The organism is Bacteroides sp. AM37-9 (genome assembly GCF_003603455.1).
GTDB lineage: Bacteria > Bacteroidota > Bacteroidia > Bacteroidales > Bacteroidaceae > Bacteroides > Bacteroides xylanisolvens.
Genome location: NZ_QTNF01000012.1, coordinates 1 through 57,671 on the forward strand (window position 1 = coordinate 1; position 57,671 = coordinate 57,671).

Consider the following 57,671-nt stretch of genomic DNA (forward strand, 5'->3'; position numbering starts at 1 on the left):
CAAAGATATGGCGGCTAACAACTTATGTCAAGGCGGAAAATAGAATGGTTACTGGGGACTTCACCATCTTCTGTTTCCACATATCCATCCTCTTCTTCCGATTCAATGACTAAATATTTGCCATTCTCCAAGTTCTCTGTTTCAATAACACTTTTTGAGCAATAGATATAAGCGTCACATGGTATTGCTTTATAAGCATTGATTAAATCTCCGATAGTTCCAAATTCTTTCATATATACTAATATTAATACATTATTTTTTTTCTTTCAGATACTTTTCCAATGCAATATACACTTCTTTCCGATAACTGACAAAAATAGTTTTATCTGTTTGGGACGAATTTTTCTTTTTCCCGTCATAGTGCGGAATATTGGATAAAAACAGGCTATACGAGAAAATCATGTTCTCCTCTATTTTACGGGAAGGTTTGAATGACTTGGCAGGTATGTAAGAATAAATACCCTCTTTACAACGGTAGGGCTTATACATTTGCACAACTCCCCACGAGTTTATCTCATCCACCTGGATGCTTCTTTTCCCGAACAGGCTTCGTGCTTCTATTCTATCTTCGCAAAGCAAAATCTTACTGGGTAGTGCCCAACAGATTAACAGGATAGACAAAGATATGGGCAACAGGAAAATAAAGAGGACTTTATTCTCACTTAAATTGGCTACACATAAAAAGTAGATCATAAATGCACAGAATATACTACATATGACAACTCCTGCCCAAACAAACTTATTTGTAGGGTAAATCCAGAATATCTTTTTCCCGGAATCCTTATCTCTCATTTTATCATTATTCTTTTATATTCTCCTTATACCCTCTAAGGCACTATATCGTAAATGGTCTGATCGTTATTCTTGAAAATGGTTTGTTCAATCAATTTTCCAACATGAACGATGCTGTCAATATCCGCATTGACTTTCAGGCTTAGAACCGGAGCAAATTTCACATGATCGTAATCTATGGGCGTGTTGTTATAGGTCGTTTCGATAATTGGGTAATTATGCTCTTTGGCAAACTGCTTCAATGTATCCAGATAGGGAAGTTGGTCTTTGCTCATGGCTTCAAAATCAATGTAGAACTTTCCGTTATCTAGCATGAAATAGATACAATTCACACCATTGGCACAGATACCCGTAAAATCATATTCCGTTCGTCCTGCCTGTACGTTTTTCAGCACGCCCGACAACTTATCCATTGTAATCTGTGCGGCTACCGGAATATAAGGATTTATACTCTCACTCTGCGTAGCTCGCTTGTTTCCATATCCACATCCCAGTAAACTCAGAATAGAGGCAAGTATTCCCATCGTTATTATTTTAAAGTGTTTCATATTCAAATTACTTTTATGATTTCATCTATTTCATTGAAGTAGACTGCAAATATACGTTATGTGCTTCAATCCTATACTCTGATTTTTATCATATATATTCTGATAACGTCTGGTGGCTAATCGACCATCAGGGCGATTCATCCGCTTGTTTTCTGTATTATTTTATTTCTAAACAATATGTATGACACCAATAAACAAAGTAAAAATGGTATTGTAGTATCATACAAGCACATTGTTCCAGAAAATAAAATCATCAAAATAGGGATAAGAAAAAATGATAGAGAACTATACAGTATACTGTTTCTAACTCTTGCAAAGCAGTTCAAGAACAAAGTGATTGCTCCGATAGATAATGCCAAAATTCCCAAAATTGACCAAGCCAATGCCATGCCTCTATAAGAAGTATCCATATCTGGTACAGGTTTTATGTTTTGAGTCCTTAGCCAAAGAATACCCGTGGTACACAATAGACTAATACATAATATTCCAAACCATATTTTCAATAAGAGTTTGATTATATAGTATTTCTGTTTCATTTTTCGTTTATTTATTATCAAGTTAATGTCCGGTGGCAGCATTTTAATTCAAGCTATCTTTCATCATTATTCGTAGTTGTTTTTGTGTAGGTAATGTTTTCCATCCTTTATCTGGTGCTTTTAGAGTAAACCAAGATGGTACGCTGTCTAATATAAGATGTCGGTCGGGGGCTTTGGCTAAGAATGTTACAAAGTAACGGGTTCCGATTGGAGTGTTTTTACTCTCGGCAAATGATATAAAAAAACTTCCTTCATATAAAGTCTTATTATATATAAATTCATATTTTGCACTTTGCCCTCTATAAGCAGAACCGTATTTGACAAGAGTTACGATAGAATATATGCCATCTTTTCTTACATTGTTATTTCTAATTGTTGAGACAGCATACAATAGAATGAATACTACAATAGGGATTATAAATTTTAAAATCTTGGTTTGCTTAATCATATTTATTGCTATTCTATATACTTTCATTTTTTTACTCTGTTGGTAATGTTCGGCAAATAATCGAATATTAAGGTGCTTTATCTGTTTGTTAGCAATCTATTTCATTTCCATTTAATGATTCTATATCTCCTAATGCTTTATATTCCCTGTCCAAATCTTCTTTTGTGAATAGGTAATAGTTATCCTCAAATCTTGGCATATCATAGCCTTTTACAAAAGATAAGAAAGAGAATATTTTTGCATCTATATCTATACCTTGATTACCCTTGTTGTCCAAAGTAAATAATAGATTATCAGCTTTCATCGAAACTCTATTTCTAATGCCTTCTACATTATATTCTTCGTTATCAGGTAACTCTTTAAGTATCTGATAGAAGTTTATTATCTGTTGTTTTACTTTCATTCTTAATTTGATTAGTGATATGCTAATGCTTGACAGCGTGCCGCTTTAAGCGGTATGCTGTTTGTTAGTAACCCATTTCACCATTCTTCAAAGTTCTCTTCTATAAAAACTTCAAGTGATGAAGCTAAAATTTCATTCTCTCCATTATCATGATAAAATATTAGCACTTCTCCTTTAGGATTAATCATAATTGGATTTCCTGCTCCATCATCTGCAACAGCATAGTTTTCTGAAGTTTCCGCATGAACTTCTCTCAAAGATTGAGTATAACCTACAACAGTTTCATTACCTTCAAAAGCAAAAATTTCAATGTCTGCCCAAGCACGACCAAAGTGTTTGATAAAATCAATATAGTCAGAACTAAACTTTACATTCAACACTTTTTCGGCTTGTTCTATTTGTTCGTCCGTAGCGGGAGTACCACGCATTTTATGTTTATTGAGAAATGTACTCAATCGTTCTATAAGTTTTTGTTTCATATTCTTCGCTATTTTTATGGTTACTAATGTCCGGCAGCGTTCCGCTTATTCAGTCGGTTAGCTATGTGTTATCGGTATCCAAATATTTTTATAATTAGTTTTTCATTATCAATATCATATTCAAATTTCCCAATCTTTTCAATTAAATCTTTCATTCTGGATAATTCGTTTATTGATTCAAAGGGGATAATGACATATTCTATATTCTTAGTCCTTATTGCCCCAGCTATGCCATCTGCTGTGTATTTCCCATTCCCAAGATAATCTGCAAGAAGTATATGCCAAAGAGTATCACACACAAGATCTTTTGCAAGGACTTCACTTGCAATGTACTTAATATCTGATTCTGCAATAGCTTTTAGTAACTTAGACCATTTGGCATTGCTCATATAACTACTTTTTAAAGTTACTGCTCTTTTAGTCATTTTATCATAGTTCTTCATCTATAATATGAAATTGGATTATTCTCATTATTTTAATACCGATAATGGCTGGCGAATAACTGATTGTTAGGGCAGTTCATTCGCTTGTTAGCAATAACTTATTATAATCCAAAATACCATTCCAAAAAAGAATTGAAGTCTTTCCATTGTGGAGACAACTTTCCATTCTGAAAATTGATTAGTTTCTCTCCCAATTCAATTTCAAGAACTTCTCCTGTATTACGGTTATAGAAAAAACCGCCTTCACCTTCAAAGCTATCAAGAGGTAAGTATTCGGAGGGAATGCCTAACACTGCTTGCCTTTCTATACCATAACTTAAATCATTAGAGTAAATTTTAAACCAACACACATTATAGATTTCGCCACATTGTCCTCGAAATGTTATTTCGGTAGTATTTAGATTAAACAGTGCAAAATCACTATTTAAATCAATTCCTAAATCAATCAAAGCCTTTTTATATGCTTTATCTTCTTTTTCTGAATATACACCTTGTTTATTCAAATAGTCTATCACTTTATTACTTAGCATGATTTGATGATATTTTATTTGTTTTACTTTATTGCTAATGTCCAGTGGCTAACCGACTTTTTGGGGCGGTTAAGCCATTTGTTAATCGTTTTACAAAACCTCTAAGTCATTTATTTTTATCTTATTCTCATTTTTGAAACAAGAAAGCGAAAGAGTGAGGTCGCTTTGACCTTCTTCTTCACTCCATAGAGGAATGTATATATCTACCTGTTTATCGGAAATTTGATAGGACAATGCCAAATCAAACGCTTTTACAGGTAGAGGTATAATTGTACAACCGTATTCCTCTATAACTCGCCGTATATCTTGAATAGGCACACTATTAGCCAACATTAGATTATTTACGGCTTGATAGTCTTTACGGACTAAACAATATATAAATTCTTGTATTCGTTTTTTATATTCTTCTATACTTGCCATTGTTTTTAGCGATTAATGTTTGGCAGCGTTCCGCTTATTCAGTCGGTCTGCTGTTTGTTATCAGTTTTTAATATTATAGTGGCTACTTTTTTATTGCCTGCATATACATCTACGGATTCTATGGTATTTAAAACTTCATGAGGTGCATGATCAACCAGAAAAGCGACCAAGCAATCACTTACATATTTATCAGGCTCAAGAATAAACATTTTAATGCTCCATGCTGAAGGCTCCACTTGCGGTAAAACTGTAACAGCATAACACAACTCATAAGTCGGCAGATTTTTCAATCCGCCTTCTTCTGGTTTGAGCCAATATATTACTCCTTCCTTTTCCATTTTATTAAACCGATAATGTTTGGCGGATAATTGATCATTAGGGCAATTCATCTGTTTGTTACCGATAGATTAACTTCCCTAAAAATTTTCCTGATAGAACTCCTGTATTCTTCTCCATCAGGGACGATTTTTATGATTAAATAATCATCTGTTTTATCACTTTTTAGAAAATGCAAATTAACTCCATTGCTCAAGAATAAAACCTTTTCCTCTTGGTCTGATACTTCACCGACAATTTTTAGGCTATTCATGTATTCTGATTTTTCAAGCTCTTTAGCGTAAAACAATCCTAATCTATGTACATACTTGGGGAAATTTCTTAATAACCCGATATTGAAATTTAAAGAATCGTGTACATAATAATGATCTTTATTATCATATACAATCTCAAAAGTTGTCACTTTGTTTATGTTTATCGAAATAATTATTGAATCAGACTCAGGCGTTGTCCATATTTCTGTTGCCATCTTTTTAAATTCATTTATTTTAAAATCGGCATATGGATTAATATGTTTAATGCCACCTGACAACAAGTAGTCTTTAATTGTAATATCTAACGTTTTATCTTTCAAATTCATTTTTATTATTTTATGGCATTATTGGTAATGGGTTGCAGCTTGCCGCCGTTAGGCGGAGCAGGTGCATGTTATAAGCTAAATTTCGTATTCAATCTTGTAATCTTCATATACATTGAATACCGTTTCACAATCAGATAAAATACTTTCAAACAAAGGTTTGACCTCACTATTCCAATCCAACTTACCCAAACCTGCACCTATTTTCGGGAGCGACACAGTTTTGATACCTCTGCTTTCGCACACTTTTTTCAAGCGTTTCAAACCTTTATTCAGATATGTGAGTTCCGCATGATACATATCGGGTTGTGTAGCGATGTAAATTATACCTGGAGAGAAACCTTTGATTTCTCCTATAAACACATCGCCAGCTTGAAATTTAGTGTTTCGTGTGTACTTCTTAAAGAGTTTTTGGATTTCAGGGGATTGACTTGATAGCTTAAAGGCAAGCCCAGTTCCTAATCCTTCTTGTGAGCCAACAGCTACACCTTGTGCTATGTACTCATCTTTACTCTGTAATATATCTCCCGAAATGTATTTTATCATATTGTTTCCGTTTTTCTGTTGCTTATAATGTCCGGCGGATAATCAACCCTTATGGAGATTAATCCGCTTGTTATCCACCACTATTTAATAAGAGCTATTTAACATTTTGATATTAAGATTGGAAAATAGTTCTTCATTTTCAACTGCCCAAACATCTTCAAGAGGACAATCAATATATCCCCACTCATGCCAATTTCCTACAAGCCATTTAGTGCTCACTGCATAAGTTTCATAATTAGCATCTGAAGGTAATTTGTGCAATATCATACCTGCATAATATCCTGATATAGTCCATAATTGATATGCTTGCACGCCTATTTGCTCCGCTACCATAAAATATAAGGTATCTTCATAAGGGTATTTACCCTTACATTTTAGGATTGCTCCTCTTGAAAGATATTCTGTATAATTAATTAATTTAACCATTTTATTTTTTTATTCTTGGTGAATAATGGGGTTCAACTAACTGCGTTTAGCTGTTAAGGTGATTGTTACAAGCGTGATTAGCTTTCAGTTTCTGAATATTTAAGAAATTCCTTAAAGTAATCCATAAATGAATCATATAATTTTACAGGTTTACTCATATGGGGGGTATCATCTTCCCAATATACATCAGCTCCCCAAATAGAAGAATCTTTCAGATTATTACCAACTGGAATTTTATATAAAATGAGATATTCTCCTACCTCATAACTTAAAACGATCCAATCCATAGATAATTGAAATTGTTTTTGAATTTCCTTGGTTAATTCAATTATAGGATATGAAATAATTTCTGAATCTTTCGCTATTCCCGAAATGCAAACATCACTCCAGTTACACATTCCGCATTGAGATAAAAAAGTTTTGTATTGCAATGGGAAAGATATGCCTAATTCCTGTTCTGCATATTCTATTTCTTGTTCTGTTGCACCATCCCAATGAACAAAGCCTTCTTTATCTTCTATTAATTTCAAATATTCCATATTTATTAATTTGCTTGTAACGTTATGCTAACAGCGGTCATTTAATGTTTCGCTGTTGTTTTTATATTCTTTATTTCATCAGGCATATTATCTATATTATATGACTACCTATAAGTTGTCTCCTTGTCTATCCAATTACAATATTTGATAAATTTACACTATATGCTATAATTTCTTATTCTGACTTTTAATGTTTTGTTTATCAGTAAATTATATTCATATTGTTTTGCTGTATATAATTATGCCTCTAAAAATACGGTTTTGTCTAATGATTCACAAAGGAATCTGTTAGTTTTTTCCTCTATCCTATACAATTTCATCCTTTGGCAGCCAATAACTTGCTTTACACTTATGAAAGCCAGTTCGGTGTAGTAGAGACAATGGCATGTATCGAACAAACATTGAAAAATATGGGAATCCCAGTATTTGCGAAATTCGACCACGGCAAGAATGCTCAAGATGTGATGGCGACAGAATATGGGCTTGATAAAGAACCGGTGATTGGAAAGATGCAGAAGTTGCTGGAAAAGATTGTTATTCAATCGGCCAGCGTTTATTAAACAAGAAATATAAAACAAGATACTTTATATTTTAAATCATATAGAGAGTGTTCCCTTTTCCGAAAAAAAAGTTTGAGTTACGCAAAAAGACTGCGCATCACTGCATCTATCTTTGTCGAAGAAACAAGAAAACAGGTCAAGTACAGGTTACTTCAACACACTTTTTTAGGTAGAACATACCAGTACGATTATCCGTTTTTCCAGTTTCGCAAAGGGGCAGTAGCTCAGTGGGTAGTTACGGTCGTCGGTTCGATTCCGGCCTGTTCTACCTCTTTTTTATAAACTAAGGTCAAGGAAGACTTACTTCAAAACCGCAGGAATGCACCATTGATTCACAGTCTTCCGATTACCTTACTTAAAAAATACAACGTATGAAAAAAGATTTGTTGAAAGTATCTATCAGGCAACATGCAATTTATTTGCCAGCGATAGAAGGAACTGAAAAGCGCGAAGCATTGACTTCGACTACTGTAACATTGGTTGCTCAACTTCGAAAAGTGGGGTATAGCTTATCCGAAGAGTTGCTGCATGCTGTCAATCAGTTGTATCCGGCACAACAGGTGGAGATTCTCCAGGTGATGAAAGAAGTATTGGGTGTGTCACTCAACTGGGCTCCATTGGTGAAAGGCTGGGATACACCTACCGGAGAAACACGTTTGGATCATTGGATTACATGGCTTGCTAATATGTTCAATAGTAAGAAAGGTGTGAAACTATCTTGCGGACACGTGATTCCTGATAATACATTCCCCTTGGAACGATACAACGGTTGTCCGTTCTGCGGAACTCCGTTTGAAACGGCATCTACAGAATATTTCGGACAAGCCAGTAAACTGAAAATGTTGGAACTTTGGCAGGAAAAAGAGCTGAATGTTTTCTTTGGTGACTTGCTGGAATCACGTACGGCCCTTGATGCAACACAAGCGGACAGCTTGAAAATCTTGCTGGCTGAACTTCCGTTGCCGGCAGTCGGAATCAAGATGAAAGAAACTCTGATGCTGGTGATCGACACACTGGTAGAGCAGGATAGGGCACAGGAAGCGCAGATTTATTTCTCTGCTCCGAATGATATATTGCGTTATTTGTGGTATAAGAAAACCGGATTCTTGCAAATCATAGAGCCTAAGACCCTCATTCGTAAAGCGGGTAGAAACAATGCACATCTGTGCAATGCTTTGGATAAAAGCCGTTCGGCTGCCCAGGCAAAGCGGGAAGAATTAAAACTGAAATATACCCGTCGCGAGTGTAAAATGGTGGCTCTTTGGTTGAACAATTTGGCGATGACACCGGAGAAGTCTTGTGAAATGATGCATCCGAAAAGAGAAATGTGGGTACGTATGATACGTGCATTGCGTTTGGCGGAATATGCTCGTAAACCGGGATTCGAAAATTTGAAAGAGTTGATGGACGTATTCTACTGTCAGGCATATACAGTTTGGCAGGGAGAAGTGGAGCGTAGCCGTTTGAAAGCAGATGCTACACAGACATTCGCTTTGTTGAAGCAACGTCCGGGTATGTTTGCACGTTCCTTGTTTGCCAATATGCTTTGGTTCGGTCCGGAAGAAACGTTGGCGGCATTTAAAGAAGTCGTTCATTTGTTGCCGGCTCGTTTGGTGGTCACTTTGGGTATGTATGCGGAGAGTTACTTTGAGCAAGGACATAAGAGAATGGTGAAACCCTTAGGTGGTAATGCGCTTTTGATAGAGCCTCACTATTTGGTGAGTCTTTATATGGAAGACCAGCTTAAAGAGATGGTGAAAGAGGTACAGGATTTGTGTAAAGAGGTTGTTGCTGCCCGCTTTGCTAATGCGGGTGCCGGAAGTGGAAGCGCAAGTATGTATATTGATCCTATGTTGTTTCATATTCCATTGTCTATCGGCGACCGTAGCGAAACGGTTCAGGATACTTCCTGTGCCTTGCAGGGTACACGTTTCCCGGTGGAAGGAGATCTGGTTCGATTGTTTATGCAATGGGGAAAAGGGCTTCCGGCACAGCATTTGGATATGGACTTGAGCTGTCATATCGCTTTGCCTTCAACGACAGAAGTGTGTTCCTACTTCAATCTGAAAGCTATTGGTGCTAAACATAGCGGAGATATCCGAAGCATCCCCGACAAGAAAGGTACTGCCGAGTATATCGAATTGGATTTGAATGAGTTGAGCCGTGTAGGTGCGCAATATGTTGCTTTCACCTGCAATGCGTATAGCAATGGGGCTATCTCTCCTAATCTGGTGGTAGGTTGGATGAACTCCGCTTACCCGATGAAAATATCGGAGAGAAACGGAGTGGCTTATGACCCTTCTTGTGTTCAGCATCAGGTGCGAGTTTCTCAAAGTTTGCAGAAAGGACTTGTTTTCGGAGTCCTGAAAGTGAAGGAACGGGAAGTTGTATGGTTGGAAATTCCTTTCGGCGGACAGACGGTTCTTTCTTTGGATACACAGACTATTGAAAAGTATCTGGATAAACTGGAAGCCAAAACCACTGTGGGCGAACTGTTGGCAATTAAAGCACAAGCACAGGGTTTGAAGTTGGCTGATACACCGGAAGCCGATGAAGTATATACCCGTGAATGGGCATTGAATACGGCTGCTGTGACTAAGTTGCTGTTGGGTGATTAATTTCTAGCGGTTAACTGAATCTTTTCTTCCTAATATTTATAAGTTGTATTGCGATAAAGTATATCTTTGTATGCAATAAACTAATCGTCTGACTATAGTTGCTTTTTCGTCTAACTATAGTCAGACGAAAGAATAACTATAGTTAGATGCAAATTATACTATAGTCAGACGAATAAATATATGCTAGTCAAGAACTAATGATTGGTATAAGAGAGATTAAATATCAGGCAAGAAAATGATAAATGATAATCAATAAAATATAGCTGCTTATGAGTGCGTATTATGATTTGTATGAGACACCGGACGTTCAGAATACCGGCGAGAAGCAACCCCTTCATGCGCGGATAGTTCCGAGCGGGACTTATTCCCAAAAAGAGTTTATAGAACGTGTGTCACGTTATCAACATTTTCCCCAGAATATGGTTGACGGGGTGTTGGGGGCTGTAATAGATGAACTTGGTAGTCTCTTGGCGCGTGGCTATATTGTGGAGCTTGGAGAGCTGGGACATCTTAGTGTCTCTTTGAAATGCACCCAAAAGGTAATGACTAAAAAAGAAATCCGTTCCGAATCTATCTGTTTTGACAATGTACACCTGCGTACTTCCAAAAATTTTAAATTGAAGGTAAGACGGGAAATGAGACTTGAACGTGTTCCCAAATCGGGACGTACTGTCAGTAAAACGGAGATACCTATCGAGCAACGTCTTCAAATGTTACAGGAGTTTCTGAAGAAGAATGGAGGAATCACCCGCATAGAATACAGCAGACTGACAGGAGTAGCCCGGCTGAAAGCTGTTGATGATTTGAATACTTTTATTCAGGAGGGAAAACTGCGTAAGAGAGGGGCGGGAAGGAATGTGTTTTATGTATGGAAACAGGAAGAATAATATTATAATAAGTAATTGTCCTTCTTTTTGCTAACAATTTTGTACCTTTGTTTGTATATAGAGAAAATAGTAAGATTATGGCAAGAATAACTATTCCTTATGCAGTAGCGGATTTCATAAATTTGCGTGAACGTGGTTTTTATTATGTTGATAAGACTGATTATATTCCTAAATTAGAGGATTATAATGCTCCTGTATTTCTCCGTCCCCGTCGTTTTGGAAAAAGTTTGTTGGTTTCTACATTAGCTTGCTATTATGACCGTACAAAAGCGCATCGGTTTGAAGAACTGTTTGGGGGAACCTGGATAGGTAACCATCCGACAAAAGAGCATAACAGTTATATGATTATTCGCTACGATTTTTCGAAAATGGTAATGGCGGATACTATTGAAGGATTGGCTCAAAACTTTAATGATTTGAACTGTGGCCCGGTAGATGTGATGGTAGAGCATAACAGAGATTTGTTCGGTGATTTTCAGTTTACTACTCGGGGAGACGCTTCCAAAATGTTGGAAGAAGTTCTTAATTATGCCCGTTCTCATGAATTTCCAAAAGTTTATCTATTGATTGATGAATATGATAACTTCACTAATCAGTTGCTTACAGCATACAACGATCCGCTTTATGAGGAAGTGACGACGAATGACAGTTTTTTGCGTACTTTCTTTAAAGTGATAAAAGCCGGAATAGGTGAGGGGAGTATCCGTACCTGTTTCTGTACAGGTGTATTACCTGTTACGATGGATGATTTGACCAGTGGATATAATATAGCAGAGATATTGACTCTTGAACCTAATTTTCTGAATATGCTCGGGTTTACATACGAAGAGACAGAGACATACTTGCGTTATGTACTTGACAAATACTCCACAGGACAGGAACGTTTCGATGAAATCTGGCAGCTAATTGTGAGCAACTACGATGGTTATCGTTTCCGTCCCAATGGTGATCGGTTGTTCAATGCTACTATCCTGACTTATTTCTTCAAGAAGTTTGCGGCCAATGCTGGTAGTATTCCCGACGAACTGGTAGATGAAAATCTACGTACCGATATTAATTGGATTCGTCGGCTTACCCTTTCACTGGATAACGCGAAAGCGATGTTGGATGCACTGATTATTGATGATGAGTTGCCTTATAATGTAGCCGACCTTTCAAAGAAACTTGATAAACAGAACGTTTTTGATATAAGATTTTATTCTATCATTTTGTTTTATTGGGGTGTAATAACTTTAAAAGATAAATATTACATGACTTTTCCTAATAAAACAATGCGTAATGTTCTATTGTTATAGTTTTGTAATCCTTACTTGGACATTGAAAGAGATGTAGTATCTAGTTTAAAAACAGGTTCCTAAATAGATAGTATTTTTTCTCCATTTTTCAGACATTCTGTTAGTGGAGCTCCCATGTATCTAACGGTAATACCTAAATTGATAATAATTGAAGTTACTCCAAAATTGTTGCAACAATCCTGGCATGCTTCAATTGTAATTCCTGATTGTAGCATTTCCAATACTTCTGTCTGAACTTGTGTATCGTTTGCCACTAATCTTACCGATGCTCCCCAAAGGATTACATTTATATGTTTCCACCAACCTCTGTTTTTAGAGTTTATTACGTACATTGACAACATATTAAAGATCGTATCTTTATTGTCCGTTGTCCACAGGATATTTAACTTGTCGTTTTCATTCATTGTTTTAAATTTAAAATGTTCAATACTGCAAAAGTAGTGAATTAAATTTAGATTTCGTTTGTTACAGATTCTTTAAATAACACATATTAAGCCTGATAATTTGTCCGTTCACTTTCATACGCCTATATTTGTTCCCACTATTCTATATAACCAATAGAGGGAGAATGTATCACGAGAGAAAAATAAGAGCATACATAGCGTGGGTGTTGTTTATGACATTCATTCCTTTCTTTGTAGTGAAGACCTTTCACTATCATGGAAGTGAGGATGAAAAGTCATGTTCTCATGCCGGGCACTCTCACAAGTCATCCGATGATTGTGCGATATGTCAATACTCCCTTTCTTTCTTTACTGAACCCCCACCGGTAGAATTTCATTGTACATTAACGCTCGTGCCTTACGAGCCAATCATTTACCAGGATAAGGTCGTTTGTAAACGGACTTATTCGCATCAACTGCGTGCACCCCCTGTCGCATAATTACATACTCAAATTTACGAAGAAGACAGATTCACTGTAACCTGTCCTCACATTCATTTTACATATTAAATAAAGATTGTAATTGATGCGTATCGGAATTATTTCGGGCGTACTGGGGCTGATTGTAGCCTTACCCGTCCACGCACAGAAATCCGATTCAATCAAGAGTATGCTTTTACCTGATGTTGTGGTGACCGAAACGTACCAGCAACGTCAAGCTAAAAAGTCTGCCCTTACGGTTGATGTAGCAGATCAGGATTTTCTGCGCAAACATTTTACAGGAAACTTCATGCAAGCGATGGAGAATATTCCCGGAGTGCAAGCAATGGATATCGGTTCGGGATTCTCCAAACCGATGATTCGCGGAATGGGATTCAACCGGATTGCCGTATTGGAAAACGGAATCAAGCAGGAAGGACAACAATGGGGAGCCGATCACGGTTTGGAATTGGATGCCTTCAATATAGGAGCGGTCAATGTTTTGAAAGGCCCTTCCTCATTGCTTTATGGTAGTGATGCGATGGGAGGAGTGATAGATGTCGTTCCACCGGCCGTGCCTATGGATAATCGGGTGTTTGGAGATGTCACACTGCTTGGTAAATCAGTCAATGGAACCGTCGGAGGATCACTGATGCTGGGAATCAAAAAAAATGCCTGGTACTCTCACATTCGTTATTCGGAACAGCACTTCGGCGACTATCATATTCCTACGGATTCTATTGTCTACCTGACACAGAGAATCCCCATCTATGGGCGTAAACTGAAGAATACAGCAGGCATTGAACGCAATATCGGACTCTTTACCCAATATCAGCGAAGGGCATATAGAGCGAATTTCTCCGTGAGTAATGTCTATCAAAAGACAGGTTTCTTCCCCGGAGCGCATGGCATACCCGATGCGTCCCGTGTGGAAGATGATGGAGATAGCCGTAATATCGAATTGCCTTATAGCAAAGTGAATCACCTGAAGGTGACCATCCATCAGCAATATGCGTGGGAGAAACTGATCTTGTCAGGTGATTTGGGTTTCCAGAACAATCACCGTGAAGAATGGAGTGCTTTCCATACTCACTATGGCTCGCAACCCGCACCAGAGAAAGACCCCGACAAAGAACTCGCATTTAATCTGAACACCTTCAGTGCTTCAGTGAAAGCTCGTTTTATCGGATCTTCTTCATGGGAACATACATTGGGGTGGGATGGACAGCATCAACGGAATGACATTGCCGGCTATTCGTTTTTATTGCCCGAATATCACCGTTCCACCACCGGAATGCTCTGGCTTACAACGTACAGACCTAACAATGTGCTCTCCGTCAGCGGAGGAGCTCGGTATGACTACGGATACATAAATATTTCTTCGCATGAAGATGTTTACCTTGCCGATTATCTTCAAAAACAGGGATATACCCAGGAACAGATAGACCTTTATAAGTGGAACAGTCACCAGGTGAAAAAACACTATGGTGATTATTCTCTTTCTCTGGGATTGGTATGGACTCCCTCCGACAAGCATCTGGTAAAGGTGAATATCGGGCGTAGTTTCCGCCTGCCCGGTGCGAATGAGTTGGCTGCCAACGGAGTACATCACGGCACTTTCCGCCATGAACAGGGAGATGCCAATTTAAAATCGGAACAGGGCTGGCAACTGGACGCTTCTTATCATCTGAAGTACCGGAGAATTTCTTTCTCCGTCTCTCCATTTGTCAGTTGGTTCAGCAATTACATCTTTCTGCGTCCTACCGGAGAGTGGTCTGTATTGCCTCATGCCGGACAAATCTATCGCTATACCGGAGCGGAAGCACTGTTCGCAGGAACTGAAGCTACCGTAGATGTTGATTTTCTGCGTAACTTCAATTATCGGATTTCCGCTGAATACGTTTACACCTATAATTGTGATGAACATATTCCATTGAGTTTCTCGCCGCCACCTGTTATGCGCAATACATTAACCTGGCAAAAGAACCGGTATATGTTGTATGCAGAATGGCAGAGCATTGCTCGGCAAAATAGAGTGGACCGTAACGAAGACCGTACAGCCGGAGCAAATCTCTTCCATTTGGGCGGATCTTTAAACATTCCGATAGGTGGAAATAATGAAATTGAAATTACCCTGACCGCCCGGAATATATTCAATACCCGATATTACAATCATCTTAGTTTTTACAGGAAAGTTGAGATTCCCGAACCGGGACGTAACTTCCAGATATTAATCAAAGTTCCATTTAAAAAATTACTGAAATGAAAAATAAATTTTATCTCCCAATGGTTAGCCTTTTGGCAACAGTTACTTTCATGTTTTCCTCTTGTGATAATGATGACTCCAGCGATACGATCAAACCTTTGATTGAACTTCATGAACCGGAAGAAGGTCAGGCATTGGAGATCGGAAACGAACATGGAGTTCATTTTGAAATGGATTTGTCGGATGATGTCATGCTGAAATCCTATAAGATCGAAATTCATAGCAATTTCGACCATCATTCACACGGCGGTAATAGTAGGGCTGTGCAGGAAACAGTAGATTTTAGTTTTAACAGATCGTATGATGTGTCAGGACAGAAAACAGCACATATTCATCATCACGATATTGTAATACCAGCCAATGCGACTGCAGGGGATTATCATTTGATGGTTTATTGCACAGATGCCGCAGGCAACGAATCTTATATCGCGCGCAATATTAAATTGAGCAATGAGGTGGAAGATGAAGACCACCATCATAATGAATAGACAACTATATAAAGGAACTGGAATATCTGTTGGCTACAGGACGATAGATAGGCTGTTTTTTGTATAAAGAGTATTTTTTCTTTCGAAAGGTGTAATAGATATTACACCTTTTTTGTTTCCAATCCTTTACTTTTGTGAAAAATTCTATTTCGTATGATGAAGTTTCCAATAATAAATCGACTCTTTCCTTCTTTTAAATGGAAGGTAGCGGCTGTCATCATTGGCGGTGTTATTGTGGGGGGAGGGGCATTGTTTATGTACATGCTCCGGGCGCATACCTATCTTGGAGATGACCCGGCTGCCTGTGTGAACTGTCATATTATGACTCCTTACTATGCAACTTGGTTTCATAGCTCACATGCCCGGAATGCTACCTGCAATGATTGTCATGTACCGCATGAAAATGCTGTGAAAAAATGGACCTTTAAAGGGGGGGACGGTATGAAACACGTGGCTGCATTTCTTACCAAAAGCGAGCCGCAGGTGATTCAGGCTCATGAAGCCAGTTCCGAAGTGATAATGAATAATTGTATTCGCTGTCATACACAACTCAATACGGAATTTGTGAAGACGGGGAAGATTGATTATATGATGTCACAAGTAGGAGAGGGGAAGGCTTGCTGGGATTGCCATCGTGATGTTCCTCATGGTGGAAAAAACTCTCTGTCCGGCACTCCGGGAGCTATTGTTCCTCTTCCGGAATCGCCCGTTCCCGAATGGCTCCGGAAGATGGTGAATCAGAAAGATAAATAGGAAATGAAATACGTAATAAAATAATAAAACCGATATACAATGGAAAAGAAATTAAAATCATGGCAAGGATGGCTGTTGTTCGGAGGTTCAATGGTCGTTGTATTTGTTTTGGGATTATGCGTTTCTGCGTTGATGGAACGGAGGGCGGAAGTTGCCAGCATTTTCAACAACCGTAAAAACGTCATCAAGGGGATTGAAGCGCGAAATGAACTATTCAAGGATGATTTCCCCCGTGAATATCAAACTTGGACGGAAACTGCAAAGACTGACTTTGAAAGCGAATTTAATGGGAATATAGCTGTGGATGCCTTGGAAAAACGTCCTGAAATGGTGATTCTATGGGCGGGATACGCTTTCTCTAAAGATTATTCTACTCCACGGGGGCACATGCATGCTATTGAGGATATTACGGCATCGTTACGTACCGGTGCACCTGTGAACCCGACGGATGGTCCGCAACCGTCTACTTGCTGGACTTGTAAAAGTCCGGATGTTCCCCGTATGATGGAAGCATTGGGTGTCGATTCTTTCTATAATAATAAATGGGGAGCTATGGGGGCCGAAATCGTAAATCCGATTGGCTGCTCTGATTGCCACGACCCGGAAACAATGAATCTTCATATCAGCCGTCCGGCTTTGATTGAAGCTTTCCAACGCCAAGGTAAAGACATCACCAAAGCTACTCCGCAAGAAATGCGTTCATTGGTCTGTGCGCAATGTCACGTTGAATATTTCTTCAAAGGTGATGGCAAATACCTGACTTTCCCTTGGGATAAAGGTTTCACGGTAGAAGATATGGAGGCTTATTATGATGAGGCCGGGTTCTATGATTATATCCATAAATTGAGTCGTACTCCGATTCTGAAAGCACAGCATCCTGATTATGAGATTGCTCAAATGGGTATTCATGGGCAAAGAGGTGTTTCTTGTGCCGATTGTCACATGCCGTATAAGAGTGAAGGTGGTGTGAAATTCAGCGATCACCATATTCAGAGCCCATTGGCTATGATTGATCGTACCTGTCAGGTTTGCCATCGCGAGAGCGAAGAGACTTTGCGCAATAACGTTTACGAACGCCAACGCAAAGCGAACGAAATTCGTAACCGCTTGGAACAGGAATTGGCGAAAGCGCATATCGAAGCTAAATTTGCTTGGGATAATGGAGCGACAGAAGCTCAAATGAAAGATGTTCTCGCATTGATTCGTCAGGCACAATGGCGTTGGGATTTCGGAGTGGCTTCACACGGCGGCTCTTTCCATGCACCGCAGGAAATTCAGAGGATCCTTTCTCACGGACTCGACCGTGCTATGCAAGCCCGTCTTGCCGTATCCAAAGTATTGGCGAAGAACGGATACACTGGTGATGTTCCGATGCCGGACATCTCGACGAAAGCAAAAGCACAGGAATACATCGGCTTGGATATGGACGCTGAAAGAGCAGCGAAAGAGAAATTCCTGAAAATAACCGTTCCCGCCTGGTTGGAGAAAGCGAAAGAAAATGGACGTTTGGCGCAGATATAAAACAAATATAAGCATAGATATATATGTGGAGCAAACCGTGGAGTTATAAAGAAGGGCTGACGATTGGCACAGGATTACTGATAATAGGCATATTGCTGCAAATGACAGTGGGTGCTATCAACTGGGATTTGTTTGCCTGTCCGGTCAACGTGATTGTGCTGGTGGTTTATATCATTGCCTTGATAGTCATGCACCTTCTTCGTAAACGTGTGTATTTATTCAGCTGGTTAAGCCATTATTCCGCTGCCGTCTCCGCTTTGTTGTGGGTGGTCGGCATGACGGTAGTTATGGGACTTATCCGGCAAGCTCCTTCCGGTCATGCTCCAAATGCTTCAACGGATTTGCTGGGATTCTCACAGATGATTGCATCCTGGCCTTTCGTTCTGCTTTACTTTTGGATGGTCACTGCATTGGGACTGACGATACTTCGTGCCAGCTTTCCTTTTAAGTGGAGACGACTTTCGTTCCTTCTCAATCATATCGGATTATTCGTCGCGTTGATAGCGGCCACTTTAGGAAACGCCGATATGCAACGGTTGAAAATGACAACCCGCATGGGCAATGCCGAATGGCGGGCTACTGACGATAAAAGTCAACTGATTGAACTTCCATTGGCTATCGAACTCAAGGATTTTACTATCGACGAATATCCTCCAAAACTGATGCTGATTGACAACGAAACCGGGCGTACGCTTCCCGAAAAATCTCCTGAACATGTATTGCTGGAAGAGGGAGTGATAAAGGGAACATTGCAGGACTGGCAATTGACAATCGAACAATCTATCCCGATGGCAGCTTCTGTGGCTACTGAAGATACCTTGAAGTTTACAGAATTTCATTCGATGGGAGCAACTTATGCTGTTTATCTGAAAGCAGTCAATCAGAAGAATCAAACAATAAAAGAAGGCTGGGTAAGCTGTGGCAGTTTTCTTTTTCCTTATAAGGCAATCCGACTGGATTCTTTAACCAGTCTTGTGATGCCGGAACGGGAACCGCAGCGATTTGCATCGGAAGTGAAAATTTACACACAAGAAGGAACGATAACGGAAGGTACCATTGAAGTGAACCGTCCGATGGAGATAGAAGGATGGAAAATCTATCAACTTAGCTACGACGAGACAAAAGGACGATGGAGCGATGTCAGTGTCTTCGAACTGGTTCGCGATCCGTGGCTACCGTTCGTTTACGCAGGAATTATAATGATGATGGCAGGAGCTGTCTGCTTGTTCGTCAGTGCACAAAAGAGAAAAGAGGAGGACAAAGCATGAATTGGGAGTACTTTATATTATTTGCAATAGCTGCACTGGTTTGTTGGGCTTTAGGAGCTTTTGCTGCCTGGAAAGGAACAAAACCGGGATGGGCTTACGGATTTACTTTCTTAGGGTTGGCTATTTTTTTCAGCTTCATTATCGGAATGTGGATTTCATTGGAACGCCCTCCGATGCGGACCATGGGGGAGACCCGGCTGTGGTATTCTTTCTTCCTTCCGTTGGCGGGATTGATAACATACATACGTTGGAAGTACAAATGGATTCTTAGTTTCAGTTGCATCCTTTCGTTCGTCTTTATCTGTATCAATATCTTCAAACCGGAGATTCACAATAAAACGTTGATGCCTGCTTTGCAAAGTCCGTGGTTTGCTCCTCATGTCATTGTGTATATGTTTGCTTACGCTATGTTGGGAGCGGCGACGGTGATGGCTGTCTATCTGCTTTGGTTCAAGAAGAAAAAGATTGAACGGAAAGAAATGGATTTGTGTGATAACCTCACTTATGTAGGTCTGGCATTTATGACATTAGGTATGCTTACAGGAGCTATCTGGGCGAAAGAAGCCTGGGGACACTACTGGGCTTGGGACCCGAAAGAAACCTGGGCAGCGGCGACTTGGTTTGCTTATCTGGCATATATCCATTTCAGATTGGGAAAGCCATTGAAGGCACGTCCGGCATTGGTTATTTTATTGGTCTCTTTTGTCTTATTACAAATGTGTTGGTATGGAATCAATTATCTTCCGTCCGCACAAGGAGTCAGTGTACATACGTATAATTTGAATTGAAATATCGAATCATTTAAACTGCACTATCAATGAAAACATTTTATTGGTCATTCTTGCTTATGCTATTGCCAAGCATGGCATACACACAAAACACTGAGAAAGAGAATGAATTTACGATGTCTATGCAAATCAGACCTCGTGCAGAGTATCGGAACGGTGCCTTGACTCCACGGGATGAAGGGGTGGCTCCTACGTCCTTCATCAATAACCGCGCGCGTTTGTCGATGGATTATAAACGTTCGGATCTGGAACTGAAGATGTCGGCACAGCATGTAGGTGTCTGGGGACAGGACCCGCAGATTGAAAAGAACGGGCGTTTTATGCTGAATGAGGCTTGGGCAAAGATGAACTTTGGCGAAGGATTCTTTGCCCAACTGGGACGTCAGTCGTTGATTTATGATGATGAACGTATTTTGGGAGGATTGGACTGGAATGTAGCGGGTCGTTACCACGATGCGTTGAAGCTGGGGTATGCCAACAAAAATAATGAAGTGCATTTGATTCTTGCTTTTAATCAGAATAATGACAATAGAACAAGCGGAGGCACTTACTATGATTCTTCTACGGGACAGCCTTATAAGAATATGCAAACCGTTTGGTATCACTATAAGGCGGACAATGTTCCGTTCGGGGCTTCTTTATTGTTTATGAACTTGGGATTGGAAACGGGCGATAAAGCTACGGATGATTCTCACACCCGTTACTTACAAACAATGGGAACCTACCTCACTTATAAGAACAGTAACTGGAATCTGGATGGTGCTTTCTACTATCAGATGGGTAAGAATAAAGCAGCAGAGAAAGTTTCAGCTTTGATGGGAAGCATACAGGCTGCCTATACGTTCAATCAGACATGGGGAGCTGTGGCTAGCTTTGATTATCTGAGTGGTGATAAAGGAAATGGTGGTAAGTACAAAGCTTTCGATCCTCTTTATGGAACTCATCATAAATTCTATGGAGCAATGGATTATTTTTATGCTTCTACCTTTGCGAACGGTTATGCGCCGGGATTGATGGATGCCCGTATCGGAGGTCGTTTCCGTGCTTCTTCCAAAGTGGATATGGAACTTAATTATCACTACTTTAGTACAGCCGTAAAGGTTCAGGACTTGAAGAAATATTTAGGATCGGAAGTCGATTATCAGATAAACTGGTCGATCATGAAAGATGTGAAACTCTCTGCCGGATATTCTTTTATGCGTGGTACGAAGACGATGGACGCTGTGAAAACCGGCAATCATAAAAGCTGGCAGGACTGGGGGTGGCTATCGTTGAATATCAATCCGAAGATATTGTTTGTGAAGTGGTAAATTCAAGGGAACAGATAGAATTTAAATAAAGAGAGAGTTTTTGAAAGGTTTTGAATTTATAAAATCATCCTTACTACAGTATATCTGAAGTGAGGATGATTTTTTGTTTTAACCACTTCTTGATAGCTACACTCTTATTGTTACGGATATTTTTCTAAATACGTCGTTACAGATACTTCTCCAAAGTTGTTTTATCTAAAATCTCGATTCGTTTTCCTTCCATGATGACGAGTCCTTCTTTCATCATCTTATTGATTTCTTTAGATAGAGCAGGGCGTGACACATTTAAATATTCGGCGAGCTGGGATTGGGTGTGCATGATATCTACTACTAACGAGTCTTTTTTCTTATGTTCGTATAGATAAACAATGAACCTTTCCCGTACGGTTTTGCGTGAAAGAGGTTTCAGGCGGGATACAGTACAGATGTTACAATTACCTGCGATGCAAAGAAAATTATGAAGAACTTGTGGGTCCTGACTAATTACTTTGAAGGTTGAATCTTTGGTTGCCATAAGTATCACACTGTCCTCAAGAGCAGTGAAAGTAGCCGGCAAAGTATTGTTCGAATTAAAAAGATGAGGAGTGGCGAAGGTACGTGGAGCGATAATGTATTCAATCATCACCTCATTACCTAATCCGTCAATAATATCTGTACGTAGTTTTCCTTCCAAAAGTACAAATAACTTGTTGCAGGGTGTTCCTTGTGTAACGACTATCTCTTTTTTATTAGCCGCATAGATTACAAAATCCAGCTTTTCCAATAAGGATTCTTTGATGTTTAAAGGTAAAGCCCTGAATAAGGGGATTTGAAACAGCTTTTCTTTATGTGAGTCGGTCAGTTGTATTTTTTTCATTGTATCATGTTGTCTGTATCACGGGCAAAGATATAAATTATATATTAGTGAAAGAAACTTTCAGAACTATTTGTAGAATAACTATATACAAGAAAGTTGTTAAAACGAATGTAAAATATAGAATCTGTAATTATGGTATCTTTCTCTGTAATTTATCTACATGCAGGATACCTTTATTTGTCTATTTTTGCAACATGAATCATTGATAAAAAGAATTCTGAAAATAAAAAGTAATAAAAGAAAGTTATGGCTAAAAAAGTTTTGATAATTTCGTCCAGTCCACGTAAAGGTGGTAATTCGGATTTGCTTTGTGATGAATTTATGAAAGGTGCTATCGAGGCGGGCAATGAAGTAGAGAAGATTTTTCTGAAAGACAAAACGGTTCATCCTTGTACGGGATGTAGTGTTTGCAGTATGTACGGTAAACCCTGTCCACAGAAGGATGATGCAGCGGAAATCGTGGAGAAGATGATTGCTGCCGATGTAATTGTAATGGCAACTCCTGTTTATTTCTATACCATGTCCGGGCAGATGAAGATTATGATTGACCGTTGTTGCGCACGTTATACGGAAATAACTAATAAGGAATTTTATTTCATTATTGCGGCAGCAGAAAACGATAAAGCAATGATGGAGCGTACTATCGACGGCTTCCGTGGCTTCCTCGATTGCTTGGAAGGACCACAGGAAAAAGGGACGGTCTATGGAATCGGTGCATGGAAAGTAGGAGAGATTAAAGATACTCCCTACATGCAGGAAGCATATAATATGGGAAAGATGGTGTAACTGTTTGTTTTCCATATTAAAGATATTCATAAAGAATATGATAAATGGATTTGTTCGAATATTTGAGATATCGTTTCGAACTTAACTTTTAAAACCTGACGGGAAATCTGGAAAAGACGGTTATGTTTTCCAGATTTTCCCCTTTTTACGATTACTTAATTGACTGGATTGCTTGTTCTGCCACAGAATTATTATAATTTTGTGGCAGAACTTTTTATTTTGTATAATTCGTTTGATAACTAACTAAGTATCATGGGCTATAAAATAACGACTCTTGTGGAGAATTGTGTCTATGGACGTAAATTGCAGGCAGAACATGGTCTTTCTCTATATATCGAGACTCAAGAACATAGATTACTTTTCGATACGGGAGCATCCGACTTGTTTATCCGTAACGCCCGCTTGTTGCATATTGACTTGCAAAAAGTAGATTATTTGATATTATCTCATGGTCACAGCGATCATACGGGCGGACTACGTTATTTTTTGAAATTGAATACGCAGGCAACCGTTGTCTGTAAGAGTGAGATCTTTTCTCCTAAATTCAAGGATGAACGTGAGAACGGGATGATGCATACACAAAACCTCGATCGTTCCCGTTTCCGCTTTATTACAGAGCGGACCGAACTGCTTCCCGGAGTTTTCCTTTTTCCGTCTATTGATATTATAAATCAGGAAGATACCCATTTTGAACGTTTTTGGGTTCAGCAAGAAGATGGATGCAAAATGCCGGATACTTTTCAGGATGAATTGGCGATGGTATTGGTGGAACCGGAAGGATTTTCCGTATTAAGTGCCTGTTCTCATCGGGGAATAACCAATATTTTGCGTATGGTTCAGGCTGCCTTTCCCGAATCTCCTTGTAAGTTACTTCTAGGAGGTTTTCATATCCATAATGCGGAAAAACAAAAATATCAGGTCATTGCAGATTATTTACAGGAATATCTTCCCCGACAGATTGGCGTTTGTCATTGTACGGGAGTGGATAAATATGCCTTCTTTTATAAAGATTTTGGTGACAGCACATTTTATAATTACACGGGAAAACTAATTCAAACCGATTGATTTATCGGAATAAATTTATAATAATTTGATATGAAGAAACTAATAACTTCTTTAGCGCTGGTATTATCAGCATTATCCAGCTATGCAATTACTCCTTTGTGGATGCGTGATGCACGTATTTCACCGGATGGATCAGAAATTGTTTTTTGTTACAAGGGTGACATTTATAAAGTCCCTGCACAAGGAGGAACAGCTGTTCAACTCACCACACAAACCTCTTATGAAGCCAATCCGGTTTGGTCGCCCGATGGCAAGCAAATTGCGTTTGCCAGTGACCGGAATGGAAATTTTGATTTGTTCATTATGCCTGCTGACGGAGGTGCCGCTCGGCGACTGACCTATCATTCTGCATCTGAAATACCGTCGGCTTTTACTCCGGATGGAAAGTATATCTTTTTCTCTGCCTCTATACAGGATCCGGCAAGCAGTGCCCTGTTTCCTACAGGAGCAATGACGGAATTATATAAAGTTCCTGTTGCTGGCGGACGTACCGAGCAAGTGCTGGGCACTCCTGCAGAACTGGTCTGTTTTGATAAAACAGGGAAGAACTTTCTTTATCAGGATCGTAAAGGTTTTGAGGATGAATGGAGAAAGCATCATACTTCTTCCATTACGAGAGATATCTGGTTATATAATATCCAAACGGGAAAACATACGAACCTGACAAACCGGGGAGGAGAGGACCGTAATCCTGTGTATGCACCTGATGGTAATGCTGTCTATTTTTTAAGTGAGCGTGATGGAGGTTCCTTCAATGTGTATACTTTCTCTTTGAATACTCCACAGGAAGTGAAAGCTGTGACTACTTCCAAAACTCACCCGGTACGTTTTTTGTCTGTCAGCGATAAAGGTACCTTATGCTATACCTATGATGGTGAGTTATACACACAGAAGTCTGGTGCACGTCCGGAAAAAGTAAAAGTAGAACTTGTCCGTGATGATGAGCAGCAGCTTGCTACACTTAAATTCTCACAGGGAGCAACTTCCGCTTCTGTATCTCCGGACGGTAAACAAGTTGCTTTTATTGTACGTGGTGATGTGTTTGTGACCTCAACTGATTATGCTACCACCAAGCAAATCACAAATACTCCGGCAAAAGAAGCTGCCGTTTCTTTTGCTCCGGACAATCGGACACTGGTTTATGCCAGTGAACGAACCGGTAACTGGCAACTTTATACCGCTAAAATAAGTCGTAAGGAAGACCCGAATTTCCCTAATGCTACTCTTATTGAAGAGGAAGTATTATTACCGTCCAAAACGGTAGAACGTGCTTATCCGCAATATTCACCGGACGGTAAAGAATTGGCTTTTATCGAAGACCGTAATCGTTTGATGGTACTCAATTTGAAAACAAAAAAGGTACGTCAGGTAACGGATGGTTCTACATGGTATAACACCGGAGGTGGATTCGATTACGAATGGTCGCCTGATGGTAAATGGTTCACTCTCGAATTTATAGGCAACCGCCACGATCCTTATTCGGATGTAGGCATTGTCAGCGCACAGGGAGGGGCAACTACTAATCTGACAAATAGTGGATATATCAGTGGTGCTCCGCGTTGGGTACTCGATGGGAATGCTATTCTTTTCCAAACCGAACGCTATGGTATGCGTGCGCATGCTTCCTGGGGATCGCAGCAAGATGTGATGTTGGTGTTTCTCAATCAGGATGCTTATGATCGTTACCGTTTGAGTAAGGAAGATTTCGAATTACTCAAAGAATTTGAAAAGGAACAGAAGAAGGCAAAGGAGAAAGACGATGATAAGACGAAAGACGGAAAGAAGTCTAAGGCGGAAAAAGCAGACAAAGGAAATGCTGACAAGGGAAAGAGTAAAGTAGATAGCAGCAAAGATAGCGATCAGGAAGAGTCCGCCGAGGATAAGGCAGACCAAAAAGAGATACTTGTCGAGCTGAACGGCATTGAAGACCGTATCGTACGTCTGACTCCCAATTCATCCGACTTGGGTAGTGCCATACTTTCAAAAGACGGGGAAGATCTTTACTATTTCTCTGCGTTCGAAGATGGATATGACCTTTGGAAAATGAATCTCCGTGAAAAAGATACGAAGCGTCTGCACAAACTCAATACCGGTTGGGCATCGTTGATGTTGGACAAAAAAGGAGATATCTTTTTGTTGGGAAGCCGGATTATGCAAAAGATGGATGCCAAGTCGGATGCGTTGAAGTCCATCAGCTATCAGGCTGAAATGAAAATGGATTTGGCTGCCGAACGTGAAACGATGTTTGACCATGTGTACAAACAGCATCAAAAACGCTTCTACAATGTCAATATGCACGGGGTTGACTGGGATGCTATGACTAATGCTTATCGTAAGTTCCTGCCTCATATTGATAACAATTATGACTTTGCAGAATTATTGAGTGAGTGGTTGGGTGAGCTGAATGTTTCACATACCGGAGGACGTTATTCTCCCAAAGGAAAAGGAGATGTCACTTCTAATCTCGGACTCTTGTTCGACTGGAATTATCAGGGAAAAGGAATGCAGATTGCTGAAATAATAGAAAAAGGTCCGTTCGATCATTCACGTACCAAAGTAAAGGCTGGTTGCATCATTGAAAAGATTAATGGAGAAGAGATAACTCTCGATAATGACATAACCTGCTTGCTGAATAATAAAGCAGGGAAGAAAACATTGATTTCAATCTACAATCCACAAAGTAAAGAGCGTTGGGAAGAAGTGGTGATGCCGGTCACCAACGGGCAACTGAATGGATTGTTATACAAACGTTGGGTAAAACAACGTGCGGCAGATGTTGAAAAATGGTCGAAAGGACGTTTGGGATATGTTCATATTCAGTCGATGGGAGATGACAGCTTCCGTACTGTATACTCGGACATTCTTGGAAAATATAACAACTGCGAAGGCATTGTGATTGATACCCGTTTCAACGGTGGTGGCCGTCTGCATGAAGATATTGAAATACTGTTCAGTGGTCAGAAGTATTTTACACAAGTGGTACGCGGACGTGAAGCCTGTGATATGCCGAGTCGTCGTTGGAACAAACCTTCCATTATGCTGCAATGTGAAGCTAACTACTCGAATGCACACGGAACTCCGTGGGTATATAAACATCAAAAGATTGGCAAACTTGTCGGTATGCCTGTTCCAGGTACTATGACAAGTGTGTCTTGGGAAACTTTACAAGATCCTTCACTGGTTTTTGGTATTCCTATCGTCGGTTATCGTTTGCCTGACGGCAGTTATTTGGAAAATACCCAATTGGAACCGGATGTAAAGGTTGCCAATAATCCGGAAACAGTAGTCAAAGGAGAGGATACCCAACTAAAGATGGCTGTGGATGAACTTCTGAAAGAGATAGATAGTCAGAAGAAGTAAATACGAGTATAATTATATCTAAAATAAAGAGTCGCTTCTTTGAAAGAATCAATCAGATTCTAACAGAGAAGCGACTTTCTTTTATAGTGATTTTCTTATATTGACCTTTTTATATGACTTCTTTTATAAGGCGTTTATTTTAAATAGATATAGGGCTTACTTCCAGACCGGCAGTAATCTATGGAGGGTTTTTCTAGTCATTATCTTCTGATTCAGGAAGCTGACGATATACCCCGTTATACAAGCGGCAATGAGTGATCCTTCGCGTACTCCCTGAATACCTTGAGTCAGCAGGAGCGAGAGAATCACGGCTAATGTAACCAAAGTAATATCAAAATAAACTTTGAACTTTCCAAATTCCTTGTTATAATGGCGGGATGCATATTTCACAAATGCTTCTGCGCTCATCATGGCTACTTTTGGTTTCAGTTCAAGCACTACTCCGATAGACTGCACCATGCATCCTGTAAGTAATAAAGCAATCGACATACCATAATTAGCGGGATGCAGTTCGCTTGTCAGCATCATATTGAAATCAATGAATGCCGAAAAGATAAAAGAGAACGGTAGTTGAAGAAGAATTTCAATAATATCCTGTCGGGTTCTATTCTTTCGGATTAACCAGAACTGTCCCAGGATAAGTACCATGTTGATGATAAATGTGCAAGTACCCAACGATAAAGGACTATTCAGGCTTAATACATAATTGATGCTCGATATGGGAGTAGTTCCCAATGCCGAGCGTATAATCAACACGATACCTGCCGCTAAAAAATAGAGTCCGATAACAAACACTAAATACCTCTTAAAAATCTCTTTCATTTCCATGTCTTTTTAACCTCTTTCTATTGATTCCTTTTTCATGTATTGAAAAGGATATGCAAAGGTCTTGTTTTTTACTCTGAAATAGATTATCTAATTCCATACAGTTTTTGTCATATCCGAAACAAATCGTATTTTTACGTCATAAAATAAAGGTGTAAATGGTAAAATCTCGTATATTTGATAATACACAGTTGTTGAAGGAGCATCCTGAACTTCCTCATTATAAAGAGGAGGTAGTCTGTTTCCGGAGTGAATATAAAGATAGAAGTTATCCGGCAAATGAATGTTATTTCAATCGGGAGCTTTATATGATATTCGTTCTTGAAGGCCGTTCGGAAATTCTACTGAATGGAGAGTTTATTGCGATAGAACCGAATATGTTACTTATTCACGGAGCAAATTATCTCACGGAACATCTTTATTCAAGCCGGGATATTAAATTTATCACTCTCGCCCTTTCCGAATCTATGCGGACGGACGATTCATATCTGACACAAATCACGGCAATCCTGTTGGCAACCATGAGGCGGAATAAGCAATATACGATTCAGTTGACAGAGTATGAAGCTCAAATCATCCATAAGGAGCTGGAAGTATTGATGCATCTGATGAATATTGAACATCATTTCCTTTTCCGGCGTATACAGGCAGCCTGCAATTCTCTGTTTTTGGATATAGCAGATTTTCTTTCTCGAAAGACCGTTATCAAAAAAGAGATCAGTCGTAAAGACCATGTTCTGCAAGAATTTCATGCACTCGTTACCCGTAATTTCAGGGAAGAACATTTCGTGAGCTTTTATGCGGATAAACTGGCTATTAGTGAACAGTACCTGGCACGCATTGTACGTCTTGGAACAGGTAAGACTATCAATAGCCTTATTAATGAATTGTTAGTAATGGAAGCGCGTACTTTATTGAGTTCTACCAAATTTACGGTTGGCGAGATTGCTGCTAAACTGGGGTTTAGTGATGCAGCCGGTTTTTGTAAGTTCTTTAAAAGAAATGCGGGACAGACTCCGTTGAATTATCGGAAAGGATTATTGATTTGAACGGAAAGGATTGCTGAACTGAATGGGGAATTACTGAACTGAATAGAGAATATAATGAATTTAAATAATAAGTTGACTGATTTGAATGAAAATGGAAGTAGGTTGATGCAACTGTCCTTAAAGACCGTATACATCAACCTACCTGAATATATAGTGCATGGGTTTGATTTTAACCGATCACTGCTGTGATATCTTCTACAATCTGTTCATCCGTCAGATGATTGGCACGGAGAAACTCCTGTATATCATATCGGTCAACAAATTCTTTTTTAGCTCCAAAGTTCAGAACTTTCATGTTTGTAGCACCATAATAACGGGTAATCTTTTCACCGAAACCGCCATCCAATACACCGTCTTCCAACGTAATCACTAATTCGTGATCTGCTTTCAGTTCATCCATCAGTTCGTTGTCTACACCGGTGATATAACGTGGATTGATGAGTGTTGCGTCAATATTGGCTTTTTCTTTCAGAAGTGATGCAACCGACTGTCCCAATCCATAGAACGAACCTAAAGCAAGAATGGCTACTTTCGCTCCACGATGCGTCACTTTATAGCGATTGAGAACACTATAATCAGTCTCCACCGGTTCCCCACAAGTAATAACATCTGTTGCCGGCACACGGATTGCAACCGGGTGTTCATTTTGGCGGATGCTCCATTCTAGCATAGCAAGATATTCCTCTTTGCAAGTCGGTGCCAGATAAACCATATTCGGAATATTACTGATAAGCGGAATATCGAAGAAGCAGAGGTGAGTTACATCATTCATTCCGGACAGTGTACCCCAGAATACCAACAAAACAGCCGGGTTATTATTGATACAGAGATCTTGCGAAAGTTGATCGTATGAACGTTGGATAAATGTACTATACACTCCGTAAACAGGTTTTCCGCCATTGGTTGCGATACCCGAAGCAAGAGCTACTGCGTGTTCTTCTGCAATACCGACATCTACAAACTGTTTGCCAGCTTCCTGGCGGCGGTCCGGAGTGAATCCGAGAACGGCAGGAGTACCCGAAGTGATTGTCACCACACGAGAATCTTCTTTCATCTTTTTTAGCAGATATTGAGCGGTTACTTCGCTGTAATCTTCTTCCTCATAACTGACTTTTGCTTCTCCGGTTTCCGGATTGAATGGAGTGCGCCAGTGATAAGTCTCTTTATCTTGTTCGGCATGTGCATAACCTTTACCTTTTAAGGTATTAATATGCACTACTATCGGATGCTGAATATCTTTCACTTTGGAGAATGCTTCAATCAACGCCTGTACATCGTTACCGTCATTTACATATATATAGTCCAGTCCCATCGCCTTGAAGAAGTTACATTCGCACTGACCGTTACTGTCACGCAATTCTTTCAGGTTCTTATATAGTCCACCGTGATTTTCGGCAATAGACATCTGATTGTCATTGACAATAATAATCATGTTTGTACCAAGCTCCGCCATATAGTCCAATCCTTCAAATGCTTCGCCGCCACTTAAGGAACCGTCGCCTATCACAGCTATGATATTCTCATTGCCACCGATCAGGTCGCGTCCTTTTGCCAATCCGCTAGCCAGGCTGACGGAAGTGGAAGTATGACCGATAACAAAAAAATCATGCTTACTTTCTTGTGGTTCGGAATAACCGGATACGTTGTCATACTCTGCCGGATAGAGAAAAGCATCTTTCCGTCCGGTCAGCATCTTATGTACATAACTCTGATGCGATACATCAAAAACAATCTTGTCTTCTGGTGAGTTGAATACATAATGTAAAGCGATAGTCGCTTCCACCATTCCGAAATTAGGGCCGAAATGCCCGCCGTGTTCACTCAACTTTTGCAGGAGTGATGCACGGATTTCATTACTTAAATCATTGAGTTCTTTAAACGATAACTTCTTTACGTCTGCGGGAGAGTAAATATTTTCTAAATACATATCAATTTGTTTTTTACGTTTATACCTATTATCTTTATCACACTGCAAAGATACTGCTGATTTTAGATTCGGTTTGTATATAGATTACGGATTATTTTACCTATATTACCGACCTTGGAAAATAGGACTGACGATAAACATAAAAATAGTAGATAATATATATTGGAGGACAACATATATGAATAGTGATTATAAAGTGGGCGATTTAATTTATGATGCAAATATTTATGATGCGATGAATACTAATCTAGATGATTGGTACTTTTATAAGCGATGGCTGCCGGAAAACAAGGATGCCCGGATACTTGAACTTTGTTGTGGTACGGGCAGGCTCACTCTGCCCATTGCAAAGGAAGGATATGATATTACTGGGATTGATTATACCCCTTCAATGCTTGCCCAGGCAAAAATTAAAGCTTCCGAAGCAGGATTAGAAATAAGTTTTATCGAGGCAGATATCAGAACTTTGAATTTGCCGGAAAAATACGACTTTATCTTTATTCCGTTTAATTCAATTCATCATTTATATAAGAATGAAGATTTATTTAAGGTATTTAATGTCGTTAAGAATCACCTCAAAGACGGTGGCTTATTTCTGTTTGATTGTTTTAATCCGAATATCCAATATATAGTTGAAGGTGAAAAAGAGCAGAAAGAAATTGCTGCATATACAACCGATGACGGTAGAGAAGTATTGATAAAGCAGACAATGCGATATGAAAATAAAACTCAGATTAACCGTATCGAATGGCATTATTTTATCAATGGCAAGTTCAACTCTATTCAAAATCTGGATATGAGAATGTTCTTCCCTCAAGAGTTAGATTCATATTTGGAATGGAATGGTTTTCATATTATTCATAAGTATGGCGGATTTGAAGAAGAGGCATTTGACGATAATTCGGCAAAACAGATATTTATTTGTCAATGTGACTTAGTGTATTGAGATTTTATTAATAAATAAGTGAAAATGTAATTTGTCGGCAATCAGTATGGTAGCGTGGTTGCCTAAAGGCCTTTTGGGGCTGTTTTCATCCTTTTGAACTGGAAGTACTCATCAGAATTCTTTTTCAGTTTTGACTTTTCTCATTTTGTTTAATGATTCTTTTGTTACTTCTCGTAATAAATTTGGCGTTCGCTAAAGTAGGAAGTCTGACTTTGGCTTCCTTGGTTTTGATACTTACTTCATTTCCTTAAATAGGTTAGAATAGATATTATAGCAGATTGATAAAAAATAGAATCTGTAATTCGGGTAATAATGTCAGTAATTCATCTACATACAGTCTCTTTCTTTCATCGTATTTTTACAATGTAGAAAGTAGACAATCAATTCTTTAATAATTAAAAATAAGAGATATGAAACGGATTTTATTATTAACAACTGTATTTATGATGATGCTTGGAACTAGTTTTTCTTCTGCACAGACAGATGCAGATAACTTTTATAAAAGTGATTTGGTAAGTGTGGAGAAAGTTTCTTTTTCCAACCAGTATAAAATGAAGGTAGCCGGAAATTTGTTTCTGCCTAAGAATATGAAAGAAGGGGACAAATACCCTGCAATCATTGTCGGACATCCAATGGGAGCTGTCAAGGAACAGAGCGCGAACCTTTACGCAACGAAAATGGCCGAACGGGGTTTTGTAACACTCTCCATAGACCTGTCTTTTTGGGGTGGGAGTGAAGGCGAGCCGCGCAATGCTGTTCTGCCGGAAGTTTATGCGGAAGACTTTAGTGCCGCAGTTGATTTTTTAGGTACCCGTCCGTTTGTCGACCGGAATCTGATTGGAGTAATCGGAATTTGCGGCAGTGGAAGTTTTGCTATCAGTGCAGCGAAAATAGACCCTCGCCTTAAAGCCATTGCGACAATCAGTATGTACAATATGGGTACGGCTAGCCGTAACGGGCTAAAACACTCATTGACATTGGAACAGAGAAAGCAAATAATGGCTGAAGCAGCAGAACAGCGTTATGCTGAATTTTTAGGTGGAGAAACTAAATATACCGGTGGCACTGTACATCAACTGACAGAAAAGTCCAGTCCGATTGAACGGGAGTTCTATGAGTTCTACCGTACACAAAGAGGAGAATTTACCCCCGACGGAGCAACTCCTATGACCACCACTCATCCTACACTTTCAAGTAATGTGAAATTTATGAATTTCTATCCTTTCGAAGATATTGAGACTATTTCACCCCGCCCTATGTTTTTCATCACCGGTGAAAATGCCCACTCACGTGAATTTAGTGAAGACGCTTACCGATTGGCCGCCGAACCTAAAGAACTGTATATAGTACCCGGCGCCGGACACGTAGACCTTTACGACCGTGTAAGCCTTATACCATTTGACAAGCTGGAATCTTTCTTCAAGGAGTATCTGAAGAAATAGTGATAACAGGAAGTGTAAATGTAACTTTTGAAATAACAGATTAAAGAATAAACTAATGGAACAAATAAGAAATAAAGAATATGGAGGCGAACGTCCTCTGTTCGCGACCCACGACCTTCAACTGGAAGATGTAACAATTCACGCCGGTGAATCTGCATTGAAAGAATGTAGTAATATTATAGCAATCAACTGTCGCTTTGAAGGAAAATATCCTTTTTGGCATACCAACGGATTCATTGTGAAAAACTGTCTCTTTACAGAGGAAGCCCGTGCTGCTCTATGGTACTCTCAAAGTCTGCAAATGGCAGATACCTTGGTAGAAGCACCGAAGATGTTCCGTGAAATGGACGGAATAAAACTCGAAAACGTGCAGTTGCCTAATGCTTTGGAAACGTTTTGGTATTGTCGTAATATAGAGCTGAAGAACGTACAGATTGATAAAGCGGATTACCTTTTTATACACAGTGAGAATATTAAGATACAAAACTATGCCCAAAACGGGAACTATTCGTTCCAATATTGCAAGAATGTAAAAATCCGTAATGCAGTTATCAACTCCAAAGATGCTTTCTGGAATACGGAAAATGTAACAGTCTATGATTCCGAGCTGAACGGAGAATATCTGGGCTGGCATTCTAAAAACTTACGTCTGGTAAATTGCAGGATTTCGGGGACTCAACCGCTTTGCTACGCACATGATCTGGTGATGGAAAATTGTACGATGGCGGAAGATGCTGACCTTGCTTTTGAACACAGTAGTGTGAAGGCAACGACTAAAAGTCCCGTTCATAGCGTAAAAAATCCTCGTACGGGAAGTATTGTTGCCGAAAGTTTCGGAGCAATCATTTTGGACGAAAATATTAAATCACCAGCAAATTGCGAATTGAAACTTTGGGACGATCTAACCTGTTTTAATTGAAATATGAAGTATAATTTCGATGAAATTATTCCACGCAGAGGAACGAATTCTTATAAATGGGATTCGGCTGAAGATGCGGATGTATTGCCGATGTGGGTAGCTGATATGGATTTCCGTACGGCTCCCCCTGTCGTGGAGGCATTGAAGAAACGGGTGGAACATGGGATTTTCGGTTATGTACGTGTACCTGATGCATACTACGAGGCAGTTCTAAATTGGTTTGCTCGACGGCATGCCTGGCAGATAGAGAAAGAATGGATTATTTACACCACCGGTGTTGTGCCAGCAATATCTGCTGTGATTAAAGCGTTGACACTGCCCGGAGATAAAGTAATGGTGCAGACACCTGTATATAACTGTTTTTTCTCCTCCATCCGTAATAACGGATGCGAGATGATTGCCAATCCTTTGGTATATAGAAACAGGGGCTATCAGATTGACTTTGATGATTTGGAGCGGAAAACTTCAGACCCGAAGGTCAAACTTCTGTTGTTATGTAATCCGCACAATCCCGCCGGAAGAGTGTGGAGTAAGCAAGAGTTAAGGCGGATAGGTGAGATTTGTATTCGAAATAATGTCTTTGTGGTTGCGGATGAAATTCATTGTGAATTGGTATTTCTGGGGCATGAATATACTCCTTTTGCTTCTATATCAGAAGAATTCCTACTGAACTCGGTCACTTTTGTTTCGCCTAGCAAAGCCTTTAATTTGGCAGGACTTCAGATTGCCAATATCATTTCCGCAGATGCAGATGTACGGAGGCAGATAGATAAAGCGATTAATATAAATGAAGTCTGTGATGTGAATCCTTTGGGAGTGGAGGCGTTGATAGCTGCTTATAATGAGGGTGAAGAATGGCTGGAAGAACTTAAAATCTATTTGTTTGCGAATTACATCTATTTAAAAGGTTATTTCGAGACCTATCTTCCGGAGTTTCCTGTAATGATGTTGGAAGGTACGTATTTAGTTTGGGTAGATTGTTCGGTTCTGCATCTGGCGTCAGCGGAAATAGTCAAAGACTTGTTGAAGAAAGAAAAACTTTGGGTAAACGAAGGTAGCCTGTATGGAGAGGCTGGTGAAGGATTTATCCGTATCAATATTGCCTGTCCGCGACAGCGGTTGATAGATGGATTAAACAGATTGAAGCGGGCTTTGAAATAATAAAATAATTGTCAGTTTATTGAGAGATCCCCCTTCTCACTCCCCGTAAATACGAATGAAAAAAAGTAGTGGCCTTGAAAGACTTTTTGCCTTTCCTTCTCGGAGCACTCTAGTTTATGGCTACCGGGATTATATTTCTTGGAATTTGTCATTTGCGGGGAGAACAAATTATAAAGTTATAAAGAAAAAGCTTGGTCAAACGTTCTCATTTTAATGATATAATTCCTTATATTTGTATCAGGATGAATAAATCAATAATTTGAAAAATGAGAACGGAAAAAGAAAAAATGTTAGCGGGAGAAGTTTATGATTGTGCTGATAATGAGTTATTGACCAGATGGCATAAAGCAAAGCAGCTTCAACAGGAGTATAATAATACTCTCACTACTGATGCAGGTAAAATTTCTGATTTATTAGATGAATTAATCGGTTCAAGGGGGGATAATGTTTGGATTAGTGCTCCTTTCTTTGTGGACTATGGTGAGAATATTTATATCGGGAAGAATGTAGAGATCAACATGAATTGCGTTTTTCTTGATTGTAACAAGATTGTTATCGGTGATAATTCGGGGATTGGGCCGGGAGTACATATTTATACTGTTTTTCATTCTACAAAGGCATCGGAAAGAACCTCTGAAAACAGTACTTTTTGGAAGTCGCAGACAGCTCCGGTGATTATTGGCAATAATGTGTGGATTGGTGGAGGATGCATCATTCTTCCGGGAGTAACTATTGGCGATAATACAACTATTGGGGCAGGGAGCGTTGTCACAAAGTCTATTCCGGTCAATGTGCTGGCGGTTGGCAATCCGTGTAGAATCCTTAAACAGATAGAGGATTGACGCTTCTTTTTTCCATCTATATATTAAATAATTTACCTGTATTGTGGTAAAAACTTCTTGTTCGTAATGTGTAGAAAATGCACATACTTCAAAATCTGTAATTTGGGTTTCTATATCCGTAATTTGTATCATAAAGAGTTGGAACAGAATAGCTAACTTTGCATTATCAGAGAGTTCATAAATAATAAACCATACGTAGTTATATGAGAAAATTGTTTTTTATTATTGTAACAGCTATCGGAATGATGCAAATCCCGATGCAATCTATAAATGCACAGAATATGAAAAAAGAAGAAGTACCTCAAAACATCAGCGCATTTCCGGTAGGAAAAGCGAATACAGGATTCGAACAATATTTCACGGGTAGATCTTGGCTGGCACCGCTGACTGGTAACAAAGACTTGAATGTACCCATGTCCAACGTTACTTTTGAGCCTGGCTGCCGGAATAATTGGCACAGCCATACGGGTGGACAACTCCTGATTGCCGTCGGCGGTGTGGGATATTATCAGGAACGTGGTAAAGCGGCGCGCCGTTTACTTCCCGGTGATGTGGTTGAAATTGCTCCGGACATAGAACACTGGCATGGCGCCGCTCCCGATAGTTGGTTCTCACATCTGGCTATCGGATGCAATCCGCAGACCAACCAGAATACATGGTTGGAACGAGTGGATGACCAACAGTATGCCGAAGCAACGAAAGGTAACGTAGCAATCGGACTGCAAGCTACCGATCCTGAATTGGACGATATATTTAGTAATTTTACAAAAGAAGTGCAAGAATACGGTGCACTGGACATTAAAACCCGTCTTATGGTAACATTGGCATCCAATATTGCTTCACAAGCGCAGGCCGAATACCGCATCACACTCGAAAGCGCACTTAATGAAGGCATTGCTCCGATAGAAATAAAAGAAATCCTTTACCAGTCAGTAGCCTATGCGGGCATGGCTAAGGTCAGAAATTTTATCGGTATCACCAATGATATATTGCTCGCCCGTGGCGTGCGTCTTCCTTTGGAAGAACAATCGGTTGTATCATCCGAAACACGTTTCAATAAGGGACTAGAATTGCAGAAATCCATATTTGGTGAACGGATAGAACAGATGCATAAGAACGCTCCCGACAATCAGAAGCACATCCAACGTTACCTCTCCGCCAACTGTTTCGGCGACTATCAGACACGTAGCGGACTGAATGTAAAGACCCGCGAACTGATTACATTCTCGATACTTGTTTCTTTAGGCGGCTGTGAATCGCAGGTAAAAAGTCACATACAGGGAAATGCCAACGTAGGGAATAATAAAGATACGTTGCTGGCAGTCGTAACGCAACTCTTGCCATTTATTGGTTATCCGCGCACACTCAATGCCATAGCCTGTCTGAACGAAGTGATTCCGGAAAAATAATAAAGACATTGATGCATCCCGAAAGATAACGATTAAAATCTATCCGGGACTTGACAAACGCTTTTTAATGTTATATATTTGTAGTCCGGGAAAGTATGAAACGAATGATTACTAAATGAAAAACGAGACGGAATATGGATATGAAATGGATGGAAAATAGTATAATATTACAACGAACTTAGCTCATTCCCTTAGCTTATACTAGGGGATAAGGCAACAGATATAGCCCAAAGGCTGCGAACTTTATAGAGTTCGCAGCCTTTTTTGTAACCTATTATTGAATATATTTTTGCAAATTCAGATTTTAAAGTTTATAATAAACAGGGGGGACGTTTATAATAAACGGTCACAGTATTTATTAATAACGCTCTTTATGTTTATGTGGTAGGTTGTTATCTTTTTTGTATAACCTTTCTCTAAAGGGTAGAAACTTGTGTGGTTGTGGTAATAATAATTGATATGTTGACTGGGTAATTTAATTTTATAAAATATAGTTCCTCCACTATTCTTGTTATTGTTACTCTATGTTATCTATCAGCTTTGTTTTGAAATGCACCTTGAATACCTGTTTTTATCTGTCGGAAACTTTGCAGGACGAGATAATAAAACCTCATATTTGATGATCGATTCACTGTAAGATTTGTTATCTTTGCAAAGGTTTCATTTATAAAGAGAAGAAGTTATGGATATCATGGACCGTTTGAAAGGCCCCCGGCGCAATCTGCCTATCGGAATACAAAGTTTTGAGAGACTTCGTCGCGACGGCTATTTGTATGTTGACAAAACAGCATTTGTCTACGAACTTGCCTCAACGGGCAATCCATATTTCCTTAGCCGTCCGCGTCGTTTTGGCAAAAGTCTGCTGCTTTCTACGCTGGAAGCGTATTTCTGTGGAAAGAAAGAACTTTTTGAAGGACTTGCCATTGAACAGTTTGAAACAGAATGGAACGAACACGCTGTACTGCATCTTAGCCTGAATGCCGAAGACTACTCTGAAATAGAAGGATTGAGAAACGGACTCGAATTGCAACTTCGTAGTTGGGAAAAAAACTATGGAATCAGCGAGGAAGGCTTGAGTTATTCCGGTCGTTTCATGCAAGTTATCAAAGAGGCATACCGACAGACTGGTCGTGGTGTAGTTGTTCTTATTGACGAGTACGATAAACCGCTGCTCCGCTCTATGCATAACCCGGAATTACAAAGTAAGTTCCGCGAAATGCTCACAGCTTTCTACACTGTATTGAAGGATGCAGACCCCTGGTTGCGCTTCGTCTTTATCACCGGAGTGACCAAATTTGCTCAAATGGGTATATTCAGCACTCTCAACCAACTGATCGATATCAGCTTCGACCCGCAATACAATGCTCTTTGTGGTATGACCCGCCCGGAAATTGAAGCCAATTTCGTCCCGGAACTGGAACGGTTGGCAGAAAGGAACGGTTTGACAAAAGAAGACTGTATGGCATACCTTACTCGTATGTATGACGGATATCATTTCAACTATGTCCGTAAGGAAGGTATGTACAACCCGTTCAGCATACTGAATGTGCTTAGGAGCGGGATGTTTGAGAATTACTGGTTTGCCAGCGGAACACCCACTTTCCTTGCCGAAATGCTGAAGAAGACCCATTATGATTTGCGTGAACTGGACGGATTGGAAGTAACTGCCGCCTCTCTTACCGACGACCGTGCTGACGTAAACAACCCTGTGCCAATGATTTATCAAAGCGGCTATCTGACCATTAAAGGATATGATACAGAACTGCGTCTCTACAAGCTGGGTTACCCCAATGATGAAGTGAAGTATGGCTTTCTTAATTTTATCACTCCGTTTTATACCTCGTTGGATGAATCGAAAGCCCCCTTCTATATCGGACAGTTTGTAAAAGAACTAAGGGCAGGAGATGTTGAGGCTTTCCTCACCCGCCTTCGTGCGTTCTTTGCCGATTTTCCCTACGAACTGAATGATAAGACAGAGCGTCACTATCAAGTGGTATTCTATCTTGTTTTTAAACTACTGGGGCAGTTTATTAACGCCGAAGTGCAAAGTGCCCTGGGACGTGCTGACGCTGTGGTGAAAACAGCAAATGCTGTTTATGTCTTCGAATTTAAGCTAAACGGTACCGCAGAAGAAGCATTGGCACAGATTAATAATCGCGGCTATCTCATACCTTATACTACTAATGGTTGCCGTATAGTGAAAATAGGTGCAGAGTTCAGTAAGGAAGAACGCAATTTGAGTCGATGGTTAGTAGAGGAAGAAGGATAGTAGGGAATTGATAATAAAAGTATAGTATATAATTTCAACCCCAAAAAGTAACGCCCAAACGGTAAAACAGCATCCGTTTGAGCGTTTTTTTTTAGAAATCTTTTTGGAAGGATGAGGAAGGAAACGATAGCTTATATCTTCCATTACTCCGTTCCCTATGCGATATAGACGTTGATTTTAATGTTTCCTTTGACAACTCCCGGTCGATGTTCTATTTTTCATATTTTAGATTGCTCGAAAACACAATAGATGTTAATTGGATACCAGGCTTGCGAACTAATTTTTGATATGATATGTTGTTTAAAGTGAATAACGAATTAAAAAATGAACTAGAAAGTTAGACATGGACAAATAAAACATTTCTAATGATTTAGCAGATAAAACATTACATTTTAAAACTTATGATTATGAGAAAATCGATTATTTTATTAGCCTTGATATTGGGTGGCGTTACAGCAAATGCCCAATCAGTTGTAGAAGGTACAAAAGTAACAGACAATTGGTCTGTGGAAGTCAATGCGGGTGCAATCACTCCCCTTACTCACAGTGCTTTCTTTAAAAGTATGCGTCCTGCTTTTGGAGTGGGAGTTTCCAAGCAATTAACTCCTATCTTCGGTTTGGGATTCCAAGGAATGGGATACATTAATACTACTCCGAGTAAAACATCTTTCGATGCTTCCGATGTCAGCGTATTGGGTAAAGTCAACCTGATGAACCTGTTTGCAGGTTACAAAGGCGAACCCCGTTTGTTTGAAGTGGAAGCCGTTGCAGGAATGGGCTGGTTACATTATTATGTGAATGGTGATGGAGATCAGAACACTTGGTCTACCCGTTTGGGATTGAATTTCAACTTCAACTTGGGCGAAAGCAAAGCATGGACATTGGGTATCAAACCTGTCATTGTATATGATATGCAAGGCACTTACCCCGAAACAAAGAGTCGTTTCAATGCCAATAACGCAGGTTTCGAATTGACAGCCGGATTGACATATCACTTTAAGACAAGTAACGGAACACATCATTTTGCAAAAGTGAGAGTGTACAACCAAGCTGAAATTGACGGATTGAACTCTTCCATCAATGCGCTTCGTTCGGAAGTGAACAACAAAGACGGTCAGATCAGCAACGCCAACCAGCGCATCAACGGACTGCAAGAAGAACTTGAAGCCTGCCGTACAAAGGTTGTTCCGGTAGAGACAGTAGTGAAAACCGCCCGTGTACCTGAATCTATCATTACTTTCAGACAAGGTAAATCATCGGTTGACGCTTCCCAACTTCCTAACGTGGAACGTGTAGCTTCATACATGAAGAAATATGCTGACTCAAAAGTAGTTATTAAAGGATACGCTTCTCCGGAAGGTAGTGTGGAGGTCAACGCAAGAATCGCTGCTGCACGTGCAGAGGCTGTAAAAACTATCCTCGTTAATAAATACAAGATTAGTGCATCCCGCATCACTGCTGAAGGTCAGGGCGTAGGCGACATGTTTACCGAACCGGATTGGAACCGTGTAAGTATATGTACGATTGAAGATTAAACAAATAGATTACATAAATAGAATAATGAAGGCTGCCCAAAAGGCAGCCTTTGTTGTATGTACTGGTTTTATAGATAAGCGGCTTATTTTTGAATAAGCCTGAAAGATTAGTAAACAGATTTCTTTGTACATTACATAAAATAGCTATTTTTGCAAGTATTGTTCATGCGCGTTCTGTGTTGAGTGTGCAAATATCAACCATTAAAAACTGTATTATGAAGAGAGTATTCGTTTTTCAAGATTTTAAATCGCAGAAATTCTGGAGTATAGAGGTAGTCGGAACAGATGTTACTGTAAATTATGGTAAGCTGGGGACTGCCGGACAAACACAAGTGAAAAACTACGCAACTACTGAAGAAGCTGAAAAGGCTGCCAACAAACTGATTGCAGAGAAGACAAAGAAAGGTTATGTGGAAACTGCCGAAGAAACGGCACGTGAAATGAAAGTGGAAGCTAAGAAATATACATTGAGCTATGATGAGTATGAAAACGATGTGAAGCTTTTGGATAAGATATTGAAAGACAAGCATCTCTCTGAATATAAGCAAATAACGATTGGCTGTTGGGATTATGAAGGTGATGACTGTTCGGCTTTATTACAGGGCCTCATTGAAAATAAGGACAAGTTTGCGCAGATAGAAGGCCTGTTCTGGGGTGATATTGAACAGGAAGAACAGGAGATTTCATGGATTGAACAAGCCGACCTTAGTCCGCTGCTCGATAGTATGCCTAAATTGAAGGATCTGAAAATAAAAGGAACAAACAATCTGCGCTTGGGAAGAACTTCACGTCCGGAGTTGCGGTCGCTGGAAATAATCAGTGGTGGTATGCCTACTGAAGTGGTAGAGGACATTCTTGCTTCTGACTTTCCCAATCTGGAAAAACTGATTCTATATGTTGGTGTGGAAGATTACGGATTTGAAGGTGATATTGAGATCTTCCGTCCGCTTTTCTCCAAAGAGCGTTTCCCGAAGCTGACCTATCTGGGGCTTGTTAACTCTGAAGAACAGGACAGCATTGTAGAAATGTTCCTGGAATCGGATATTCTTCCTCAACTTGAAACCATGGATATTTCGGCTGGTACTCTGAAAGATGAAGGTGCACAGTTGTTACTGGATAATATGGATAAAATCGCTCACTTGAAGTTTATCAATATGCGCTATAATTATTTGAGCAAGGACATGAAGAAACAGTTGCAGAACCTTCCTATGAAAATAGACATTGCCGAAACCGAAGAGGCGGATGAATATGATGGTGAATTGTGGTATTACCCGATGATTACAGAATAGGAGATGCAGATAATCGTTGTCAGCAACTCTTTATCCAAACGTATAGAATATTTTGTTGAAGCAGGTAAGCACTTGCAGACAGAAGTTTGTTTTATGACTTATGAGGAACTTTTTAGCTGCTTGCCGCTATTGCGGCAGGCAGTTATCAAACTGGAACCTTGTGTAAGTGATGAAACTGATTTCCTGAAATATGCGCTGTTGAATCAGGCATATAAGGAGACATTGCAACGTTTGAGCGAGATGAGCCTGCCTGATGATGTGTGCTTTTTAAATACTCCTGATGCTTTGTTGCGTGCTCTTGATAAAAAGGAAACAAAAGAAGTCCTGATGGACAAAGGTCTGAAAGTGACTCCGATGTTACCGTCTCCACAATCCTTCGATGAGTTACGGCAGCTTCTTGCCGATTGCGGTAGAGGATGCTTTTTGAAACCCCGTTATGGTTCGGGTGCGGGAGGCATTATGGCGATTCGTTATCAGCCCAACCGGAATAAGTGGGTAGTCTATACTACGCTGCGGCAAGTGGACGGAGTGATTCATAATACCAAACGAATCAATCGTTTGAGCGTGGAAAAAGAGATCATCCCGTTGGCAGAAGCTGTGATACAAACAGAAGCGATCCTCGAAGAATGGATTCCTAAAGCACAATTGCAAGGAGAAAATTACGACCTTCGGGTAGTGTGCCGGGAGTCTGAAATAGATTATATCGTTGTGAGATGCAGCAAAGGAAGCATAACGAATCTACACCTGAACAACAAGGCGCATTGGTGGAATGAATTGTCTCTATCCGAAGAGGTGCGGCAACAAATCTATTTTCAATGTCAGGAAGCTGTGCAATCCTTGGATTTGCAGTATGCAGGAGTAGATGTATTGATAGAACGAGGGACGGATATTCCTTATATAATAGAAGTCAACGGACAAGGAGACCATGTTTATCAGGATATGTTTGCTCATAATTCTATTTATACTCAACAAATAAAAAACATAAAAAAGAAATATAACCATGCAAATAGATGAACTGCCGGCTGGCGAACAGACCCGTCATCCGGATCTGGATATGAATCAGGTGGTGGGTACTCATGATATATTGATGCTTTGCTTTGACACCTTGCGGTATGATGTCAGCAAAGAGGAAGAAGCGGCCGGAAGAACGCCTGTACTGAACAGCCATGGAGGAGAATGGGAGAAAAGACATGCTCCGGGAAATTTCACTTACCCGTCTCATTTTGCCATCTTTGCCGGATTTCTGCCTTCTCCGGCAGAACCTCATTCACTGCGTAGTCGTAACTGGTTGTTTTTCCCCGTGCAAGCGGGTACAGGACGTATTCCGCCCAAAGGAAGTTATCCATTTACAGAAGCGACTTTTGTGCAGAGTCTTGCCCATACAGGCTATGAAACGATTTGTATAGGTGGTGTAAACTTCTTTAGCAAGCGTAATGAGCTGGGGCGTGTATTCCCCGGTTACTTTACTAAAAGTTATTGGCTGCCTACCTTTGGATGCACAGCGCCCGATAGTACTGAAAAACAGATTGATTTTGCATTGAAAAAACTAGAAAATTATCCGGACGACAAACGGATCTTTATGTATATCAATTTTTCTGCTATCCATTATCCGAACTGTCATTATGTGGAGGGTAAAATGAAAGATGATAAAGAATCACATGCGGCTGCCCTGCAATATATTGACAGTCAGTTACCTTGTTTGTTTCAGGCTTTTCAGAAACGGAGCAATACGCTGGTGATTGCCTTTTCCGATCATGGCACTTGTTATGGTGAAGATGGGTATGAATACCATTGCATATCTCACGAAACGGTTTATACAGTCCCTTACAAACACTTTATTTTAACGAAACAATGAATCAACCGCTACCACGATATGTAGACTATATGTATAGCTATCCACATAAAACTGCCTATCGTCCTTTTCCATCTCCGGTTTCGCTGCTTCCTTACCTGGAACAGGTGGAAGGGCAGAAGGCATCACTCTATTTTCATATTCCTTTTTGTAGTCATAAATGTGGATATTGTAACCTGTTTTCTCTACAAACCAATCGTGCGGATTATATCGCAACTTATTTGGAAACCCTTCATAAGCAGGCACAACAATTGTCACCTCTCACCACCGGACTGATCTTTGACAGTTTCGCCATTGGAGGAGGTACACCGTTGCTTCTCACCGTTTCCCAACTGGAATACTTATTGGAGACGGCTGCCCTGTTCGGAGTGCATCCCTCACATGCTTTTACTTCCATAGAAACATCACCGGAGTATGCTGATCCTGCCCGTTTGACATGGTTGAAACAAGCCGGAGTGGCTCGTATAAGTATCGGTATACAAAGTTTTCTCAACGAAGAGTTAACCGCTTTGAAAAGACGTCCCCGGCAAGACACGATCAATCAGGCGTTGGAAACTATCCGGAAGATGGAATTTCCTTTTTTTAATATCGACTTGATTTACGGAATCAAAGGACAAACGGTGGATAGTTTTCTCTATTCGTTGGAGCAAGCTCTTCTGTTTCAGCCTAACGAACTCTTTATTTATCCGTTATATGTGCGACAGGGAACAGCTATCACGGAGCGGGAACCTGATGATGTCTGTTTCCGGATGTATTGTGCCGCCCGTGATCTGTTGAAAGACAGAGGCCTTCTACAAACTTCGATGCGGCGTTTTATTCATCATCCGTCTACTGATGCGGAAATTTCCTGTGGAGATGAAGTGATGCTTTCGTGTGGTTCCGGTGGACGTAGTTACTTGGGTCATTTGCATTATGCCACCCGGTATACTGTTTCTCAACACTGCATTGCCGGAGAGATAGATGACTATATGGGCACTGCTGATTTTACAGTAGCTCGCAATGGATTTATTCTCTCTCAAGAAGAACGGAGGCAACGTTTCATCATTAAAAATCTGATGTATTATATGGGGCTTGATAAAGCCGAATATGAGCGTCGTTTTGGCGAATCACCGGATGATATTCCATTATTCCGGCAACTGGCAGAACGGCAATGGATAGAAAGTACAGATGACCGCATTTGTCTTACTTCCGAAGGAATAGGATATTCTGATTATATTGGTCAGTTGTTCATTACTCCTGAAATAAGAGGGCTGATGGAAACTTATTCTTATTGAACGAAATGGAAATGAAAAACGAGGGGGATTTACTTTCCATCAAGCGTATCTATTATCGCGGTAAATTGAATAGCTGCAATTATACCTGCTCTTATTGTCCTTTCGGCAAAAAGTCACATCTGACAGCTACTACGCAGGATGAACAGGCGTGGAACCGTTTTATTACGGCTATTGAACAATGGCAGGGAGGACCGTTGCAGTTATTTATTATTCCTTACGGTGAAGCATTGATACATCGTTATTATCGGAAAGGGATCATTCATTTAGCGGCGTTGCCACAAGTGGCCGGAATTTCCTGTCAGACTAATCTTTCTTTCTCTGCCGATGAATGGCTGGACGAATTTTCGGCTACACCGACATTGATAAGTAAGATAAAGATTTGGGCCAGCTTTCATCCGGAAATGACTTCAGTAGAAAGCTTTGTCCGGCGACTTCATACCCTTTATAATGCAGGAATACAGGTCTGTGCCGGAGCCGTAGGCAATCCGATGGCAAAAAGTGTACTTAGCGATTTGCGAAATGCTCTTTTGCCGGATATTTACTTGTTTATTAATGCTATGCAAGGTTTGAAGTCTCCGTTGAGCGTAGAAGATATTCGTTTCTTTACGCAACTGGATAACCTTTTTGAGTATGATTTAAAAAACGCTTCAGCTCAATGGGATATCTGTTCGGGAGGGAGAAGTAGTTGTTTTATTGATTGGAAAGGAGATATCTTTGGCTGTCCCAGAAGTCAGGTGAAGATAGGAAATCTTTATCAGAATCAGATCTTGGACCCCTTGCTTCCTTGTCGGCGGAAGGTCTGTGACTGTTACATTGCTTTCAGTAATTTGACTAATCATCCTTTGCATCGAATAATGAGAGCAGGTGCATTTTGGCGGATCCCGGATAAGCCTTTCATTACTTCCGTGTTTTTTGATGTGGATGGAACACTTACCGATGCCCAGGGAAGGGTTTCGGAAAGTTATGCCCATGCTTTGCGGTACATAGCGCAATTTGTTCCCTTATATCTTGCTACTTCTTTATCTATGCAACAGGCGCGGAGAAAGTTAGGCAAGGCTCTTTTCAGCCTGTTTGAAGGAGGGGTGTTTGCTGATGGTGGATTACTGGTATATGCCGGGCAGAACCGGTGTATGCCAGTTGAATTACTACTGGACATAAACGAAGAATCCGCAAAGATAACGGCGCATAGCTATGAAGGTCAAGTCTATAAATACAGCATGCTGGTTTATGATAAGGAAGAGAGAATAAATATTCTTTCTCGCTTAAAAGAGAAACCTTATCAGGTGTTTTATAAACCACCTCTTATTACGGTTATCCATAAGGACGTTGACAAACGGAAAGGAGTGCTTCATATATGCAAGGCTTTAGCTTTTCCCCTTGACCAAGTATTGGTTGTCGGAAATTCACTGAAGGATTGGGAGATGATGTCAGTAGTATCTCATTCTTGTGCAGTGATGAACGCCGAACCACTTTTAAAAGAACGTGCCCGCTATACGCTGAATCCGGACCGATTGGCTGCTTTCTTCCGCTTCCGGGAGTAGAAAAGCGGCTGCAATAAAAGCTTCACATTGATACCTGATTGTACCATTCAAAAATAAAAATCAGTTATAATTTGGTAGTTATAAAAACAAAGCCCATATTTGCAGCCCGAAAATAGGGACAGGCATAAAAATCCTCATCGGAGGGTGCTATAATAGATAATTATAGTGCTGGATAAGATGAATGGTGTAAATCATTCGCTTGTCCGGCACTATTTTTTATTGTAATAATTTAAGATAAGAGGTAAAGTAGCGGAGAAACTATGAAAGAGTTAAATTTGACACAAGGAAGTGTTCCGAAGGTATTGCTGCAATTTGCAGTGCCTTTTCTTATTGCCAATGTGCTTCAGGCACTTTATGGTGGAGCCGACTTGTTTGTTGTGGGGCAATATGATGATTCGGCAAGTGTGGCGGCTGTGGCTATCGGCAGTCAGGTGATGCAGACGATTACGGGTATTATTCTTGGCATTACGACAGGCACAACCGTATTGATTGCTATCGCCATCGGAGCAAAAGATGATCGGAAAGTAGCTTTTACAATCGGTTCTTCCGTGTGGCTATTTTCAATCGTAGGAGTCTTGCTGACCTTGGTCATGGTGGCATTTCATGGGCAGATAACCGAACTGATGCACACGCCTGCGGAAGCGATGGCTGATACTAAAAACTATATTCTGGTATGTTCGGCTGGTATTCTGTTCATAATAGGATATAACGTTGTATGTGGTATCCTGCGTGGATTGGGTGATTCAAAGACACCGCTTTATTTTGTAGGCTTGGCATGTATAATCAATATAGTGCTCGATTTTATACTGGTCGGCTATTTCCATTGGGGAGCTACAGGAGCGGCTATTGCTACTGTAACCGCGCAAGGCGTTAGCTTTGGAATAGCGCTTTGGTTCTTATACCGGCATGGATTCCACTTTGATTTCTCACGGAAGGATATCCGTTTGAACCGGAATCTGTCTAAAAAGATCATGGTATTGGGAGCGCCTATTGCTTTGCAAGATGCTTTAATCAATGTTTCATTTCTGATAATCACTGTCATTGTGAATCAGATGGGAGTCATTGCGTCTGCTTCTTTAGGTGTTGTTGAGAAAATCATAGTGTTTGCCATGCTGCCTCCGATGGCTATATCATCGGCTGTGGCAACCATGACTGCACAAAATTACGGGGCGGGACTTATCAAGAGAATGAATAAATGTCTTGCTTCCGGAATAGGGATTGCTCTTGTTTTCGGTGTGTCGGTTTGCGTGTATTCGCAATTCCTGCCGGAGACGCTTACCGCTTTCTTTACGAAAGATGCCGCTGTGGTGGCAATGGCAGCAGAGTACCTGCGGGGATATAGCATCGACTGTATCGTAGTCAGTTTTGTGTTCTGCATCAATTCTTATTTCAGCGGACAAGGGAACTCGTTATTCCCGATGATTCACAGTCTGATAGCTACTTTCCTGTTCCGTATACCATTGTCATACTGGTTCAGTCAGATGGATAGCTCGTCGCTGTTTATCATGGGATTTGCTCCACCCATTTCAACGGTGGTTTCATTATTGATTTGTATCTGGTATTTGCGATATACGCAAAGGAAATTATACTTGAGAGGCACATTGATGCCTGCTATGTCGAATTAGGTGTTTTTAAGTGACATATATTAACTAAAATCTATTTTGTATGGAAGCTTATTTGAAGAAACTCTGTTTTGAGTATCAGGTTGATGAAAAAGAAGTGAAAGAGCTGTTGGCTCGTATGGAAATGGTGTATCTGGATAAAGGAGAAACGATTGCATCTGCCACAATGCCCGAGCAGAGCTTGTATATTATTGTTTCCGGCATTCTGCATACATACACGACCCATGAAGGAGAGGACAGAACCATCCGGTTTTTATCTGAAGGGGATGCTGTATTGTGCTATAACTCCAGTCAGTATGCTGTAAAGGCGCTGACGAAATGTGCTGCTTATTACATCAGCGAAGAGGAGATTGAAGAGTTGTGCGCAACATCTATTTCGTTTGCCAACTTGGTTCGTCAACTGATGGAATATCAGTTCTATTTTAAAGAAGAAGAGAATATGAACGTTCGTAAACTGACGGTAAGAGAGAGGTATCTTTCTTTATTGGCAGAAATCCCAGATATTCTGTACAGGGTACCTTTGAAGTATATTACTCATTATCTGGGTGCCGATGTAACCAGTTTGGGATATATGGCTGGAAGTTCTAAATAGGAAATATAACCTGGACATCTATTTTTCTATGTATTCCTTATCAGATGGTTCATTGACTATTCAAAATTGAGTTTGAAAAGTCTTTGGATTATTTGGTAAGGAATATTATTTTTGTATTCCAAATGAAAAACTCAATACCTCGATATACTTTTTATAAGAATAAGTATGGAAGCGAACTTTTGGTCGATGTGGTAGAACTGAAATATGTGAAGAAGTTCTTGGCTGAAAGTGCTATTCACACGTTGAATTATTATGATGTTACTTTTATAACAGAAGGTAAAGGGACGTTTTCTGTCGATAACCAAACCTATGAAGTAACCCCATGTGACGTTCTATTCTCTAAACCGGGAGAAATCCGGAACTGGGATACGCGTCATATCATCAATGGTTATGCGCTGATTTTCGAGGAAGAGTTCTTGTCTTCCCTCTTTAAAGATTCTTTGTTTGTACAGCATCTTTCGTTTTTTCAGCTGGAAAGCTTTTCATCAAGACTGCATTTGCCAGATGAGCTTTATGCCCGTATACTCCAAATTTTGCATCATATAAAGATGGAGATCGACTCGTATCAGCAAAACGATGTGCATGTATTGAGAGCGTTGCTTTATGAAGTCCTGATGTTATTGGACCGGGCTTATCTTAAAATGACTTCGATAGAGGAGGGCAGGAGCAGAGAAGCGTCTAATAATCATGTAAGTAAATTCATGAATTTGGTAAATATCCATTCGAAAGAGCAACACTCGGTTCAGTATTATGCGGATAAACTCTGCATTACTTCAAACTATTTGAATGAGATGGTAACCTCGACAATGGGGTTCAGCGCCAAACAATATATTCAGAATAAAGTGATGGATGAGGCTAAAAGACTGCTCGTTTATACAAACGTCCCTATATCGGATATTGCTTTTGAACTCTGCTTTTCAACGGTCTCCTATTTTATTCGCAGCTTCCGGCAACATACGGGAGAAACTCCATTACTTTATCGGAAAACACATAAACCGTAAAAAGTACTATTTTCCCCTTTCTTTTTATTACGCCGTTCCTCTTCTATTTCTCTACTTTCGCATCAGATAATAACTAACAATAAAAAATGAAATGATGAGAGACGCAGAAAAAACAGTAGGGAACATGATTGATAAGTTGAAAACAGCTTTTATCGGTTCTATAGACAGGGAGGGATTTCCTAATATCAAGGCAATGTTGCAGCCAAGAAAAAGGGAAGGGATAAAAACGATTTATCTGACAACGAATACTTCATCCATGCGTGTGGCGCAATACCGGGAAAACAATCATGCGTGTATTTACTTTTGTGATACAAGATTTTTTAGAGGTGCGATGCTGCGGGGTACAATGGAAGTATTGACAGACAGTGCCAGCAAAGAAATGATTTGGCAGGAGGGTGATACCATGTATTACCCGGAAGGAGTGACAGAACCCGACTATTGTGTATTGAAATTTACGGCAACTTCCGGTAGGTTTTATAGTAATTTCAAATCGGAGAGCTTTATCGTAGAATAAAACTCATAGTATATAAGAGATACTAAGAGACAGCGCTTTTATAGTCTCAATGTGCTATTTTTAAGATTGTATAAAAGAATAGCAACTTTAAAAACAATGAACCAGTGAATAAACGGCATAAAATAGTGCAATAATATGCGGAAATACAGGTCTATTTCGCATAAAACTACATACGGAATGCATCTTTTCTTGTTGGCAAAGCGTTCGTTCCTCGGTGAGGAGCGGGGTGTTCCTCGGTGTGCGTCGCTAGCTTCCTCACCGAGGAACTTGTTTGTCATCGGTGAGGAAGCTGAAACTGGTCTTTTTGAGGGTGGTTTTTCTCTAGTTTGGCATAACTGTTAGAAAGGATAGGAATAATAAAAAGAACGGTTATCTTAATATTTTATGTTGAATGGTGAATGAATAATGGAAAATAGCTGCTATTTGGATGATATATGTCCCAAATGATAATAATAAAGAACTTTCTCCCGACAGATGCCGGGCTTTTTTCTATTTTTCTTAAATCGTTATGCTATTGTCTCTCTTTCTGATTGCTTAAATATTCCTTTTTTAAGAATGGTCATTCTTTCATTCATTTTATGCTCCCGGACAGAATCCGTTTTTATAAAACAGATAACTTTCCTCTATCGCATCGGCAGTATCAGCTTCTAATGCATATAATATTTCTTTGCAAAATTCCAATTGCCCGGTTCCGTTGGCAGTTACAATATTCTCGTCTCTTACAGCTTGTTCATTGATATAGTTCGAATCGCCTGTATATTTATCCCCAGCATACTGTTTTAGATAATTGAGCGTATTGCTGGTATGCTTTACCTCATTAAGGAAACCGTGCATACCCAGAAAAACAGAAGCATTACATATTCCGGCAACTAATTTCTTTTCTTTAATAGCTTTTTCTACAAGTGGGACTATTAATTCAGCTTCAGGTGAGAACCAGTTCATACCGCCAATTAACACCAGCCCCGCATAATCTTCCGCCATATCTTTTAGCCCATAATCAGGCAGCACTCTGAATCCGCCTATTGAACTTACAGGTTCTTGGGTTATTGATAGGGTTTTCACTTTATAACTAATAGGATTTCCGGGCTTGACTCCCTGATTCAAACAGGTAGCTATATATGCGCCTTCCCAGTCGGCGAACCCTTCTAAAATTACAAATATTACTTCTTTCATATATCGTTCTAATTTTTAGTGAGTACAAAGGTGTGATATTTAATTGACTTTTGTAGTAGTAATTGTGGTAAAATCTCGAATAATACATTTAAAATATGATTATTCAATTTACAATAGGAAACTTTTTATCATTCAAAGAGCAATGATGAAGGGCGTGAAGTAAAAACTATAACTTTTTCATTCAGGAAAAATGAATTGGAAGGTACAATACCTTATGGGGGAGTGCGATACGCTCGGAAAAGAAATGACTCAATTAACGGAAGATAAATTTTTTGTTGTCAATACACAAACAGGTAAACTTGTCGTCGCAGGTTATTATGATACAAACAATAATAACAAGTATGACAAAACAGATAAGGATGAAATCTTAATCTATGATTTGAAAACCTTGAAGTTAGCTTCGAGAATATGACTTCCGGCTAGATAGCCAACTGTGTACAAAGTAGAAAAGTGAAATAAAAAAGCTCTGTAATCATTGAATTACAGAGCTTTTTCTTTGTTTCGCTTTCTTAAGAAGCGGTGCGTACGGGACTAACACATTTTACTATTATACTGATAATCAGCAAAATACTTGTTAAAAATATATTAATGGTATCATATTTATATCATCTCCGCTTATTTTCTTCTATAATTTTATGCAAAGCTTCTATTTGCATCATTGCACCCTCATAAGCCGCTTTATAATTGACATTCGCATCAATATCCGTCTCAATCATATTCCCTTTGCCAGTACAAAGCCACTTCACATTCAATTCCGGGAACTTATCCACAATACGAGCTATTATATCAGTTCCAATAGCCCCCTTCCCGTTCCTTATGGAATTATAAATGTATCTATTTGATAATTCACAATAAGCCTCAAACGAGTTCTCACCTTTGACAACTCCCTTATCACGTGCATACCTTGCAAATTTTCGTAATCTGTCAATAGCCCTTTCTTCCATATCAAATAATCTTTTGACTTATTATGCGTAATGCTTGCCACATCCCCCTTATTTCTCTTCTCTCGACATCTAACTGGCCATGCTTGGGGTTATCAGCCTTTAAAGTCAGCACATTATCCAAGAAAAGACTGTTTTTCAATATCCGCTTGACTGAAAGTGTTTTCCCATACACAATACTCACAACTCCTGACGCGCTTTCCCACAAACCTTCTTCTATTTTGCGAGCAAGAATTTTAGCTCCGTCCGGTATAGTTGGCTCCATGCTGTCACCACGTACCTGAAAGACCATATAAGAATCATCAAGCACTTCACCTTCTTCCGGCATGACACCATAAGAATCAATTTCATAAGCTGTGTTATATAAGCTTTCGACAAATGAAGCCGCAGCATCTATCGGAACATATTTTACTTTTACAAGAATATCTTGAAGATAAGGAGCTACTTTACTAATCGTAGAGTCTGATTGCATTCTCGCATTTTTCAGAGCATCCCTAATATCCTTCTCCGAAGGTTCTATCTGTCCTGATGGAGTCTTTGCAAACAAACCTTCTCCAGTATATAGCCATGCTCTGCTCACATCATACTTCTCACAAAAAGCATCAATTGTTTTTTTACTTGGTAACTGAATCCCTTTTTTTATACTGGTAAGAGTTGATTCACTGGATATAATATTGTCTTTCTTCAATTTATACCCACTCAAACCACAATATGAAATTGCTTGCAAAAACCTTTTTGAGAGATCACTCAATTTTTTATCGTCAACTTCTTGCATACTTCGTAAATTAAGTAGTATATTTGCATCCGTAATAGTAGCAGTATTACCACATAAATTGATTAAACATCCTATTTGGAGTTTATATATAGAAATCCGTAAATAGCTGCTACCTATTTGCGGATTTTCTTTTTCTCCACATTGTGTAATCGGCGGTAGGCCGCATAGCGGAGAGACAGAGGGTTACACTCTTACAACTCAATACTGCGAAGGGCGTGCGATATTGAGAGGCAAACGAAACCGGGATGCCTGCACAGCTACAAGTAAGCGAAAAATCCGGGAAGTCGGGTAACTTGTTAATGCCCGGCCAGCTAAGAACGGCGTACTTATACGAACGAGACATTTCTTATGCTGCATATAGCAAAAACGGGAAACCGTCTAAGGGCTAACTATGCAGCAATCCAGCACCTTACCGAATGAGATCGTCTTTTACTTCTTCAATTATTACAATACTAATAGAACGACATTACTTTTTTTTCAGAAAGCTTTCTTTTTACGCAAGCCTCACTTGTATAACATTTTATAAACCAGCAACTTACATTAAAATATGTTTTATAACATACGAAATACTACAAATTTTATGAAGTATTTTATTGTACTTCTGAAAATATGAAGTATATTTGCAACGTCAAACAAACAAAGAGTGTAAGTTTGAACAACAAGAAAGCTGGCGACTTCAAAAGCCACTTACTACATATCTCATTGGCAAATGTAGTTGTTAGCTTTCTTTTATGCAAATTTTTTGTGGAAAATTTAAGTATAAAATAGAAAATAATATGAAAGTAACAAAGAAAGATATTCTAAGCATTAAAGCTGGTTCTTCCAAAGTGATGCAGCTGGATTCTTACAAGGATTGCGTCAATGCAAGAAGCTACGCCTATCAATTAGCTTTTACTGATCCCCGTGAAGACGTTGAAAGATATTCAATATCCATCGACAAAGATAAAAATCAGATAACCATCGAAGCGATAAAGAAATGAACCGTTCAGATGCCAGAATGATTGCAGAAGAACTGCACAAGTTTATTCGCAATGATGTGAGAAAGGCTGTAACAGAAATGGCGACTGCTGAAACCGAAGAGTATTTGAATGCCAAACAAGCTGCTGTATTTCTCGGATGGAAGTTGCAAACCTTATACAATCGAATACATGATATTCCTCACACCAAAAATGGCAAGAGTCTCATTTTTACCAAATCAGCTTTGAGAAAATTCATGGAAAGAAAATAATCCCGGACGGATTTGGCCGTCTTTCCGGGAACTAACAAAACGTTCTTTGACATATTGTATAGTCTGAACAAATAAAGACTTAAAACAAGGTTTACTGCTTATCTAAAGGGCGAAATAGACCGACAAAGTAGCCAAAGCGGATTAGTGAAAAGAGTGTGAATACAGACTGCCAATAAGAAGATGCAGCACACGAATCACTAAGTTATCAAAAACAACTTATATTATGACAAAGTAAACGTAGGGCGTTTATAAATACATTCTTAACTGAATAGATACTTTAAATGATATATATACCCGTGCTTCGCAAGAAGCGGTCACCGCTAAAAAGCTACGGCCAACAATCCATCGGAACGCGGACGGGAACACATTTTAAATGCTAAAAGTATGAAAGGAATTACAGAAATGACCGAGCAAGAGATTCTTGCGTTAACGGAGGAAGATGTACAGAAATTGATTAAACTCCGCATGATGGAGGAAGGTATCAAAATTATGGATAAGCCGGAGGTTCCCGAATTGTTTGAGATTGAACCTGCTGATTTGAAAGTGTTCACGATCCCATTCTTTGAAGGTTACGCTTTTACAGACATGGAAGAAGCGAATGCGGTAGCAGAAGCATTACGTAATGCGAAAACCCTTCGCAAAGTTGAATACGATTGGAACAAACTCGGAAGCGACTACAAATATCTCGTCAAGAAAGATAAATACAATTACTCTATCAAGCCAGACTTTGAGGTTAACTGTGGCTTTGTGTATTCAAGTGAACTATACGAAAAGATTTCAAACTTTGCCGCACAGAACAAGGTTATGAAAGAACAAGCAGCGAAAGACCAAAAAGAATATGACGAAAAGATGCAAGAAGCGTCCGGTATTATCTCGGAAATAAGCGGACGGGTTAAAGAGGTCAAAGTTAAGTATGAGCGATTGAATAGGCTTACTTACAAATTCGCTACTGACTATTATCCCCTTTCCGATCACAATGAGGATATGGCAATGAAGTTTATGGCTAAAGCCTATTCTTTTACAGATAAAGAAAAAGAATACATATTACAGAATTACAAAGAATTACTATCCACAAGTGATGAATAAGTTTTTTAGTTAGTTATTGGCTCCTTGCTTGCGAAAGTAGGGAGTTTTTTGTAAAACTCCAAATTCATTATATGAGTAATATAGAAGATACAATTTACAATCTGCCAAATGAAGAATACCACCGTGGAGAAAGATTCAAAGATTTCCTAAGTAGTACGCAGATTAAAGATTATATGGTGTCCCCAAAGTTTGCCCGATACAAGGCATTGCACCCTGAAATGTTCGAGATCAGTATTGAAGCTTCTGAAAAAGGCTCGCTGTACCATGATGCAATGGAAAGTCTTGTTAATACTGGAACACTTGACAAATGGAGAAACAATCTTCTTGTATTTGAGCCACCTATAAATCCTAAAACCGGCTGTCCGTATGGACGAGACACCCAAAAATATCAGATTGCACTAATAGAGGCCAAAGAATCAAATCCCGGTAAAACATTGACAAGCACAACCGATATACAATTGGTTGAAACAATGGTTTATGAGCTTCTTAATAATTGCCGGGACACCTCCAAACAGATTAGGCAGATATTAAAATGGGGAAAAGCCGAAGTTAGCCATTTCGTTGAATACGAAGGATGCAAGTTCAAATATCGCCCTGATGTGGAAACGGCCAAAAAAATTGTTGACTGGAAAACATTGGCGGTTGATGATCTTCATGAAGAAACAGTTAACCGGACTATCGCCAAATTTCATTACGGTATTTCGGCAGCCTTCTACCAGTTTTTTGAACATGAACGTACTGGAGTATGGAAGG

Annotated in this window: 57 protein-coding genes and 2 pseudogenes (1 of these 59 running past the window's edge); 38 read left to right on the forward strand and 21 right to left on the reverse strand. The window is 39.7% G+C overall.

Features of this window, described 5'->3' with window-relative positions; genetic code table 11:
* Window positions 1-14: 14 nt before the first annotated feature.
* From DW862_RS09985 to DW862_RS09995, 3 genes are all read right to left on the reverse strand, one after another.
* Window positions 15-233, reverse strand: a complete 219-nt coding sequence (locus DW862_RS09985) for a hypothetical protein (protein ID WP_243636470.1) — start codon at window positions 231-233, stop codon at window positions 15-17.
* A gap of 19 nt (window positions 234-252) precedes the next feature.
* On the reverse strand, window positions 253-693 hold the full coding sequence (locus tag DW862_RS09990) for a hypothetical protein (RefSeq protein WP_227237032.1): 441 nt from the start codon (window positions 691-693) through the stop codon (window positions 253-255).
* 134 nt (window positions 694-827) lie between these two features.
* Window positions 828-1,340, reverse strand: coding sequence for a hypothetical protein (locus tag DW862_RS09995; protein ID WP_049702483.1), 513 nt, complete (start codon window positions 1,338-1,340; stop codon window positions 828-830).
* A 177-nt stretch (window positions 1,341-1,517) separates the two neighbouring features.
* On the opposite strand from DW862_RS09995, the gene DW862_RS10000 reads away from it, so the two are divergent.
* Window positions 1,518-1,739 (forward strand): hypothetical protein, encoded by a 222-nt coding sequence (locus DW862_RS10000; RefSeq protein WP_049702484.1) that lies wholly within the window; start codon window positions 1,518-1,520, stop codon window positions 1,737-1,739.
* 180 nt (window positions 1,740-1,919) lie between these two features.
* Here DW862_RS10000 and DW862_RS10005 read toward each other — a convergent pair whose 3' ends face one another.
* From DW862_RS10005 to DW862_RS10055, 11 genes are all read right to left on the reverse strand, one after another.
* Complete coding sequence (locus tag DW862_RS10005) at window positions 1,920-2,351, reverse strand: hypothetical protein (protein ID WP_008643520.1); 432 nt, start codon at window positions 2,349-2,351, stop codon at window positions 1,920-1,922.
* Between the two features lie 61 nt (window positions 2,352-2,412).
* Window positions 2,413-2,727 (reverse strand): hypothetical protein, encoded by a 315-nt coding sequence (locus DW862_RS10010; protein WP_008025575.1) that lies wholly within the window; start codon window positions 2,725-2,727, stop codon window positions 2,413-2,415.
* A gap of 77 nt (window positions 2,728-2,804) precedes the next feature.
* On the reverse strand, window positions 2,805-3,206 hold the full coding sequence (locus tag DW862_RS10015) for an SMI1/KNR4 family protein (RefSeq protein WP_008025573.1): 402 nt from the start codon (window positions 3,204-3,206) through the stop codon (window positions 2,805-2,807).
* Window positions 3,207-3,274: 68 nt separating this feature from the next.
* Window positions 3,275-3,649 carry a hypothetical protein gene (locus DW862_RS10020; RefSeq protein ID WP_032812093.1) on the reverse strand — a complete coding sequence of 125 codons (375 nt, stop codon included), beginning with the start codon at window positions 3,647-3,649 and terminating at the stop codon, window positions 3,275-3,277.
* Window positions 3,650-3,750: 101 nt separating this feature from the next.
* A complete protein-coding gene (locus DW862_RS10025) occupies window positions 3,751-4,179 on the reverse strand; it encodes a hypothetical protein (RefSeq protein ID WP_008025569.1) in 429 nt (142 codons plus the stop codon).
* A gap of 90 nt (window positions 4,180-4,269) precedes the next feature.
* A complete protein-coding gene (locus DW862_RS10030) occupies window positions 4,270-4,599 on the reverse strand; it encodes a hypothetical protein (protein ID WP_008025567.1) in 330 nt (109 codons plus the stop codon).
* 38 nt (window positions 4,600-4,637) lie between these two features.
* Complete coding sequence (locus DW862_RS10035; protein WP_118160708.1) at window positions 4,638-4,937, reverse strand: hypothetical protein; 300 nt, start codon at window positions 4,935-4,937, stop codon at window positions 4,638-4,640.
* Window positions 4,938-4,984: 47 nt separating this feature from the next.
* Complete coding sequence (locus tag DW862_RS10040; protein WP_008025562.1) at window positions 4,985-5,515, reverse strand: hypothetical protein; 531 nt, start codon at window positions 5,513-5,515, stop codon at window positions 4,985-4,987.
* A 75-nt stretch (window positions 5,516-5,590) separates the two neighbouring features.
* Window positions 5,591-6,058, reverse strand: coding sequence for a macro domain-containing protein (locus tag DW862_RS10045; RefSeq protein WP_008025559.1), 468 nt, complete (start codon window positions 6,056-6,058; stop codon window positions 5,591-5,593).
* Window positions 6,059-6,142: 84 nt separating this feature from the next.
* Window positions 6,143-6,484, reverse strand: a complete 342-nt coding sequence (imm45, locus tag DW862_RS10050; protein ID WP_120068004.1) for an Imm45 family immunity protein — start codon at window positions 6,482-6,484, stop codon at window positions 6,143-6,145.
* Window positions 6,485-6,561: 77 nt separating this feature from the next.
* Complete coding sequence (locus tag DW862_RS10055) at window positions 6,562-7,023, reverse strand: SMI1/KNR4 family protein (protein ID WP_008025556.1); 462 nt, start codon at window positions 7,021-7,023, stop codon at window positions 6,562-6,564.
* Window positions 7,024-7,349: 326 nt separating this feature from the next.
* Between DW862_RS10055 and DW862_RS10060 the strand changes: the two are divergent.
* The 4 genes and pseudogenes from DW862_RS10060 to DW862_RS10075 all read left to right on the forward strand — a co-directional run.
* Window positions 7,350-7,583: pseudogene (locus tag DW862_RS10060) on the forward strand (hypothetical protein); the annotation flags it as partial.
* Window positions 7,584-7,954: 371 nt separating this feature from the next.
* The gene (locus DW862_RS10065; RefSeq protein ID WP_120068007.1) at window positions 7,955-10,201 is read left to right on the forward strand and encodes a hypothetical protein; all 2,247 of its coding nucleotides are present in this window, start codon (window positions 7,955-7,957) and stop codon (window positions 10,199-10,201) included.
* A 269-nt stretch (window positions 10,202-10,470) separates the two neighbouring features.
* Window positions 10,471-11,088 (forward strand): DsbA family protein, encoded by a 618-nt coding sequence (locus DW862_RS10070; protein ID WP_004313318.1) that lies wholly within the window; start codon window positions 10,471-10,473, stop codon window positions 11,086-11,088.
* A gap of 77 nt (window positions 11,089-11,165) precedes the next feature.
* Window positions 11,166-12,377 (forward strand): annotated as a pseudogene (locus DW862_RS10075) (AAA family ATPase); the annotation flags it as partial.
* Window positions 12,378-12,442: 65 nt separating this feature from the next.
* On the opposite strand, the gene DW862_RS10080 reads toward DW862_RS10075, so the two are convergent.
* A complete protein-coding gene (locus DW862_RS10080; protein WP_008025548.1) occupies window positions 12,443-12,787 on the reverse strand; it encodes a hypothetical protein in 345 nt (114 codons plus the stop codon).
* 164 nt (window positions 12,788-12,951) lie between these two features.
* On the opposite strand from DW862_RS10080, the gene DW862_RS26735 reads away from it, so the two are divergent.
* The 8 genes from DW862_RS26735 (at window position 12,952) to DW862_RS10120 (ending at window position 21,639) form a co-directional block, all read left to right on the forward strand.
* Window positions 12,952-13,266 (forward strand): hypothetical protein, encoded by a 315-nt coding sequence (locus DW862_RS26735; RefSeq protein ID WP_009039870.1) that lies wholly within the window; start codon window positions 12,952-12,954, stop codon window positions 13,264-13,266.
* Window positions 13,267-13,351: 85 nt separating this feature from the next.
* The gene (locus DW862_RS10090; protein ID WP_009039869.1) at window positions 13,352-15,511 is read left to right on the forward strand and encodes a TonB-dependent receptor; all 2,160 of its coding nucleotides are present in this window, start codon (window positions 13,352-13,354) and stop codon (window positions 15,509-15,511) included.
* Entirely contained in the window at window positions 15,508-15,999 is a 492-nt protein-coding gene (locus tag DW862_RS10095; RefSeq protein WP_004313310.1) for a DUF4625 domain-containing protein, read from the forward strand. Before DW862_RS10090 ends, DW862_RS10095 begins: the two co-directional genes overlap by 4 nt.
* A gap of 153 nt (window positions 16,000-16,152) precedes the next feature.
* The gene (nrfH, locus tag DW862_RS10100) at window positions 16,153-16,752 is read left to right on the forward strand and encodes a cytochrome c nitrite reductase small subunit (protein WP_009039868.1); all 600 of its coding nucleotides are present in this window, start codon (window positions 16,153-16,155) and stop codon (window positions 16,750-16,752) included.
* Window positions 16,753-16,791: 39 nt separating this feature from the next.
* Window positions 16,792-18,273, forward strand: coding sequence for an ammonia-forming cytochrome c nitrite reductase (gene nrfA, locus DW862_RS10105; RefSeq protein WP_009039867.1), 1,482 nt, complete (start codon window positions 16,792-16,794; stop codon window positions 18,271-18,273).
* A gap of 23 nt (window positions 18,274-18,296) precedes the next feature.
* Window positions 18,297-19,541: a cytochrome c biogenesis protein ResB gene (locus DW862_RS10110; RefSeq protein WP_120068012.1), complete on the forward strand. Its 1,245-nt coding sequence runs from the start codon at window positions 18,297-18,299 to the stop codon at window positions 19,539-19,541.
* Window positions 19,538-20,329, forward strand: coding sequence for a cytochrome c biogenesis protein (locus tag DW862_RS10115; RefSeq protein ID WP_009039865.1), 792 nt, complete (start codon window positions 19,538-19,540; stop codon window positions 20,327-20,329). Before DW862_RS10110 ends, DW862_RS10115 begins: the two co-directional genes overlap by 4 nt.
* A 29-nt stretch (window positions 20,330-20,358) precedes the next feature.
* Complete coding sequence (locus DW862_RS10120; protein WP_120068014.1) at window positions 20,359-21,639, forward strand: alginate export family protein; 1,281 nt, start codon at window positions 20,359-20,361, stop codon at window positions 21,637-21,639.
* A 166-nt stretch (window positions 21,640-21,805) separates the two neighbouring features.
* On the opposite strand, the gene DW862_RS10125 is transcribed toward DW862_RS10120, so the two are convergent.
* Window positions 21,806-22,495, reverse strand: a complete 690-nt coding sequence (locus DW862_RS10125; protein WP_008643484.1) for a Crp/Fnr family transcriptional regulator — start codon at window positions 22,493-22,495, stop codon at window positions 21,806-21,808.
* 246 nt (window positions 22,496-22,741) lie between these two features.
* Here DW862_RS10125 and DW862_RS10130 point away from each other — a divergent pair, with 246 nt between their 5' ends.
* From DW862_RS10130 to DW862_RS10140, 3 genes are all read left to right on the forward strand, one after another.
* A complete protein-coding gene (locus DW862_RS10130) occupies window positions 22,742-23,281 on the forward strand; it encodes a flavodoxin family protein (RefSeq protein ID WP_004317688.1) in 540 nt (179 codons plus the stop codon).
* A gap of 252 nt (window positions 23,282-23,533) precedes the next feature.
* Window positions 23,534-24,346, forward strand: a complete 813-nt coding sequence (locus DW862_RS10135; RefSeq protein ID WP_120068017.1) for an MBL fold metallo-hydrolase — start codon at window positions 23,534-23,536, stop codon at window positions 24,344-24,346.
* Between the two features lie 30 nt (window positions 24,347-24,376).
* Window positions 24,377-27,706 carry a S41 family peptidase gene (locus tag DW862_RS10140; RefSeq protein ID WP_120068020.1) on the forward strand — a complete coding sequence of 1,110 codons (3,330 nt, stop codon included), beginning with the start codon at window positions 24,377-24,379 and terminating at the stop codon, window positions 27,704-27,706.
* A gap of 156 nt (window positions 27,707-27,862) precedes the next feature.
* Here DW862_RS10140 and DW862_RS10145 read toward each other — a convergent pair whose 3' ends face one another.
* On the reverse strand, window positions 27,863-28,534 hold the full coding sequence (locus DW862_RS10145; protein WP_004297076.1) for a YitT family protein: 672 nt from the start codon (window positions 28,532-28,534) through the stop codon (window positions 27,863-27,865).
* Window positions 28,535-28,689: 155 nt separating this feature from the next.
* Between DW862_RS10145 and DW862_RS10150 the strand changes: the two genes are divergently transcribed.
* Window positions 28,690-29,580: an AraC family transcriptional regulator gene (locus tag DW862_RS10150; RefSeq protein ID WP_004304051.1), complete on the forward strand. Its 891-nt coding sequence runs from the start codon at window positions 28,690-28,692 to the stop codon at window positions 29,578-29,580.
* A gap of 169 nt (window positions 29,581-29,749) precedes the next feature.
* On the opposite strand, the gene DW862_RS10155 is transcribed toward DW862_RS10150, so the two are convergent.
* Window positions 29,750-31,507, reverse strand: coding sequence for a 1-deoxy-D-xylulose-5-phosphate synthase (locus DW862_RS10155; protein WP_120068023.1), 1,758 nt, complete (start codon window positions 31,505-31,507; stop codon window positions 29,750-29,752).
* 178 nt (window positions 31,508-31,685) lie between these two features.
* Between DW862_RS10155 and DW862_RS10160 the strand changes: the two genes are divergently transcribed.
* The 17 genes from DW862_RS10160 (at window position 31,686) to DW862_RS10245 (ending at window position 51,715) form a co-directional block, all read left to right on the forward strand.
* Window positions 31,686-32,453: a class I SAM-dependent methyltransferase gene (locus DW862_RS10160; RefSeq protein ID WP_120068026.1), complete on the forward strand. Its 768-nt coding sequence runs from the start codon at window positions 31,686-31,688 to the stop codon at window positions 32,451-32,453.
* A 410-nt stretch (window positions 32,454-32,863) separates the two neighbouring features.
* Window positions 32,864-33,895, forward strand: coding sequence for an alpha/beta hydrolase (locus DW862_RS10165; RefSeq protein WP_118195306.1), 1,032 nt, complete (start codon window positions 32,864-32,866; stop codon window positions 33,893-33,895).
* 55 nt (window positions 33,896-33,950) lie between these two features.
* Window positions 33,951-34,814 carry a DUF3737 family protein gene (locus tag DW862_RS10170; RefSeq protein WP_120068029.1) on the forward strand — a complete coding sequence of 288 codons (864 nt, stop codon included), beginning with the start codon at window positions 33,951-33,953 and terminating at the stop codon, window positions 34,812-34,814.
* 3 nt (window positions 34,815-34,817) lie between these two features.
* Window positions 34,818-35,975 (forward strand): MalY/PatB family protein, encoded by a 1,158-nt coding sequence (locus tag DW862_RS10175; RefSeq protein WP_120068033.1) that lies wholly within the window; start codon window positions 34,818-34,820, stop codon window positions 35,973-35,975.
* Window positions 35,976-36,241: 266 nt separating this feature from the next.
* The gene (locus DW862_RS10180; protein ID WP_120068036.1) at window positions 36,242-36,817 is read left to right on the forward strand and encodes a sugar O-acetyltransferase; all 576 of its coding nucleotides are present in this window, start codon (window positions 36,242-36,244) and stop codon (window positions 36,815-36,817) included.
* A gap of 203 nt (window positions 36,818-37,020) precedes the next feature.
* Window positions 37,021-38,226 carry a carboxymuconolactone decarboxylase family protein gene (locus tag DW862_RS10185; protein ID WP_120068040.1) on the forward strand — a complete coding sequence of 402 codons (1,206 nt, stop codon included), beginning with the start codon at window positions 37,021-37,023 and terminating at the stop codon, window positions 38,224-38,226.
* A 682-nt stretch (window positions 38,227-38,908) separates the two neighbouring features.
* Window positions 38,909-40,495, forward strand: a complete 1,587-nt coding sequence (locus DW862_RS10190) for an ATP-binding protein (RefSeq protein WP_120068044.1) — start codon at window positions 38,909-38,911, stop codon at window positions 40,493-40,495.
* Between the two features lie 401 nt (window positions 40,496-40,896).
* Entirely contained in the window at window positions 40,897-42,030 is a 1,134-nt protein-coding gene (locus DW862_RS10200; RefSeq protein ID WP_207895147.1) for an OmpA family protein, read from the forward strand.
* Window positions 42,031-42,245: 215 nt separating this feature from the next.
* Entirely contained in the window at window positions 42,246-43,319 is a 1,074-nt protein-coding gene (locus DW862_RS10205; protein WP_120068051.1) for an STM4015 family protein, read from the forward strand.
* Window positions 43,320-43,322: 3 nt separating this feature from the next.
* Window positions 43,323-44,333: an STM4014 family protein gene (locus DW862_RS10210; RefSeq protein ID WP_120068055.1), complete on the forward strand. Its 1,011-nt coding sequence runs from the start codon at window positions 43,323-43,325 to the stop codon at window positions 44,331-44,333.
* A complete protein-coding gene (locus tag DW862_RS10215; RefSeq protein WP_120068059.1) occupies window positions 44,320-45,174 on the forward strand; it encodes an STM4013/SEN3800 family hydrolase in 855 nt (284 codons plus the stop codon). The genes DW862_RS10210 and DW862_RS10215 overlap by 14 nt, the downstream gene beginning before the upstream one ends.
* Entirely contained in the window at window positions 45,171-46,445 is a 1,275-nt protein-coding gene (locus DW862_RS10220; RefSeq protein WP_120068063.1) for an STM4012 family radical SAM protein, read from the forward strand. The genes DW862_RS10215 and DW862_RS10220 overlap by 4 nt, the downstream gene beginning before the upstream one ends.
* 11 nt (window positions 46,446-46,456) lie before the next feature.
* The gene (locus DW862_RS10225) at window positions 46,457-47,986 is read left to right on the forward strand and encodes an STM4011 family radical SAM protein (RefSeq protein ID WP_120068129.1); all 1,530 of its coding nucleotides are present in this window, start codon (window positions 46,457-46,459) and stop codon (window positions 47,984-47,986) included.
* A 260-nt stretch (window positions 47,987-48,246) separates the two neighbouring features.
* Window positions 48,247-49,611, forward strand: a complete 1,365-nt coding sequence (locus DW862_RS10230; RefSeq protein WP_120068067.1) for an MATE family efflux transporter — start codon at window positions 48,247-48,249, stop codon at window positions 49,609-49,611.
* A gap of 40 nt (window positions 49,612-49,651) precedes the next feature.
* On the forward strand, window positions 49,652-50,200 hold the full coding sequence (locus DW862_RS10235) for a Crp/Fnr family transcriptional regulator (RefSeq protein ID WP_009039845.1): 549 nt from the start codon (window positions 49,652-49,654) through the stop codon (window positions 50,198-50,200).
* 122 nt (window positions 50,201-50,322) lie between these two features.
* Complete coding sequence (locus DW862_RS10240) at window positions 50,323-51,201, forward strand: AraC family transcriptional regulator (protein ID WP_008771206.1); 879 nt, start codon at window positions 50,323-50,325, stop codon at window positions 51,199-51,201.
* Window positions 51,202-51,292: 91 nt separating this feature from the next.
* Entirely contained in the window at window positions 51,293-51,715 is a 423-nt protein-coding gene (locus DW862_RS10245; RefSeq protein ID WP_008025491.1) for a pyridoxamine 5'-phosphate oxidase family protein, read from the forward strand.
* Between the two features lie 576 nt (window positions 51,716-52,291).
* Here the strand turns inward: DW862_RS10245 and DW862_RS10255 are convergent.
* The 3 genes from DW862_RS10255 to DW862_RS10270 form a co-directional block, all read right to left on the reverse strand.
* Window positions 52,292-52,888 (reverse strand): type 1 glutamine amidotransferase family protein, encoded by a 597-nt coding sequence (locus DW862_RS10255; protein WP_004317740.1) that lies wholly within the window; start codon window positions 52,886-52,888, stop codon window positions 52,292-52,294.
* 605 nt (window positions 52,889-53,493) lie between these two features.
* On the reverse strand, window positions 53,494-53,832 hold the full coding sequence (locus DW862_RS10265; protein ID WP_004326694.1) for a hypothetical protein: 339 nt from the start codon (window positions 53,830-53,832) through the stop codon (window positions 53,494-53,496).
* 1 nt (window position 53,833) lies between these two features.
* Window positions 53,834-54,604: a LexA family transcriptional regulator gene (locus tag DW862_RS10270; RefSeq protein WP_004326695.1), complete on the reverse strand. Its 771-nt coding sequence runs from the start codon at window positions 54,602-54,604 to the stop codon at window positions 53,834-53,836.
* 776 nt (window positions 54,605-55,380) lie between these two features.
* Between DW862_RS10270 and DW862_RS10275 the strand changes: the two genes are divergently transcribed.
* From DW862_RS10275 to DW862_RS10290, 4 genes are all read left to right on the forward strand, one after another.
* Complete coding sequence (locus DW862_RS10275; RefSeq protein ID WP_004326696.1) at window positions 55,381-55,584, forward strand: hypothetical protein; 204 nt, start codon at window positions 55,381-55,383, stop codon at window positions 55,582-55,584.
* Entirely contained in the window at window positions 55,581-55,832 is a 252-nt protein-coding gene (locus DW862_RS10280; protein ID WP_024987683.1) for a helix-turn-helix domain-containing protein, read from the forward strand. The genes DW862_RS10275 and DW862_RS10280 overlap by 4 nt, the downstream gene beginning before the upstream one ends.
* A gap of 384 nt (window positions 55,833-56,216) precedes the next feature.
* Complete coding sequence (locus DW862_RS10285; RefSeq protein WP_009132292.1) at window positions 56,217-56,918, forward strand: hypothetical protein; 702 nt, start codon at window positions 56,217-56,219, stop codon at window positions 56,916-56,918.
* Between the two features lie 71 nt (window positions 56,919-56,989).
* Window positions 56,990-57,671: the 5' portion of a PD-(D/E)XK nuclease-like domain-containing protein gene (locus DW862_RS10290; protein WP_032581971.1), read on the forward strand. The gene runs 287 nt beyond the window's last position; 682 of the gene's 969 nt are visible here — the first part of the coding sequence; its start codon is at window positions 56,990-56,992; the stop codon falls past the right edge of the window.

Coding starts and splice junctions, on each gene's coding strand:
- DW862_RS10285 (WP_009132292.1), top strand. CDS start 56,217: ATGAAAGGAATTACAGAAATGACCGAGCAAGAGATTCTTGCGTTAACG.
- DW862_RS10145 (WP_004297076.1), bottom strand. CDS start 28,534: ATGGAAATGAAAGAGATTTTTAAGAGGTATTTAGTGTTTGTTATCGGA.
- DW862_RS10265 (WP_004326694.1), bottom strand. CDS start 53,832: ATGGAAGAAAGGGCTATTGACAGATTACGAAAATTTGCAAGGTATGCA.
- nrfA (WP_009039867.1), top strand. CDS start 16,792: ATGGAAAAGAAATTAAAATCATGGCAAGGATGGCTGTTGTTCGGAGGT.
- DW862_RS10225 (WP_120068129.1), top strand. CDS start 46,457: ATGAAAAACGAGGGGGATTTACTTTCCATCAAGCGTATCTATTATCGC.
- DW862_RS10200 (WP_207895147.1), top strand. CDS start 40,897: ATGATTATGAGAAAATCGATTATTTTATTAGCCTTGATATTGGGTGGC.
- DW862_RS10215 (WP_120068059.1), top strand. CDS start 44,320: ATGCAAATAGATGAACTGCCGGCTGGCGAACAGACCCGTCATCCGGAT.
- DW862_RS10070 (WP_004313318.1), top strand. CDS start 10,471: ATGAGTGCGTATTATGATTTGTATGAGACACCGGACGTTCAGAATACC.
- DW862_RS10175 (WP_120068033.1), top strand. CDS start 34,818: ATGAAGTATAATTTCGATGAAATTATTCCACGCAGAGGAACGAATTCT.
- DW862_RS10185 (WP_120068040.1), top strand. CDS start 37,021: ATGAGAAAATTGTTTTTTATTATTGTAACAGCTATCGGAATGATGCAA.
- DW862_RS26735 (WP_009039870.1), top strand. CDS start 12,952: ATGTATCACGAGAGAAAAATAAGAGCATACATAGCGTGGGTGTTGTTT.
- DW862_RS10180 (WP_120068036.1), top strand. CDS start 36,242: ATGAGAACGGAAAAAGAAAAAATGTTAGCGGGAGAAGTTTATGATTGT.
- DW862_RS10255 (WP_004317740.1), bottom strand. CDS start 52,888: ATGAAAGAAGTAATATTTGTAATTTTAGAAGGGTTCGCCGACTGGGAA.
- DW862_RS10025 (WP_008025569.1), bottom strand. CDS start 4,179: ATGCTAAGTAATAAAGTGATAGACTATTTGAATAAACAAGGTGTATAT.
- DW862_RS10205 (WP_120068051.1), top strand. CDS start 42,246: ATGAAGAGAGTATTCGTTTTTCAAGATTTTAAATCGCAGAAATTCTGG.
- DW862_RS10040 (WP_008025562.1), bottom strand. CDS start 5,515: ATGAATTTGAAAGATAAAACGTTAGATATTACAATTAAAGACTACTTG.
- DW862_RS10120 (WP_120068014.1), top strand. CDS start 20,359: ATGAAAACATTTTATTGGTCATTCTTGCTTATGCTATTGCCAAGCATG.
- DW862_RS10125 (WP_008643484.1), bottom strand. CDS start 22,495: ATGAAAAAAATACAACTGACCGACTCACATAAAGAAAAGCTGTTTCAA.
- DW862_RS10135 (WP_120068017.1), top strand. CDS start 23,534: ATGGGCTATAAAATAACGACTCTTGTGGAGAATTGTGTCTATGGACGT.
- DW862_RS10245 (WP_008025491.1), top strand. CDS start 51,293: ATGATGAGAGACGCAGAAAAAACAGTAGGGAACATGATTGATAAGTTG.
- DW862_RS10130 (WP_004317688.1), top strand. CDS start 22,742: ATGGCTAAAAAAGTTTTGATAATTTCGTCCAGTCCACGTAAAGGTGGT.
- DW862_RS10235 (WP_009039845.1), top strand. CDS start 49,652: ATGGAAGCTTATTTGAAGAAACTCTGTTTTGAGTATCAGGTTGATGAA.
- DW862_RS10280 (WP_024987683.1), top strand. CDS start 55,581: ATGAACCGTTCAGATGCCAGAATGATTGCAGAAGAACTGCACAAGTTT.
- DW862_RS10035 (WP_118160708.1), bottom strand. CDS start 4,937: ATGGAAAAGGAAGGAGTAATATATTGGCTCAAACCAGAAGAAGGCGGA.
- DW862_RS10010 (WP_008025575.1), bottom strand. CDS start 2,727: ATGAAAGTAAAACAACAGATAATAAACTTCTATCAGATACTTAAAGAG.
- DW862_RS10090 (WP_009039869.1), top strand. CDS start 13,352: ATGCGTATCGGAATTATTTCGGGCGTACTGGGGCTGATTGTAGCCTTA.
- DW862_RS10220 (WP_120068063.1), top strand. CDS start 45,171: ATGAATCAACCGCTACCACGATATGTAGACTATATGTATAGCTATCCA.
- DW862_RS10115 (WP_009039865.1), top strand. CDS start 19,538: ATGAATTGGGAGTACTTTATATTATTTGCAATAGCTGCACTGGTTTGT.
- DW862_RS10095 (WP_004313310.1), top strand. CDS start 15,508: ATGAAAAATAAATTTTATCTCCCAATGGTTAGCCTTTTGGCAACAGTT.
- DW862_RS10160 (WP_120068026.1), top strand. CDS start 31,686: ATGAATAGTGATTATAAAGTGGGCGATTTAATTTATGATGCAAATATT.
- DW862_RS10080 (WP_008025548.1), bottom strand. CDS start 12,787: ATGAATGAAAACGACAAGTTAAATATCCTGTGGACAACGGACAATAAA.
- DW862_RS10210 (WP_120068055.1), top strand. CDS start 43,323: ATGCAGATAATCGTTGTCAGCAACTCTTTATCCAAACGTATAGAATAT.
- DW862_RS10015 (WP_008025573.1), bottom strand. CDS start 3,206: ATGAAACAAAAACTTATAGAACGATTGAGTACATTTCTCAATAAACAT.
- DW862_RS10020 (WP_032812093.1), bottom strand. CDS start 3,649: ATGAAGAACTATGATAAAATGACTAAAAGAGCAGTAACTTTAAAAAGT.
- DW862_RS10150 (WP_004304051.1), top strand. CDS start 28,690: ATGGTAAAATCTCGTATATTTGATAATACACAGTTGTTGAAGGAGCAT.
- DW862_RS10270 (WP_004326695.1), bottom strand. CDS start 54,604: ATGCAAGAAGTTGACGATAAAAAATTGAGTGATCTCTCAAAAAGGTTT.
- DW862_RS10055 (WP_008025556.1), bottom strand. CDS start 7,023: ATGGAATATTTGAAATTAATAGAAGATAAAGAAGGCTTTGTTCATTGG.
- imm45 (WP_120068004.1), bottom strand. CDS start 6,484: ATGGTTAAATTAATTAATTATACAGAATATCTTTCAAGAGGAGCAATC.
- DW862_RS09990 (WP_227237032.1), bottom strand. CDS start 693: ATGATCTACTTTTTATGTGTAGCCAATTTAAGTGAGAATAAAGTCCTC.
- DW862_RS10000 (WP_049702484.1), top strand. CDS start 1,518: ATGTATGACACCAATAAACAAAGTAAAAATGGTATTGTAGTATCATAC.
- DW862_RS10190 (WP_120068044.1), top strand. CDS start 38,909: ATGGATATCATGGACCGTTTGAAAGGCCCCCGGCGCAATCTGCCTATC.
- DW862_RS10140 (WP_120068020.1), top strand. CDS start 24,377: ATGAAGAAACTAATAACTTCTTTAGCGCTGGTATTATCAGCATTATCC.
- DW862_RS10170 (WP_120068029.1), top strand. CDS start 33,951: ATGGAACAAATAAGAAATAAAGAATATGGAGGCGAACGTCCTCTGTTC.
- DW862_RS10155 (WP_120068023.1), bottom strand. CDS start 31,507: ATGTATTTAGAAAATATTTACTCTCCCGCAGACGTAAAGAAGTTATCG.
- DW862_RS10005 (WP_008643520.1), bottom strand. CDS start 2,351: ATGAAAGTATATAGAATAGCAATAAATATGATTAAGCAAACCAAGATT.
- DW862_RS10110 (WP_120068012.1), top strand. CDS start 18,297: ATGTGGAGCAAACCGTGGAGTTATAAAGAAGGGCTGACGATTGGCACA.
- DW862_RS10045 (WP_008025559.1), bottom strand. CDS start 6,058: ATGATAAAATACATTTCGGGAGATATATTACAGAGTAAAGATGAGTAC.
- nrfH (WP_009039868.1), top strand. CDS start 16,153: ATGATGAAGTTTCCAATAATAAATCGACTCTTTCCTTCTTTTAAATGG.
- DW862_RS09995 (WP_049702483.1), bottom strand. CDS start 1,340: ATGAAACACTTTAAAATAATAACGATGGGAATACTTGCCTCTATTCTG.
- DW862_RS09985 (WP_243636470.1), bottom strand. CDS start 233: ATGAAAGAATTTGGAACTATCGGAGATTTAATCAATGCTTATAAAGCA.
- DW862_RS10065 (WP_120068007.1), top strand. CDS start 7,955: ATGAAAAAAGATTTGTTGAAAGTATCTATCAGGCAACATGCAATTTAT.
- DW862_RS10230 (WP_120068067.1), top strand. CDS start 48,247: ATGAAAGAGTTAAATTTGACACAAGGAAGTGTTCCGAAGGTATTGCTG.
- DW862_RS10165 (WP_118195306.1), top strand. CDS start 32,864: ATGAAACGGATTTTATTATTAACAACTGTATTTATGATGATGCTTGGA.
- DW862_RS10030 (WP_008025567.1), bottom strand. CDS start 4,599: ATGGCAAGTATAGAAGAATATAAAAAACGAATACAAGAATTTATATAT.
- DW862_RS10275 (WP_004326696.1), top strand. CDS start 55,381: ATGAAAGTAACAAAGAAAGATATTCTAAGCATTAAAGCTGGTTCTTCC.
- DW862_RS10240 (WP_008771206.1), top strand. CDS start 50,323: ATGAAAAACTCAATACCTCGATATACTTTTTATAAGAATAAGTATGGA.